Below are 57,671 nucleotides of genomic sequence, written 5' to 3'. Positions count from 1 at the left end.
ATAGATTAAAAATTGATTATAAATCTTTATTGATTGAAAAGAATAGAGAAGTTCCATTTATATATAAAATGGAAATTCCTTATCAACCAGAAATAGTTATCTCTGATGAGCAGAGAATGGAAAGATTAGGGAAAACTGGTTTTTTAAGAATGACAAATGACCCTTTAGAGTTTTGTCATTTGTACATACCTGACATTAAGGAAATATCAAGAATAAGTGGTTTTAGTAAAATAAATATTGCTCATCGAATAAAAAGTTTAGGAGAAAAATATTATCAAGAACCAGATTGGTTGAAAGGTCTTTCTGAAGAAGAAATAAGAAATATTTATGAATACAAGCTTTACTTAAAGATTCCTTATAAGAGACCACAATATCAAAAAGTTTGGCAAGGATTAATGATGGTTCTTAAAGAATTATGGGAGTTAGAGATTTTAGATAGAGGAACTGCTGATTTTATTTCAAACTCTTTTGATGAGAAAATATTTTTTATATCCCCAATTAAAAAACCTGATTTCATTAACCCAATAATTAAAAATGAAAAAGATTATGCGCCTTCTACAGATGAGAATTGGGTTTATCAATTGTCAAATGAATATTTAGAGGAGAATCTGGTTCTTAAGTCTAAAAATGATTTATATATCCTTGCTGAACATTCTATAATTGATGGTCAAGGGGATGGAATGTGTAGTGAGATAAGACAGTCTTTTGTAGAGAGTCTTGAACAGGGATTAGATGATTATTATATTTTTAATACATGTACTAAAGTATATATTGATGAATATGAAAATATAAATAAAGGTGGAATTTGTCTTTATAATTGGATGCATACTACTTCTAAAAAACGTAATTGGCTTGCTATCAATCCAAGATTAGCTTATGCAATGAATCTAAAACTAAGTAATGAAGGAAATTTTAGATGGTTGGATGAAAACGACAATATTGTTGTAGAATCATTTTATTGGAAAAGCAATGATGAAAATAATAGAAATAGAAATTTACATTCAGAAAGTGGTCAAGGATGGTTTGTTAATATTACGGAAGATGGATTAGATAGAATTAAAAGTTTAGGTGTAGATGTACTCTATCATCATAGAAAAATTTCTAGAAGATTGGAGTTTAGCCAAAGAAAGTATAATAAAAGTTTTGTAAAAGAGAATCAATTAAATTCAATAGAAGAAATTTAATTTTTTGAATTTATAATCTAAATTTATTTAGATTATAAAACATTACTTAAAACGGTTAAAAAATAGTTGTACATTTATCCACTAAACAACAGCTAAAAGAAAATAAAAGTGTACAGCTTTAGTACACCTAAACTGCTACAAACCCAATAGAATAAGCAAATATTACATTTTGTATTGGGAAATAGATTTGTTTTCCTTTCGTAGTACTTTGTTTGACTTTGGTAAACAAAAGTGTATGTAAAAGAAAAAAAAACTCTAGCAATAAATGCTAAAGTTTTTTTTATAGTTGGTGTGTCTCGTCCTGTTTTTTTAATCTTATGAGCATTTTCTGATGCTTCAATAGTAAAATATCCTTCATCCATTTCTATCATTCCTTCTAAAGTATATCTATCATCTCTACTACCCATCGCTTTTCTTAATTTATGAACCATAGCCCAAACAGGTTCATAGCGTTTTAATCCTAATTGACGTTGTATTTCTTTGGATGAGAAACCTTTTTTAGTTGTTGTCAACAAAAACATTATTTTATACCAAATCAAAAAAGATAATTTTGAACTTTGCATAACTGTGCCACTTCTTAATGAAGTTCTACTTCTGCAAGATTTACACTCATAACTCCATTGACTCTTTATCCAATAATGAGCTGTATTTGAACATTTTCTGCAAATTACTCCGATTTTATCTCGTTCTTCTTTGAAATGATTTCTACAAGAATCTTCACTGTCAAACTCTGCTGTAAATCTAAAAATATTCATATATTTATTTTCTTAAAGATAAGAAATAATTATCAATTATTAGTGATTACGGATATACAGTACTTTTTTCACAAAAAAGTACTTATCAATTTAAATACTATTTTCAAATTTGTACATAAAAGTGAAAAAGGGTTTAAGCTCGAGTTAAAAATGTATCCATTTTTTACTATTTAGCATATATTTATTTATAGGTATTTTCAATAATGTCATCTATTGGTATTTTGTTTGATGCGTTTGGAAAAGGTATATCTAGCAACATACTTAACGTAGGAGCTATTTGGGTAATTTTTACTGAAAGTGCAGTTTCACCTTTTCTTATATTGTAGCCATACCAAATTAAAGGCACATGTGTATCATTGTTATAAGAAGTTGTATGAGTAGTTCCATAACTCCTTTTTTCCATCCAACCAGGTACTACTTGATACATAATATCACCTGATACTTTCGAATTAAAGCTATTTCTAAAAATAGTAGTCTTACTACTTTTATTAAAAGTAGTAATATTTGGGATAAAAACGTCTTTTATTCCTTCCATTCTTTTTAAGAAAACTAAAGATTTTTTTAATACTTCTTCTTTATTTTTAAGATCCTTTTTAAGATAAATCTGTGTTTTATCGATATAAGAGATGTAATCTTTTGGAAATATTTCTTTTGATAAATAAGTATTCAGTTTTATTCTAATTTCTTTAGAGCTAATAAACTTACCTGGCAAATGATTAGAATTTAAAAATGGAGGGTTATCACTGCTACCATGATCAGATGTTAAAACTAGCATATACTTTCTTTTACCAACTTCTTTATTTAAAGTTTTAATTATTTTGGCAATCTCTCTATCCATTCTTAAATAGGTGTCTTCTATTTCTTTAGATCTAATTCCAAAATTATGACCAATATAATCTGTACTAGAAAAACTAATTGCTAAAAAATCAGTCTCATTTCCTTTGCCTAATTTTTCCCCTTTTATTGATGCTTTAAATAGTTCTGTTAATAAAGTGTTTCCTTGAGGAATTTGAGGTAATAAATTATAATTGCCATTATTTTTTCTTAACTCCTTTAATGTATATGGAAACGTGCTTTTCTCACGACCATTAAATACTTTTTCAAAAGAAGCATTGTCTATACTACTATTCTTGTAATGTTTGATAGGTAATAGTGGATTCCAAGTTAAATTTAATAAGGAGTCTGCTATTTTTTTATTATTAAATTTTTTTAACCAAGAAGGTAATTCTTCAATATAATATGAACTAGTAATAAAGTGACCATTGTTGTTGTTGTACCAAAAAGCATAATCTGCTAAATGACCACCAGGAAAAATAGCTCCACGATCTTTTATAGAAATACTGATTACTTTAGCTCTGTTATTAGTAAATAACTTTAACTCATCAGTTATAGTTGTGGTTTTAAGATTTTTTGGTGATCTCTGAAATTTTTTACTCCTAGTATCTTTTATTATACCCGAATTATCTACTAAAAATACTGAAGTATCTTCAGCAGAATTGATCATTTTATTTTCTTTCCGATCAAACCAATTGTTATATATTATTCCATGTTCTGATGGAGTTGTGCCAGTATAAATACTACTATGACCAGGAGCAGTTGCTGTTGGAATATAATTATAATGCGTGTTTTTCACATTAAAACCTTCTCGAAGTAGAAGTTTAAAACCATCTTCTGAATAATTATCTTGGAAACGATATAAGTATTCTGCTCTCATCTGATCTATAACTATAAAAATAACAAGTTTTGGCTTTTCTTTTTTTTGAGAAGAGTGGTTGCAAGCAATAAATAAAAAAAAGAAGGATAAAGTGATTATTTTTAAAGTATACGTTCTAGACATTTTATAAAGAATTAATGTTGTATAACATTTTAAAGGATACAAAAAAAGGCTACAGAGTATAACGATTCGTTCTGTAGCCTTCTTAAATAGTAATAAATAAAAATTATTTTTTTATAATCTTTTTAGTTACAGATTTATTTTCAAACTCTAATTTCAAAAAATAACTACCAGAAGAAACTTGAGAAATATCAATTGAATTTTTAGAAGAGCTTTTAATTACTCTTCCTGTATAATCTATTAGTTGAATGCCTATTAATTCTTTATTACCAGTATTCGTATATACTATACTACTTGAAGGGTTTGGAAAAACGGTTATACTATTACTTAATATTTTAGAGCTATCTAGTTTTAATACTGCACCACTATTTAAATACATTTCAGTAATTCTCGTAGTTGAATACCCAACAATAATAATGTCTTTTGTACCATTACCATCTACATCGCCAATAGCTATATCTGCATTATTAATCCCCGTAATTGTTTCTGATGTCTTTTCTGTGAAAATCCCTGAACCATTATTACTATATAATCTTGTAAATCTATTTCCTTCAGTATTCTCATAACCAGATATTAAAACATCTTGATGGCCATCGTTATCTGCATCAAAGAAATCTACTGTACCTGCATTCCCACCAAAAAATGGAGTATCAGTCACCAATGTAAAAAATCCTGAACCGTTATTTGTGTATAAGTATGCTTCTCTATCTGAAGATGCAAATCTTCCACTAATTAATAAATCTTGATCCCCATCACCGTCAATATCAGCAAAATCTGCATCAGAATCTCTCATATCTGTAAATAAAGCAGAGGCAGCTGCGTCTTCAGTAAATACACCTGTACCATCATTCAAATAAAGTTTTGTTAACTCCCCAGGACCATCATCACCCGTTATTAATAGATCTACATCACCATCGCCATCTACATCCGCTAAATCTACGTCACCTTCATTTGCTGATGCAAATGCAGGGCTTGCTGTAAATATGGTAAATGTTCCTGTACCATCATTTTTATAAACAACGGAAATTCTAGCTGCAGCCGCTGTATTATATCCAGAGATAATAACATCTAAATCGGCATCGCCATCTAAATCGGCTATTACAACATCACCAACACTTACATCTAGAAAAGGAGTACCAGATACTAATGTAAAGTTACCAGAACCATCGTTTGTATACATGTTTGCAACTCTTCCACCAGAAATACTTCCAGTTAAAATAAGATCTTGATCACCATCACCATCTAAATCTGCAAATGCAGCACTTGCACTTTCAACAGCTGTGAAAGGAGTGCCTGCTACTAAAGCAAAATTACCACTACCATCATTTGTGTATAATTCTGCTATACCCTGAAAACCAGAGCCTCCTTGGTCTCCTGTATTAAAAAAGTCTAAATCTCCATCGCCGTCAATATCTACTAAATGAGCAGAACCATCAGTAGTTCCAGTAAAAGATGTGCCAGACACCAAAGAGAAATTTTGTGCGACTAAACTAGTACACAGTAAAATTGATAAAAAAGTAATTGTTATTTTCATTGTCTAAAATTTAAGTTAATAATTATTTGTAAGTTATGTTTAAAAACAGATATAACAATATTGAAAGGAGAGAAATTTTATATGATATGTGTGAAATTTTATTAAAATATGTGTGAAATTTTGATTTAAAAATTAAAATAACACAAGAATAATTTATTGTTTATAAGTGTATTTTTTAAACTCTTCTAAACAGAATATTCATCTAAAAATACTTCTTCAATTTTCTTAAAATAAAAAGCCAGTGAAGATATAATTTCACCGGCTTAATTAATTATAATTATACAAAATTTAAAAGCCAGTACCTGGGGCTTCAGGGCTAGCAGCTTGTGCTTTCTGTGGATTTAAAATCATATAAGTTCCTAAGGCAGTTAGTGCTGTATATTTACCGTAATTACCAATTTTTTTAAGAGCGTCTTTACGAGTGATTTCTTGACTGTTTTCTATGTTTTTTTTCATGATGTCTTGTTTTTTATATTCTCGTAAATTATTCTATAATTATTTTTTTATTTAGGTTTCCTGTTTCAGTTTGAAGTTTTACAACATAAACTCCTTTTGTTAAAATTGGTAATAAAATGTTATTTACATTATCGCCTTCAAAAGAAGTTATCATAACTTCTTTTCCTAAAATGTTGAATAGAGAAACAGTAGTTTTCCTTTTTTGTAAACCTATAATTTTTAAGTTATTATTACTAGTGCTATAAATACTTACACTATTTAACAAATCTGAATCCGAATCTAAACCTAATACAGAAGAAGTACTTGTATGTAAGAAAAAACGACCTTTTGTTACTGCTTCAGAAACTGTTGTTTTATATTCTGAATTTATTTCACCTAATCGTGTAAACGTATTATTTGTTCGATCTTCTAAATATACATTATAACCTTCAATTAAATTTATAGCGTTTGCTTTAAAGGTAATTTCTGAACCAACTTTCGCATTCACACCTACAGGAACAATCATCTCTTGAAAATTTGCATTAGGTAAAGCTTGGATGGCTAATTTTTTACCTGTATTACTTTCTACTAGCTCAGTATATAAAGCAAATTCTGAACTATAACCACCGAACATAGAACTATCAAAACCATTATCAAAAGAAGTTGTAGAGTTTTCTATATATCTAATAGAAGTACTTCTGCTAATATTAGTTGTTGCAATTGATAAATCTATTTCAAATCTACCATTAGAAGTTTTGTAAAAGCCATCAATTTTTGAGTGCGTTTGCATATTTTCTTTAAATTTAAAATTACCTCCACCAGTTTTTGCTTTTACAAAGAAACCTTGTATAGGCGATATGTGATATGCTGCTACGTCTCCAATATTTTTTGTTACCCAATCTCCTGACCCACCTATCGTATTGTCCCAAAACCACAAAGTAGCTTCATCCAAAATTGTAGCGTTTTCAGCTAAAACGTTATTGGTTGCATGTGCGGTTGTATTTGCGTATAAATAAGCAGTAAAAGGGTTACCTACTAAATTGAAACCATTACCACCGTCTGAAATAGTATAAGATAAATCTACATTATTTAGTTGACCTTTAAATTCAACATCTGGTTTCGTAATATCTACTGTATTATTTACTTTAGTAGAATACCCTTGACCTTTCCCAAATACATCAGTTATATTTGGTAATGGATTAGAGAAATAAGTGTATTTTAATCCTGTAGTATTTGCATCATTATAGGAAGCTAATGAATATTTACTACTGCCATTTGTTACAATTGTTGTTGCATCATTAATAAAATTATTAATTGTTGCTTGCTTCAAAGGAGAAGAAATTAAATGCCAATTATCGTTACTTGGTAATCTTAATTTGGCTGAAATATTACATCCCGTATGCATCCCTCCAAAAATTAATGTTCCCATATTTTTATTATTTTCAGGAACAAAAAGGATATTACTATTTGACGTTGTAGTAACATCTTTTGTTATTGTTAAATTTTGTTCGGCATTTATAAGAAGTTGACTGGTACCTATAGTTTTAATTGATTTAGCTGCTACTCCAGTTGTTCTTATTGTTACACTATGATTAGAAGAAATTACTACATCATTTGTAGTAGTAGGTACTACACCACCTACCCAAGTAGTGGTTTCATCCCAAAAACCATTTGCAGAAGATGTTATTTGTACTGAAGTGTTTGAATTTGTATACATTTCGGTAATTCTTGTAGTTGAGAAACCAACAATAATTATATCCTTTGTACCATTTCCATCTACATCACCAATGGCTATATCTGCATTATTAATACCAGTAATTGCTACGGACGTTTCTTCTGTAAAAACTCCTGAACCATTATTGCTAAATAATCTTGTAAATCTATTCCCTACAGTATTTTCGTAACCAGAAATTAACACGTCTTCATCACCGTCATTATCCGCATCAAAAAAGTCAACTGTTCCAGCATTTCCTCCAAAAAAAGGAGTTCCAGTAACTAAAGTAAAAGAACCAGAGCCATCATTCGTATATAAATATGCTTCTCTGTCTGAAGACGCAAACCTACCAGAAATTAATAAATCTTGGTCACCATCTCCATCAATATCTGCAAAATCTGCATCTGAATCTCTTAAGTCTGTAAATAGAGTAGAGGCAGTAGCATCTTCTGTAAAGACTCCAGCACCATCATTAATGAAAAGTTTTGTTAATTCACCAGGACCATCATCACCCGTAATTAATAGATCTACATCGCCATCGCCATCAACATCTGCTACATCTACGTCACCTTCATTTGCTGCTGCAAATGCTGGACTTGCTGTAAACTCGGTAAATGTTCCTGAACCATCATTTTTATAAACAACAGAAATTCTAGCAGCTGCAGCTGAGTTATATCCAGAGATAATAACATCTAAGTCTGTATCACCATCTAAATCTGAAATGACCACATCACCAACGCTAACATCTAAAAAAGGTGTCCCCGCTACCAAAGTAAATATACCCGTACCATCATTTGTGTACATATTTGCAATTCTTCCCCCAGAAATGCTTCCCGTTAAAATAAGGTCTTGATCACAATCACCATCTAAATCTGCAAATGCAGCACTTGCACTTTCAACCCCTGCGAAAGGAGTACCTGCTACTAAAGTAAAATTACCACTACCATCATTGGTATATAATTCTGCTATCCCCTGAAACCCAGAGCCTCCTTGATCTCCTGTATTAAAAAAATCTAAGTCTCCATCACCGTCGATGTCTACAAGGTGAGCGGAGCCATCAGTTGTTCCAGTAAAAGGAGTCCCTGCTACTAAAGTAAAATTTTGTGCACCTAATGTAGTGCAAAGTAAAATTGATGCAAAAGTAATTATTTTTTTCATTATCTAAAATTTAAGTTAATAATAGATAGTAAGTTATGTTCAAAAAACTGGTATTCCAATATTGAAAGGATGGAAATTATAGGTAAATAAGTATGAAATTATATACGAAAAAGTGTGAAATTTTAAATAAGTAGCTATATTGAACAAAATGTTTGCTTTTGCTGTTTGATTTTTTTGATTTTAAATAGTTGGGTTACCATTTAAGTTTCGTATTTTATTTTTCAATATATTAAGACCGTTGCAAAAGAATCATTCAATGTGGGCTAGATCTTTTTGTTTCTTTTTTAGTTAAGTTTTGTCTTTTAGTATACTTTTTATTGTGTTTTGGGTTTATATGCTTGTTTTTCAAACCGTATTTTTCTTAATTTTTACAATTAGACGCAATTATCTATGTACTTCGATACAAAATGTAATTCATGGCTTCCTTGAGGTTTTAAGTATACATTTTATAGACACCTCTATGTCTTGCTGTTCCACCACAAAACCATCGCTTTATACTGCCAAATTTGCGTTCTAACTTAAATCTTGTTTTCCGATAAGTTTATTGAATTTCTTTTCTCAAAGGATTAACAGTTTTTTTTTTAAGCCTTTTTTAGGATATGTTTTTAAACTTCGTTTTTAGTATCTCTTCGTTTTTATTTGATTGATAGCCTTTGTCTGCTTTTAAAGGAACGTCCTAAAACTAGGCCATAATTGTCTGTCACATGGTGCTTTTTGTAACAAAATCTATAAGCACCGTATCTTTTTTAACCATGCAGAATCAGTATCTACAGAATTTGCATACTCTTTTATAACCTCAACTTCTTGTTCGTCTTTTCTGTCTGTCCTCTATTACTTTATGATTGGTTTTGCCTTTGGGTTTTAAAGTTGTATCCATAACACTGTCATCATTTATAGCGCTAGTTTTTACAGTGATAATATGCGCTTCTAGCTGTTGGTTTATTTCTTTAAAAAAAGACTCGTAAGCTTTTGCTTTTGGCATGATGCTTCTAAAACAACTTAATGTACTGTGGTCTGGTGACACAGCATCTATATGTAAGCCACAAAAGTAACTACAGCAAATGCTATCGTTTACTCGATCTTCAACTTCATAATCACTCAAACCATACCATGTTTGTAGTAAACTAATTTTAAAAAGTAACAAACATTATAGCTTGGTTTGCCTATGGCACTTCTACCCTTGATATAGTGCTGTTTTAAAACTTTGGTAACGGAATCTCAATTTAATTGGGTGAAAAAAGCGCGTTTTATTTTTCGTGTGCGGAGATCACAAATTCTATCTGCTAATGTAAGTTGTTGTATAAATTTCATAAGATAAAAATGCAAATTAATAAGAAATTATACAATGCCTTGTAAAGATCTTATATTGTAAGTCCTTTTAACACCAATGGTTTAGACAAATTCTTAATTTTCAAATATCATGTTTTTGAGAACTAAATGGATAACCCAATTACATAGATTAAAAAGTTCTACGGAGTTATTACCAAATAACCTCGTGTTAAAAACACCTTAATATTAATAAAGTAGTAGATTTTTGGTTTAAAGTAAATTTGAGTAGAACCTTAAATTTTATCTAAAAAAAAACGACTTCAGAAGAAATCGCTTTTAATCAAAAAATGGTTCAACCAAATAATTGGTTAAAACTATTCTATGTAAATTTCTCTTTTTTCATAAAAACCCTGTCCCTCTAAACTTACTATATATATGCCTGAAGGTAAATTCAAACCGTTCTTTAAATCTTTTTTAATTACATTACTTTGCACAATAGTATTAGCTTCCCATAACCTACTTCCTAATAAACTTAAGAGTTTTAGCTTTAATTTAGTTCCATCTTTTATGTTTGATGGTAAACTTATTGTTACCAATCCACTGGTAGGATTTGGGTATAAAACCATATCTTCTATTAATTCTGATTCGCCGACGATTGTTTTAACTATTAAAGATGATTTTGATACTGGTACTGCTACCTTTTGCTCAAAATAAGCATTTTTTGCCTCATCTAACGTTAACGCTCTGTTGTAAACCATCAGATCATCGAAAATAAGTCCATTAGCATTGCGAATACCCCAATAGTTAAAGTTTTTTAACTTTTCTCGTATACCAGGAACCCATATTAATCTACCATCAAATTCTCTTTTCAATTTATTATTCCCTGGGATATTAGGGTCAGTACTAGGTCCATATTCAGCACCACCATTTGGTTTACCAATAAGAACACGCATATACTTTTGGGTCTTTGCAAAGATAACAGTAACATGATACCATCCCCTTCCTGCATCAAAGGCTCCTGGCTTAAAGAGTTCATAGTCCCATTCTTTGCCGATGTTTGCTGCTGGTGTTGTATAATACTGTTTTAGATAAAGCGTTGTGTTTCTTAATGAGAGGCCAAATTTTATGGGACTAAATGGATTTTCACTGGCCCCAAAAATAATTCGTTCATTTCCCGTTTCATTTTTAAAATTTACCCAAACTGAAACGGTCATTTCATCCATGCTATCAGCTTGGCTATAAAAGGGAGCAAGTCCAAAAAATTTAGCTTGATCGCCAGTTTGACTGCTAGACGATGATGAGAAATTGATTGCAGCTCCAGGATCATTAAATAAGATTGCTCCTTTAGCTCCATAACGATCGTCAACATAAAGGATTGTATTACTAATTTCGGCTGTTAAATCAGGTATAACAGTTGTTTGATTAGAACCTGATGGATAATCAAACGCTTTAAAAGTAGAAGTCCCATTAACTTGAGCTACATCATCGCTATCAAAAGTCCACCAAATTCTATGAGATTGTGCATTTAACAAATATGGGCTGCAAAAAAACATTAATATTATTAAAATTTTCATATGTTTAGTTTTTAAATTAATCAAATTTTCCAATTGTTTTCAAAAATTCATGAACTACATCTGGTCTATCAGTAGTCCAGTAATCGGCTTTTATATAGTTCAAGTTAAAATCCAAATCTGCACGTCTGTCCCATCTAGAACTATAGGGGTTAGCATCTGTTGGGATTTCGTTTACATCCATAAAAATAATTTTGTTATCAAAACCATTATAAGCAGTAGGATTAACCTGCGTAATCCCCATCCATTTGGTAGCCGTGTATTTCTTATTGAAATCTAACAGTCTTGTGGTACCCTTCGGAGAGAATCCAAGTTTTACATTGCTACCATCTGATACTTTCAATTTGATTTGAAGTTCAAACCCTGGTATGTTCCAACCTTTAAATTCAGCAGTTACAAATTCTTCACACCAAATAACAATATTTGTGAAATCTACATCTTTGTCTCTTTGAGCCTGATTATCAAAATAGAAGGGTGTATAAGCAATTTGTTGAAACATTTCGTCTCCATACATTAGCCGGAGTTTTTCTACTTTTCTTCCATCTGCTGCTCCTTTGAAGAAAACATTATCTTCGTAACCATTTTTGATGGCCTCCCAGTAAATGCCGTCAATATCATCCCATCCTTTATCTACAATAATAGGAAAATTGTTTTCTTTTGCTTTTTGTATTGCCTCACCAAGGGTAGGAATTGTGATATCTGTTAAGCATCCAAATCGATCTCTTACTTTCATGGCTATAAGTTGATCTTTTGTAAAATTAGTTGGTCCCTTTATCCAATTATCATATTCCTCTTCTGTATATCCTGGAAAGCGACTTTTGAGCGTATTTCTTAAATCATCACGTTTTGCAGCAGCAAGCAAGGGACTTTCAACCAGTAGTTTGTCGTAGGGATCAATACACTGATCTTCATTTTTATTGGGACCAGTGCTAGATCCTCTAAACATAAATGGATCATGAAATAGTACATAATTATGAACGCCCTCGCTAGTAATATCTTTAGCACGAGAAACATCAAGTTCTAACAAATCACTACTCGCTAAATAAGCTCTTGCAGCATCAATAGATTGAAGTGTATTCTCTGGAGAATCTCTCCAAAATCCTCTATGCCAAGCGATCAGGAATTTTTCATTATCGGCCAAATCTTTTTTATTTAGAAATTTTCGATTAATATCAGTATCTGCAATCCTTTTAACTCCAAGGAAACCTTTCGCAGCAGGAAAGGGTCCGGCTTTTCCAACTTTTGTAATAAAGACTCGACCAATATTTGAAGGTGAAGTTATTTTATACAACTTATAAGTTTTGGACTCATTATTGAGTTTTGCTTTGAAAATGGGCCTTATTTCTTCGCATATAAGATTATCGTTAGGTGCCATTTTAGAGATTGGATTTGTAAGAGAAACTACATAAAATTTATTATCTTTTGGGTATACTATTAAATTGGTTGTAAATGAACCAGCATCACGCGTTTTAAAAGTGCTAGGAATTGTATTCAGCTTTCTTGGAACAGCTATTTCATATTGCAAATTTTCAGCTTTACTAATCAAATTCTCCGTAATTTCTAAATGATTGAGATACTTAGGAAGCCTACTAGAGATTGTATTATTGTCTACGGCCTTTCTAATAAAAAAATTAATTCCCTTAACAAATGTTGAGTTAGTAAGATCTTCTGGAGTAAGCGTTATACCTGGTAAAACAAACTTCTCTATAGCTTCAGGTCCCATATCCCCTGTGTATTCTACTTCAATTGTAACTGGAACTGTTGCTGCTTTAAGCCTTTCAGTAATTCTATAAAACCATGGTTGGTTCATAACACGATTATACGTTCGAATATTACGTCTATAGAATGAAGGCCAATTTGTTAGTACATCTTGAAAAAAGTTGTTTTTAGATGAAACGCAATTTAAAAAAGCAAATGAATTGTAAACTGTTCCTTTCAGCCCAGCCCCATTATTTATTTGACCCCGACGGCTTGCGTCGACTTCAGCATTATATAAAAGTATCTTTGCGGGTATTTCATAGGCACTATTAAGACCACAACTATAGTGTCCGAATTCCTCATTAATTCCCCTCATTTTCACAATAACACTGCCACTACCAGTATAGGAGGATTTTATTATTACCCCATAGTCCTCTGTAAAACTTAACGCTTTTGCTACACTGATGGTTCGTTGGTTTTGTCCATTTACTTGCCATAAGCCTAAAAATGTAAAAAGAAAGGCCAATACAACAGTATTTGTCTTAGTACTAATATGCTTCATCATAAGTATCGATTTTTGTTTATAATTAAATTGAATATTTTTTCTAAAGAAGAAAATTATTAACTAAGAGCAAGTTTTCTGTAAACTGTGGGTATCACTCTAAAATATTTTTTAAATTCTTTTGAAAAATAACGTACGTCTCTATATCCTACCATTTTTGAAATTTCCTTGATATTTAAATTACTTTTAGTAGTTAATAAATTACAGGCTAGTTTAAACTGAATTTTCTTTTGAAATTCAACAAGGTTTGTCCCAGAAACTTCAACAATTCGTTTTCTTAATTTCGGCTGATTAATACTTTGTTCACTTGTAATAACTTCCCATGATTTCTTTTTGAAAATGATCTGCTCTAGAACTAGTACTTCCATTTTTTTTAGCCATTCCTTATCGTTTAAAGGAAATTTTTCATTAACAAAAACATCAACTTCTATTTGTTTTTGAAAGGAATATTTTTTATACAAGAAATTAAAAAATTCATTGCATATAATATTATTCTCGGAAGTTATAGTCGTCGCAAGGTCAGACAGTGTATTATTATTTTGTTCAGATTTCATAATTTCTTCTTTTATTAATTTATTAATTAAACATTCATTTAATAGTTTTTTTACTTGAATTATTATCTATTGATGCGTTGCAAACATTTCATAACCTACTCCTTTTATTTATTATGTTTTTTTCCAAACAAGTAATGCTAATAAAACAGAAAGAGCACCAGCTCCTATCCAAAAAACAGAAATGGTATCAAAATTATAAATGGTTTCTCCATTTAAGATGGCTTTGTTGTTTTCAATTAAATAACCACTTACAATATCTTGAATACCGGCTGCAACATAACTCATGATACCTACAATACCTAAAGCAGCTCCAGATGCTTTCTTTGAGGCAATATCGACCGCCATTAAACCACCTAAATAGCAAATTAACGCTCCAATACCCAAGCCAAAAAGCACCATACTTATAACATCTAACCACCACATGTTTATAGGACCTAATAAAAAAAGTGAAAGTGCAAATACATTCATCAGCCCAAAAATAAATGCTGGCATATTTCTTCTCCCTTTAAAGAGTTTATCTGATATAAAACCTGAAGAAGCCGTTCCTAAAATTCCACAAACAGCACTAATAGCTACTAAACTATTGGCTTGTGTTAATGTATATCCTTTTGCTGCTTCAAAATAATAAGGTCCCCAGCTATTTACGGCATATCTTGAAATATACATAAAGGCACTTGACAGCGCTAAAATCCATACATAGGGGTTTTTTAAAACACCTTTTTGTTCTTCCCAGGTTGACGTTTTATCTTTTTTAAAATCTTCATTTACGGGAGGTAACCCCTTACTTTCAGGGGAATCGTGAAAGAAAATTGAAATTATTAATGCGCCTAATAAACCAACAATAGCTGCTGCTCTGAAACCCCATTCCCAACCGAAGTAAGAAACAACAACTGCTGTTAAGATGTAGGTTAATGCCTCACCAATATTGTGACTAGTACTCCAAAAACCATAAAAACTTCCTCGCTCTGAATCTTTGTACCATCTTGATAGTGAAACAATGCAAGAGGGAGCACCCATTGATTGTACCCAACCATTTACTCCCCAAAAAATAGCAAAAAATAAAAAAGTAGCAGTAAAGCCCATAACTAAATTTGCCAATGCAGATATTAGGAGTCCTGTTGCCATCAATCGTTTAATATTACTGTGATCTGCTAAAAAACCATTGGTTAATTTCCCTATTGCATAAGAAAAAAAGAGTGCAGAACCAATAATTCCTAATTCAGATTCCGTTAAAACGCCAGCGTCAACTATTGGTTTTTTAATCACGTTAATACTTAATCTGCATACATAATACAAACCATAACCCAAAGTAGCAGATATAAATACTTGCCATTTAAGGGATTTGTATTTTTTTATTTGCGCTACTTCATTTCCAATAATTGGTGTTTCAGCAGATTTTTTAAAGTATTTTATCATTTTTAATTTTTTATTAAAAAAGGGACGTATTAAAAACACTATACCTTTTCAACTAATTCAAATTAATTACAAAAGATTTTTTGTATCTCTAATCATGTAAGTTTTTATTTTTCAAATATTCTAATAATAACTGTGGTCTATCAGTTTGGATGATATTAATTCCTTTTGAGATTAACCAGCCATAAGAATTATCTGGGTCTTTTAGGGCTCTATCATCATGATGTCCTGAATTATGTTCTGCCCATAAAGAATTTACCCAAACACGCGTTCCTGATTTTTTAAATTCATGAAGTCTATTAACTTCAGGAATAGTGTCTGATGCAAAGGTAAATTCAACGCCTTCAAACGGGTAATTTAATACCTCATCAAACAATTTTTTATATCCTTTTTTTCCCAATTTAATAATTGGCATATATTGTAAAGAATCTATGTATGTACCTAATTTTTTCTTGACAGAATCTAAAGGTTTATTATAGCCTTTAATAATAATTTGCCCCATTGTATTTGTTTCTTTTAAAACGGGTAGTACATGTTCAAAATACTCAAATGACTGATCTAAATTTATAAGTACTTTATCTTTTGCAACTAACAATGCTTCTTTTAAAGTTGGTACTTTAAATAGTGTCTTATGACCAGCACCATCTTTTAAATATAATTGTTTGATTTCTTCTAAAGTGTGATTTTTCACATATCCATTACCTGTTGTAGTCCGATTTAGAGTATAGTCATGCATTAAAATCAGCTTATTGTCAGAAGTTTTCTTTAAATCAATTTCAATGATATCAACACCCATATCCATAGCGTTTTCAATTGCTAGAATTGAGTTTTCACAGGCATTTCTCCAATCGGCTCTATGTGCAACTACTAGAATATTACTATTATTTAAATAGTTTTCTAAAATTGTAGATGAATTTCTAACCTCTTTACTATTATTGGAAGCTTGATCATTTTCACTTTTTACAGTACATGAGAAAATAAAAATCAATAAAATTAGAATTGCTCTCATAACTATCTTTTATTTTTACTTTTTAAGTAAGGAATCATTAAATCGGCAAAGTCCGTATTAATAATTGAAGGATTAATTTGAATGAGCTCATCTAGATCTGGGGTTAAAGTAGCTCCTGAAATAAGCTCTAAATCTTCTGAATCACCTGAAATCCCTCTCCAAGTTAATTTATTATTATTTTTTGCTGCTAAAGTGTTATCTCCATTAAACTGACTTCCTGCCAAGTTTAGCATCACTACTTTAGATTTACTAATATAAAAGTTAAAATCAGCGGCAGTTCTACAAACAGGATTCATATAAATACCTACAAAAGTATCTATGATTTTGTAATCTTCTCTTCTGTCTGCAAATAAAATAACTTGATTTTCTGATTTAGTACTTTTTATGACTCTAATGACTTGACTAAATTTTTTGTCCTTTACCTCAAGGTGCATGTATATCTTTTTCCCTTTTATTTTTAAAAGCGCTTGCTCTAATGTTGGAATATTTTCGTCTGTTATAACTGCACCGTTACGATTATTTTTTAATCTAAAATTACTCAAATTCCCAAAGTTCATATTAGCTACTATGCCAGTGCCATTGGTCGTCCTGTCAACAGTGGTGTCATGTAACAAGATAGGAATATCATCTGCAGTGGTTTGAATGTCTGCTTCTAAAATTTCTATCCCTAAATCAAGTGCATCTTGAATGGCTGCTAGAGAATTTTCGGGTGATTTTCTACTGTAACATCTATGCCCAGCAATGGCAGTAAAATCTAAATCTTTATATAACTCGTTAATTGGAATTACCAAAGGGTCTATTTCAATTGGTGGGTTTGTTGGGATTGTATACTCTGGGTCTTGACTGCAACTAAAAATAGAGGTAACAGCAACAAAAGCACTAATTGAAAACACTGTTTTCCAGTTTTTTATAATTTTATTTATTATAATTTTCATTTTATTTTTTTTAAGAATTTTATTTACTTGTTGTGTTTTTTAAGTTCGCACCTAATTTAGGCCAAACCCCTGTGTCCAGTCCAGAAGCAAAAAACTCCATCGCATATAAATTACCATCATAAGAGCCAAAATAAACGGTTCCATCTGTGCCAATAGTTGCAGAACCCCAGATATTACCACCCGTAACAAATTCAAACTTCAAATTACCGCTAGCGTCCAGAACATACAATGAATCATCTTCACCACCAATGTAAACATTGCCATCACTGTCAACTGCAGCTGACGCAGACAGTTTTCCTTTAGTTGTGTATGACCATTTTTCTGTACCATCGGCACTATTTATCGCTCTAAAATGATCTGACGTTTCCTTGGTTGATGCGTATAGAGTTCCGTCACTTGATAGAACCACACCACCTCTACTAGCAGAGCCCGTAAGCGGAAAGGACCATTTTTCTGTACCATCTGACTTTATAGCCCATATTTTTCCTGCGCCACCTCCAAGATCTCCTTGAAAATAAACAGTATTATCAGCGTCAATTGCCATGCTTCCTCCTGTAAATGCTCCGTGAGGTATAGACCAATTTACAGCACCATTTGTTGCGTTTACCGATACAATATTTCGCCCGCCATTATGTGTAAAATAAAGAATGTCGCCCGCCAATGCAATACTTAAAATGTCACCACCCGCTGGATAATTCCATTTTTCTATACCATCTGGATTTAATGCAAAAAGAGTATCTGCAGATCCACCTGTAAAAATAGTACCATCAGTACCTATAGCACTTGAAGTTACATTTACATTACCACCCGTATCAAAAGACCATTTCATAGTACCATCAGGGTTTAAAGCATATAAATTATCATCATCAGAACCTATATAGATGGTTCCATCTGAAGCAATAGAAGGAGAGTTTCTAATATTTCCTCCCGTTGGAAAAGACCATTTGAGTGTTCCGTCATTGTTGATAGCATAAAATGAATCGTCGTCTGATCCTACATAAATAGTCCCATCGTCAGCTATTGCTGGAGTACTTGGTTTAATCTCACCTGTAGTTGCATAAGACCATTTTGAACCCCAAATATTTACATCTTTTGTAAAAGTGGTTGAAGCATCTCCAGAATTATCCGTAACGGTTAAAGTTGCTGTAAAAGAACCTACGTCTCCATAAAAATGAATCGGATTTTGGGTAGTGGCTGTATTTCCATCTCCAAAATCCCAAGCCCATGAGATTATTACACCATCAGAATCTGTTGAATTATCTGTAAACCCAACTTCTGCTCCTTTTTGAAATAGTTCTCCAGAAATAGAAAATGACGCTGTTGGCGGCACGTTTGGTACAAGTGGATCTGATACAATAAATTCCTGTTTTACAGTATCTTCATCACCTTTATCATCTTTAACCGTTAATCTTACTTCATAACCTGTTGCGAAATCAAAAGTATGTGTTGGATTTTGCTCTTGAGAAACTTTTCCATCACCAAAATTCCACAACCAATATGTAATCTTTCCATCTAAATCAGTTGAAGCATCTGTAAATAATATAGGTTCTCCTTTTACTGGTGCTTCTGGATTCATTGTGAAATTTGCTTCTGGCAATGCATTGGTGGGTAAAAGATCATCCTCTTTACACCCTATGAAAGCAATAAAAAGAAAAACCGTGGCATATATATAATAATTAATATTTTTCATTTTTTGTATGTATTAAATTTTAATAACAATCATTCTGTGGAAATCTAACTAAATCTGCAACAATATCTATCTCATCTTGTGGAATTGGATAAATAAGTCTGCATTCTGGCACTGTTGTACCAAGCGCTGCAAATGTTGAAATAGCAGTATTGGTTCTCTTTAAATCATACCATCTATGAAATTCTAAAGCTAACTCTAAACGTCTTTCTTTTAAAACTGCAGTTCGGAATGTAGTTTGATCTGCGAGTTCTATAGTGGTAAGCGGTAATAGTCCAGCACGTTCTCTAACGGTATTTAAACTTTGAAAAGCAGGACTATCATCTGCCGCAACATACCCTTCTTCATTTAACACTTCTGCATACATCAATAATATATCTGCATATCTCAACACAATAATGTCATTACCTACATTATTACTTGTAGATAATACGTCAAAGTATTTTTGAGGAACCCTTAAATCTCCTGAAACGGTTACATACTGCGCTAATGGCAGTCTTTCGTCAAGTAAATCGTAAGCATTTATTAAATCTGTCGAAACCGTTGGGTTTTGAGTATAATTAAATGTTAAGGAAAGCCCTTCACCACCTTCACCTTTTTTATAACGCACTGCAAACAAAATTTCTGCGTTCATCTCATTACTTGGACTAAAAACGGCAGAAACACTGGGTAATAAACTGTAGGTATTTAAATTGATTACTTTTTCTAACTCAATTTTTGCAAGACTAAATTTGTTTTGAGTTAAATAGACTTTCGCCAATAAACCGTAAGCAGCGCCTTGGGTTGCTCTTCCTAAATTATCTTGAGAATAAGATATTGGTAAAAAACTGGATGCTACTTTTAAATCTGTTTCTATTTGCGTATAAATTTCAGTAATAGGATCTCTTTTAACATTACTAGTTTCTGAAGGCAATAATTCAGTAGTTATTAAAGGTACATTCCCATAAAGTTGTACCAAATGAAAATAGTAAAGAGCTCTTAAAAATTGAGTTTCTCCCTTTAGTCTATTTGCTAAAGCGGCATCAAAATCTGCATTTTCTATACGTCCTAAAACAATATTGCATCTATTTACACCATCATACAGCGCATCATAGGCGCCTTCTACCCAAGAATTGTCAGCCCTTACTTGAAATTTATCTATATTAAATGGCACGCCTACATTTGAGGCAGGATCATTAAACTCACCATTATCAGATCTTACTTCCAATAAAAATTCAAATCTATCTCCATATAATCTGCCGTCTTGAAGCACATCATACGCCGCATTTACAGCATTTTCAAAATCATTAGCTGTTTTATAAAAATCATCAGCATTGGCTTGAGAAAAAGGTGTTAGATTTATAAAGTCTTCACTACATGAAGTGGTAACTAAAAACACGGCTATTATTATAATTATATTTTTCATTCGTCTCATATTTGGTTTCATACTTTTTAAAACGTTACGTTTATTCCTAATGTAAAAACTTTAGCAATAGGATATGACCCATAATCTTCACCTGCTCTAGTAGGTTCATTAGGTCTTGCGTTCACTTCTGGGTTATACCCCGTATATTTAGTCCATATAAATGGGTTTTGAACATTCACTGAAAGTCTCGCTTGAGATATTTTAAATTGTTCCAATACTTCTGAAGGAATTGTAAGCCCAAGTGATATGTTTTGAATTTTTACAAAAGAACCATCTTCTATAAATCTTGTAGAAATTAAAGTATTTCTTCCTGTACTACTTTTAGCTCTCATCGTTTGACCATCACCAGGGTTGTCCTCAGATCTCCAGCGGTTTACCGCTCCTGCTAATTGATTAAAGTTACCTGTAACATTATAAGAATATCTACGATGTAGGTTTAAAATTTCATTTCCTTGTACACTAGATACTGCAACTCCTAAATCAATAAACTTATATTTTAGATTAAGGTTACCCCCAATTGTATAATCTGGGAAATAACTTCCTACAATGGTTCTGTCATCCGCATCAACATCTCCATCGCTGTCCATATCTACGTAGCGAACGTCTCCCGGTCTCGTACCAGCAAAATGGGGTACAGCATCTATTTCGTCTTGATTTGCAAATACACCGTCTGATACATATAAAAAATAAGACCCCATTGGCTCCCCAATTTTGGTAATATAATCTGCACCAGAAGCGCCCCCACGCAATGTGATAGGATTTCCTCCAGGGCCAAGTTCTAACACTTTATTTCTATTTTGAGAAAAATTAACATTTGCAGTAACTTTTACATTTCCTATATCTTGGCGGAAGGTGGCAGCCATCTCAAATCCTAAATTTTCTACTTTACCACGATTTTGTAAAAAAGATGAAAACCCTGTAAAAGCAGGCACAGGAACATCAAAAAGAAAATCAGTAAAAGTTTCGTTATATACATCGAAAGTAAAATCTAACTTATTATTAAACAAAGCAATGTCTAGACCAGCATTCCAAGATATTTTTGTCTCCCAAGTTAATTTATCATTTGGTAAATTACCTGGCTTTAGACCATTCGCTATATCTTCGCCTGCACCAAATACATAGTTATCGGCTGCCAATAAGGCAATAGGAGCGTAATTTGGGATATCAAAATTTCCTGTTTCACCATAACTTCCTCTAAATTTTAAGAAATTAACAAACGGTATGTTCTCAAAGAATTTTTCTTTGGAAGCGATCCATCCTAAAGAAGCTGAAGGAAAGTACCCCCATTTTGAATTAGTTCCAAAACGAGATGCCCCATCTGCTCTTGCAGAGACAGAAAAGAAATATTTCTCATCATAATTATATTCTAATCTCGAAAAATAAGATAATAAAGCCCATTCAGAACCATTTGATTCTGCTGTTTCAGCAATAGTACCTGCATTAAGTGTTTGCAATAAATCGTTTGGAAATCCTGTAGATCTTGCAAAACTTCGCTCTGTTCTGTTTTTTTGAGCAGAAAACCCAGCAACACCATTTATATTATGATTCAAACCCAACTGCTTGTTGTAAGCTAATGTGTTTTCAGACAATACATTCGTTACATAGTCACTTTTTGTTCTAGCAAAAGCTTCAGCAATACCAGACCTTCCTCTTATTTCAAGTGTAGATGGGCTATAGGTATCTCTTTTAAAATGGTTAATATCTACACCTACACTGGTTTTAAAGGTTAAATCTTTAAATATTTCATAACTAAAAAAAGCATTACCAAGTAATCTATATTGTTGTTTTCTATCTTCTAAGAGCGTAGCGGTTGCCACAGGGTTAATTATGTTTGTATGACCAAAACCCCAATTGTTCCCTCCAAAATTGAAGGTACCGTCTGGATTGTATACTGGAAATACCGGAGCATATAAATTTGCCGCAGAAATAATCCCTCCCCTAAAGTATGGACCTTCAGTTTGCACAATGTCATAGTCGGTATAAGAAGGTGCTATATTTATACCAAATTTAACTTTTTCTTGATCTACATTGTATTTCATTCGAAATGCATATCTTTTAAAACCTGAATTAATGACAACCCCTTCTTGTTGAAGAAAATTTCCAGACACATAATAATTAGAATTGTCTGAACCTCCAGAAACTGAAATATTATGATTATTCATTTCAGCTAGTCTAAAAATTTCATCTTGCCAGTCGGTATTCGTTAAACCTTGTATACCCGCTGCATAGGGGTATAATACTGGAGCAATAGGTCCTCTATTTGCTCTTACACCATTGGGATCTGTAATAGCTCTGTCTGGATTTCCTCCAGGATTATTATTAATATAATTCTCGTTTTGCCCGTCTATACTTAACTGTGCATATTCATAAGCATCTAGGACATCAACCTTATTCAACACTGTTTGTAAACCAAAAGTACTCTTATAAGATACTTTCATTTTTCCTTTTTTACCGGATTTGGTGGTAATAATAACCACACCATTAGATCCTCTAGAACCATAAATTGCGCCACCAGCAGCATCCTTTAATACATTAATAGATAGAATATCATCTGGGTTAATAGTACTTAATGGGTTTGTGTTTTGTTCAGCAGCTGACACTGTTCCAGTGGCTCCTTGTAAATCATTATCAAGGGGAACTCCATCAATTACATAAAGCGGTTGGCCACCACTAAGACCAGTACCTCTAATTTGAACTGAAATATTACCACCAGGAGCTCCTGAAGATTGTGTTACTCGTACGCCTGCAATTTGACCAGACAAGGCCTGATCAAAACTTGTTACGTTTTGATCTGTTAAGGTTTTGTAATTGAGTTTTGAAACTGATGTTGTTAAATTCCTGCTCTTTTTCTGGCCATAACCAATAATTACAATTTCATCTAAAGTAGCTGCATCTTCAGTTAAAACTATTTTAAAGTTTGTTTTGCCTTTAACGGGAACTTCTTTCGTTGAGTATCCTAAATATTTGATTACTAGTACAGCCTCTTCATTTTTAAGAGTGAGTGAAAAATTTCCATCAAAATCAGTTTGTGTTCCATTTGCTGAACCTTTTTCTATAATACTCGCCCCAGGCAAAGGCAAATTATTATCGTCTACAATAGTTCCAGAGATTTTTATTTGCTGACTTTTACCCTTTATTGGAATGTTTATTTTTGAATCTACTCTATTTGCTTTCAAAATAATTTGTTTTCCTGTTACCGAAAAAGAGATCTGTGATTTAGAAAATAATTTCTTTAAAACTTTAGATAAAGCTTCCTTTTTAACATTAATAGATATTTTTCTTTTGTAATCTATTTCTTTGTCCTTATAAATAAATTTAAATTCAGTAAGAGATTCTATTTTATCAAATACCGTTTCTAAACTCACATTGTTATAATCTAATGTAACTTTTGTTTTTTGCGAATAAGATTCATTTGCATGCAACTGGAACAGAGATACTAGTAACAGCAGTGTGGTAATCCTCATTTTTAAATTGAGTTTTAATTGAAAAGAATGATTTATACCCATCCTAATAACTTTTTTCATATTTTTGTTTTGAATTTAAGTGATTAATTAGTTTTAGTCGCATTATTTAATCGGGAGATGTTCCAGCATCTTTCGATTTTTTTTTTGTATAATTGACTTTTCAAACATTGATTTCTCTATGCCATTAGTTTACCTATTTTAAATTTTAATTAATTGTTATTTTATTATTTGTTATTGTATAATTAATTGGATGAATCTCATTAATAACTTTAAATACTTCAGCTATTGTTTCAATATCAAAAGTTGCAGTAATAAAATCTTTACCTAAATCTTTGTTGTTATTAATTATTTCTATATCATAATGTCTTTCCAACTTTTTGATAATGTTATTAAAGGTAATGTGCTTTAAGATGATTTTGCCATCTATCCAAGCTGTATAAGTTTCAACATCAGCTTTTTCAACACTAATAAAATTATCGTACTTATTCCAATCTGCCTTAAATCCTGGCTTTAGTAAAGTTGATTTATTTGCATCATATTTTTCTTTTGATGCGTATATTCTAACAGAACCTTCTACTAAAACTGTCGTTATATTTGAATCTTCAGGATAAGAAGTTACATTAAATTGAGTTCCTAATACTCTAATATTTACATTATTGTTGTTCACAATAAAAGGATGCTTTGCATCTTTTACAACATCAAAATAAGCTTCACCAGTTTCTATAAAAACTTGTCTATTTTTTCCCTTTAAAAACTTTACAGGATATCTAAATGAAGTACCTGCATTTAAATGAACTTTAGTGCCGTCTGATAATTTTACAGCAAAACGTTTTCCGTAAGGAACCGTTATGGTATTGTATGCTAATTTATCTGTTGCTTTTTTAGTATCATAGACTAATTCATTTCCTTGTTGATTTCCAATAATATTTCCTTTGGTGTCTTGAATAGTAAAAGAACCTTTTTCATCAATTACTTTAATAGTACCATTATCCATTTTTAGCGTAATCTGTTTGGATGAAATGTTTTTTTCTGTTGGTTGGATATTATTTTCCGTATAATAATATGAAGCTGAAATAAGTATTGCAATTGATGCAGCATACTTAAAGAACATTTTAACTTTCTTTAATTTAAATACCTTTTTATCTTTAGAAATAAATTGCAATAATTTTTCTTCTGATTTTTTGGTCTTAAATTCTTTAAGATTCATATCAATCAAATAATTCACTTTAACATACTTAATAAACTCCTTTTCATTATCAGAATTTTCTAACCATACTTCCAATGCATCCAATTCGGAAATAGAAGCTTGACTGCTTAAGTATTTTATAATGATATTTTGAACTTTGTTTAAAATCATTAATTTATATATTATTAAGCATTCTTGTTTTAAGGTAATCTATGTATAAACTCATTAAAAATTAACTGAAAGTTCTTATTTATTTTAATGAAAATTATATAAATAAGAACCAGGAGCTTATAACTATTTAGAATTCGTATTAAACTATTTAAGAATGCTATTAAGAATTTATCTGGCAAAGGGTTATGGTCAAAGAGCCTACTTTTTTCTACAGTCTTTAATCATTTCTTTGATTTTAAAATTAATTTTTTGACTGCTTCTCTAACTTATCTAAACGCAGAAATAACTCATTGATCAATTTATTCTGACTTCTAAATTTATTGGTTTGTTCATCTAATTGTTTCTTTTGCGCATCTATTTGCTTTTCCTGCGCTATGGTATGCAAGGTTAACTCTTCTATTGTTTTCACCATACGTTTGGTCATATTAGTAACTGTAAAACCATTTTTAGAAATATCTTCAGCAGATCTCATCGTATGCAAGTAGCCTTTATCTTTTATGTTTTGCTCTACTTCTTCCAAACTTAATAAATTATATTCTTTATTAAAGACATAATCTGGCCATTCATCTACGTCTGAGATAGCAAAATCAGAACTAACAATTCCTTTTTCTACCCAAAGTAAATAATCCCTAAAGTTTTCAGAAGTTTGATCACGAAATCCCCTTTCAGTATCTACATCATCGCTATACTTTGAATCATCTTCAGAAATGTATACTCTCCCATCGACAGATAATTTAGCACCTTTAACTGCTGGACCGCCAATTGATAGCGAATCAGCCGTTATAAAAGGGCTGCTAACCCTACCTTCCGCTACAGTTAAATTACCTTCTTGTAATAATATCTGTCCTCTTAACAATCTTAAGCTACGATTTTGTTCTAATGAAACATCTGTATTAAAAGTAGCTCTGGGACTAAAATTATTATTATTAAAAGTCAATCTTACTTTATCATTAGACGCTATAGAAAATGGATAATCGCCCATTGTTCCAATTCCCATACCAAATACTAAATCTCCACTAAAATCTGCTGTCTGAAATTTCTTAATACGTGTTGTAATCCTTTGTTTCTCAGTATCAGGAGTAGCAGCATTGTCTACTATAGCCAATTGAATATTTGGGCTAAACCAAGTAGTAGTAGTGGGAGTTTGATTTACAGTAGTTCCATTAGTGTAATCCCTTTTATTTGCTTTCCAGCCACTATTTTTTTCATCATTACCTCCTCTAGTATCTACAGACGGATTTGTACTAAAAATAACTTCACCCTCTTTATTTACTAAATTTAATTGATCTGCTGTTAACTGAAGAATATCGGACACGTCACTCTCCTCAAATTCTGCGAACGGTTTTTCATCCATAAGATAAGAGGTAGCATTAAGGTTACCGCTCACTTTTACATTACCATTTACCTCTAATTTTTGTGTTGGTGTAGTCGTACCAATACCTAAATTACCGTTGTAATCTAGTCTCATTGCTTCATCTACTTTATTCATATAAGCTCCACCTTTGCTTTTAACAGAAAAAGTTAATCCTCCCGGAAAATTATCTATATCATTAGGATTACCCACAACTCCGTGAATAGCACCTGCACTCCATGAGGTTGAATTAGCTGCAGAATTTGAGAATAGTAAACCTGGCCCTTGAAGGTTCATTCCTCCTAAATCACTATACACCTCTTTAATTTCTAACTTTTCAGTTGGTATAGTTGAACCAATACCAACATTACCGTTATTTTTAATAATCATTTTAGTATCATTAAGTGTAGCGGAGTTAGTTGGGGCGTTGTCACCTTCACTTTTTAAAGCAAAATGTAAATCTGCTTTACTCAAATTAGAAATTCCATTGGCAATAATCGCAGTTTTTTTTGCGGCACCAGGACTAAAGGGAGTACCTAAAAACAGTGTAGATTGATCCCCTTCATTAGGACTATTAATAGATAGCTCTTTTCCTAACTTTAGTTGGTTGACATCTATATTTACTAGTTCCGAACCATCTCCAATAAATTTTGCTGCTTTTACATTACCAGCAACTTCTAATGCTTCTGTTGGGTTCAAAACACCACCAATACCTACCCTACCTTCGTTGAGAGACATAACATGTTTAGTACCTACATTATCTATACCATCTTCTGGTTGCCATACATAAAAATCTAATGCATTTCCCACAGTTGAATTAGCATTATGTCTAGATTTAATAGCATGTAAATATGAATTGGTTCCGTAAAAAGAGAAAAGTGCTTGGTTCTCGGTTTGAGAATTATAAACATTTCCTTCTTTTAAAGTTATAGGACCATTAAGAGTACTGGTAGTTGGTAAATTAGTTATTTGGCTAGCATCTATTCCTGTAATCTCTGAACCATCTCCCATAAACTTTACTGCCTTTACATTACCAGCTACATCTAGTTTTTGAGTGGGATCGTATGTACCAATACCAACATTACCCCTAAAAAATGCCTCATGAGTACCATTTACTTCAAAACTTGATAAACCTCCATTAACCCCCAAAGCAAAACCTTGATGTGGAGAATTAGCATATGAGATATACTGGGTATGACTTCTAGCTAAGTTTTTAGCAAACCCAACGTCTATACCCATCCCTATTTTCCAATTAGCATCATCACTAGAATACGTATAAATAACTCTCTCACCCTTCTTATTTTCTAATAGAATATCACCAGAAGTTGTTGTTAAATTTTTAGCTGGTAGATTAGCAATATTATTAGCGTCTATATTTGTAAGTTTCGAGCCATCTCCAATAAATTTTGCTGCTTTTACATTACCAGCAACTTCTAATGCTTCTGTTGGGTTCAAAACACCACCAATACCGACCCTACCTTCGTTAAGAGACATAACATGTTTAGTACCTACATTATCTATACCATCTTCTGGTTGCCATACATAAAAATCTAATGCATTTCCCACAGTTGAATTAGCATTATGTCTAGATTTAATAGCATGTAAATATGAATTGGTTCCGTAAAGAGAGAAAAGTGCTTGGTTCTCGGTTTGAGAATTATAAACATTTCCTTCTTTTAAAGTTATAGGACCATTAAAAGTGCTAGTAGTTGGTAGATTAGTTATTTGGCTAGCATCTATTCCTGTAAGTTTAGACCCATCTCCAATAAACTCTGTAGCTTTTACATTACCTGCAACTTCTAGTGCTTCTGTTGGGTTCATAACACCACTAATACCTACTCTACCTTCGTTAAGAGACATAACATGTTTAGTACCTACATTATCTATACCATCTCCTGGTTGCCATACATAAAAATCTAATGCATTACCCACAGTTAAATTAGAATTATGTCTAGATTTAATAGCATGTAAATAAGAATTGGTTCCATTATAAGAGAAAAGTGCTTGGTTCTTAGTTTGACCTTGGGCAACGTTTCCCTCTTTTAAAGTTATAGGACCATTAGGAGTGCTGGTAGTTGGTAGATTTGTTATTTGACTAGCATCTATTCCTGTAAGTTCTGAACCATTACCAATAAACTTTGTAGCCTTAACATTACCAACTACCTCTAACTTTTGAGATGGGGAATTTATACCAATACCTACGTTGCCCGTATTGTAGAATATTTTATCTAAATTGGCAGTCCATAGTAAATTTAATGAGGTAGTTGCCACTATAGAAGACGTATTACTAAAAACATCATTATTGCCTTCGGCTTGTATCTCAATCTTATACTCAGTACCAGGTAAAAAATCTTGAAGTAGCATTCCATTTGTATTTGGTATAACAACATATTGGCTTATTTGAGTACTTGGAAGTTTAGTTGTTGTAACATGATAATTTTTAATACCCTCAGGTGCTATTGAATAGTCCCATCTAACACCTATTTTAGTACTTTCTAGATGTACTAAACGAAGGTTTGGAATTGTTGGAGTAGTTTGCGCTAATAATGCGCTTGAACACATTAACATTAAAGTAAAACTAAATAGAATTGTTTTTACAAAAGGACTTTTACTAATACTTTTATCTGTTGAAAATAAAGAATGTGTAACTTTAGAATTCTGCCTTGTTAGATTTTTTTGTGCTTTCATAAATTGTTTGGTATTTAGTTAAATTCTATTTTCACTTAATTACTGATTATTTTTAATAATATTTAAACATAGATATTTCTATAACGTTTGAATATTGCTAAACCCTAACTTTTATATCAATTTTTTTTATATATTCGTATTAAATAGTATCAAAATTTATGATTTTATAACATGAAAGTAGATTTTTCTAATAATATCAAATTAATAAATTCTTTAAAGAAAGGAGATGAAACTGGTTATACTTTTTTAGTAAAGTCTTACCATAAAAGGTTATGTGTTTATGCTTGTAGCCTTAACAACGATCCTGACTTATCTGAAGATATTGTTCAGAATGTTTTTATGAGCATTTGGAAAAATAGATCAAAATTGAAAGATGATTTTTCAGTAAAAAGTTATTTATACAGTTCTGTTTATAACGAATTTATAGATCAGTACAGAAAACAAAAAAAAGTTTTTACGCTGGAAAAAAAATATATTGATGCTTTAACTTACATTATAGAAGAGGATGATGAAAAATCTTTAGATAGATTAATGAAGATTGTGAAAATTGAAATAGAAAACTTGCCGGCAAAATGTAAACAAACATTTTTATTAAGTAAACAAGAAGGACTAACAAACATTGAGATTTCAGAATATTTAAAAATATCTGTAAAATCTGTTGAAGCTCATATTACAAAAGCTTTTAAAATTTTAAGAAAAACACTTGGGGATAAAATTGAGGGTATCTTGTTTTTATTATTTGGGAGTAATCATTCTTTAAAAACTTAAAGAAATCTTTATTTTAATCTTCTTTTTATTGCATAATAATTTAGCCCTATAAATTCAATTAAAATATAGTTGTACATTTATCCAATAAACAACAGCTAAAAGAAAGATAAAGTGTACAGCTTTAGTACACCTAAACTGCTACAATCCCTATAAAATATAGCAACATTACATATTGTATTGAAAAGCAAAATATTTATGTAACAGAATTACTACAAGGTGAAGACGAAACAGACTTTAAAAAAGTAACTGACACAGAGACCTTAGAAGCTTTACGTGAGGAATGTATTATAAAATTGGGGTATTTTTTAGAGCCAAAAGAACTTTTTGAAACTATTGCAAAAAAAGGAAATAGTGAGATCAAAGGTCAAAGTAATTATATTTTAGATGATTTACAAGCAGTTCTTAATCATATTGAACAAAGTACTATGGGGGAAGATTCTGAGGAAGATTTTGCTGCTTTATTTGAAGATTTAGACTTAACTTCTACTAAATTAGGTAGAACTGTTAGCGCTAGAAATGAAGTGATTGTAGAAATTATTAAAGAATTAAATAAAATTGATTTTAAATTAGAAGATTTAGAATCTGATGTTTTGGGTGACGCTTACGAGTATTTAATTGGAAATTTTGCGGCACTTTCTGGAAAGTCTAAAGGTGAATTTTATACACCACAACAAGTATCTAAAATATTAGCTAAAATTGTAACTTTAGGAAAAACCAAAATAAAATCAGTTTATGACCCTACTTGTGGCTCAGGTTCACTTCTATTACGTGTGAAGCGAGAAGCTGATGTAAGTGAGTTTTATGGACAAGAGTTGAATCGTACGACCTACAACTTGTCTAGAATGAATATGATTTTACACGATATTCATTACCGTAAATTTGATATTAAAAATGAAGATACACTTGAGAGTCCACAACATTTAGATAAGCGTTTTGAAGCTGTTGTGGCAAATCCTCCTTTTTCAACACATTGGAAAGGGAAAGACAATTCTTTGAACAGTACAGATGAACGTTTTTCTCAATATGGTAGATTAGCGCCTAAAACCAAAGCAGATTATGCTTTCGTACAGCATATGTTCCATCAATTGACAGAAAATGGTACAATGGCAGTTGTTTTACCTCATGGTGTGCTATTTAGAGGAGCTGCAGAAGGTGTAATTCGTAAATATTTAATAAATGATAAAAATGCATTAGATGCTGTTATTGGTTTGCCTGCAAATATTTTTTACGGAACATCTATACCAACGTGTATTCTAGTACTTAAAAAATGTAGGAAAGACGATGGTAATATCGTGTTTATTGATGCTAGTGGAGAAGATTATTTTGTTAAAGGGATTAATCAAAATGAATTAAGAGATGAAGATGTAGAAAAAATTGTGGACACGTATTCTAAAAGAATTACAAAAGAAAAATATAGTAAGGTCGTAGAATTAAAAGAGATTATAAAAAATGAATATAACCTTAATATCGCAAAGTACGTAGACACTTTTGAAGATGATGAAGCAATAGATATTGAGACTCTAGCTAAAGAGTTGAAAGCAATTGATAAACAAATAGCACCACTTAATGCTGAAATAAAAACTTTTTGTGATGAGCTAAAAATTTCAACTCCATTTTAATATGACATTAATAAAAAACAAGCCATTACTGCGTTTTCCTGAATTTAAATCAACTTGGAAAGAAAATAAAATTTCTGAAATTTTTGAAAGAGTAGTAAACCCTGTTGATGTAGATAAAACAAAAAAATATCAAGAAATAGGTATTCGTTCGCACGGTAAAGGTATTTTTCACAAAGAACAAAAACTAGGTGTTGAAATTGGAAACAAAAGAGTGTTTTGGGTTAAAGAAAATACTTTTATTGTAAATATTGTATTTGCTTGGGAGCAAGCAGTTGCGAAAACTACAGAAAATGAAGTTGGTTTAATAGCTTCTCATAGATTTCCAATGTATGAGCCAATAAAAAATGTTTTAGACCTAGGTTTTATTTTATATTTTTTTCTGCGTAAAAAAGGAAAATATGTTTTAGAATTAGCGTCTCCAGGTGGAGCGGGAAGAAATAAAACTTTAGGACAAAAAGTGTTTGCAGATACAGAGATTACAATACCAAAATTTCAAGAACAAGCAAAAATAGCTAGGTTTTTAAATCGACTGGATAGTCGAATTAACCTAATTGATAAAAAGTTAAAAAAACTTAAAGCGTATAAAATAGGAGTAAGAAGAAAAATATTTTCAAAAGAATTACGCTTTAAGGATGTTTATGGGAATGAATTTCCTGATTGGAAAAAAATGAGAATAGGAGATGTTTTAGATTATGAACAACCCACAAAATACTTGGTTTCAAATAAAGATTATAATAAAAAATATAATACTCCAGTTTTAACTGCGGGGAAAAAATTTATTTTAGGTTACACAAAAGAAACAGATGGAATTTTTATAGATAATTTACCAACAATTATTTTTGACGATTTTACTACAGCTTTTCATTTTGTTGATTTCCCGTTTAAAGCCAAATCTTCTGCAATGAAAATGTTAATCCCTAAAGGTGAAAATGTAAATATGAAATTTATGTATGAAGCAATGAAATCATTAAGGTTTCCCATAGCTCAACATAAACGTTTCTGGATTTCTGAATACCAAAATCAGATAATTTTATATCCTAATAGTGAAGAGCAGCAAAAAATATCAGATTTCTTTTTAGATATAGATAATTCAATTCAAAACCTATCAGACCAATTGACAAAATCAAAAAAATTCAAAAAAGGCCTACTTCAAAAAATGTTTGTATAATATGGATTTAACGATAATAAATAATGAAATACAAAAAGAGTTTGAATTTTACCTAAAAAGCTTTTTAGACACTAAAAAATACTATTATTGGACATTAGAGTATTTTGAATCTGTTGGTGGTTTAACTTTTCAGCATTTTTTTTTAAGTGATGATGTAAAAAAAGAAATCAATAGTAAAGGAGAAACTTATTTTAAAGAAAGTAAGATTAATTTAAGTATAAACCGAAATTCTCACAGAAACGATATAAATATAAAAAATATTACAACACTTTTTGAAGACCATAAGGAAGATGGTCAATCAAAAAGGTACGAATATATTAAGGAATTTGTTCTTTGGCATTTATTAAAGCAACTCAATAAAAATGACCCAAATAATAAAATAGAAATACAGAAAAGAAACTTCTTATACACTTATTTGCAGTATTTATTAGAGAATCAAGCTCCAAGAAAAAGGTCAGATTTTATAGCTTATTCTAAAACAGAACAAGGACGAGATTTATTTATTCAGCTAGCGAATTTAGTAAAAGAGAATAAAAACCCAAATATAAATCTCCAAACTAAGGTTGAAAAATTATTTATTTCTAAAGAATATGAAGACCGTATTCATTTTATTTTTTCTAAAGTAGGAGAAGAAGAAAAAGAGGAATTAAGGGAGTTGTTGGATGTGCTAAGTAAAGGTAGTGTAAACAATTATTACAGAGGGCAAGCGGATGCAACTTGGCTCTTGGATTCTAGCCTTACTAGAGAAGAAAAATATGCAGAAAATGAAGCAAGAATGTATTATGATATTCTTTCTTTAAAACCAGAAGCTTTTTCAAACAATTATAGCATTTATGAACGCTTAATAACAATGCAGCATTTTGGTATGCCAACAAGACTTTTAGATATCACAAGAAATCCTTTAGTATCTATTTTCTTTTCTTGTAATAATTTAGATAGAGCAAATGCAGATGGTTTAGTTTATTCATTTGTTCCAGAATCGGACAATTTTTTAAATTGAGTTATACGTTTAGCTTCTGTTTTAATTGATTTTGGTATATTGGTTTAGCTTCTACCATTCTGGTAATTGTTTTATGAAAGATACTAGTCTTAAATTGAGAACGATTAATTCTAAAACAAAACTCATCAAAATAAGCTTGAATATGCCATTTACTTACATGTGTTGGTATTGCTCTTAACCATGATTTTACTTGCATAATCATGATATGCAATTGTTTAAAATTAGTTCCATTATTACTATAGATTTGTTCAATATTATAAATTTCTTTTAAAGGTTCGTATCCTCTCCATTTGTCTGTTATTATTTTAGCAGAAGTACTTATATGCTCTTCAAATATTGGTGTTAATGATTTTGCTGAATAGTCATCAATAGACTTTATGTAAACTCTTTTCACTTTATTATTTTCAGTTAACTCTACTGCTATTACTGCCTTCTTCTTTTTTGAGTCATAACTTCTACCTTGTTTTCCTTCTTCTTTTCCGCCTACTGTAAATTCATCAACATGTATTAATTTTTTTAAAGGATATTTTTGGCTACTTTTCATAGCTTTACGTACTTTTTGCATAAAAAACCAGGCGGTTCCTTGCCGGATACTAAAGCGTTTTCCCATCTGAACACTAGATATGCTTTTGCTACTTGTACTCATCTCAAAAGCGACACAAAAGGCTTTTTGTAAACCAAATTTAACTTTATGAAATAGTGTGTTTGCTGTTGCACTTTCTACATGATGACAATTATAGCAATGATAGTTATATCCTGATTTTTCACACCCTTTTGTATGTCCACATTTCACACAAATAAAACCATCTTGCCATTTTATTTTCGATAAATAAGCTTTACAAGCATCATCATTTGGTAGTTCTTTTATAAAGTTTAGTATATCTTGTCCTTCAAATTGTTTCATATCATATATTTTAAAGGGTATAATATACGGAAATTAAATGACTAACTCAATTTTTAAATTTTGATGATGAAAGGTTAAAATGTATTACGAATAATGTTGTAAGCAGGGATGAAGATTATAAGAATAATTCTTGCAATTTAACTCAAACACAAAAAGAAGAATGTTTTTCAAAAAATTGGTTCGTACAGGGAATTGCCAAAAATCAAAGAATAAATAATCAGAGTGGTGATTTTATATTTGTTAGTAGTGAAAAGTCAAGAAAGAGTTTAGACAGTTTACCTAGTCGAATTGTAATAATCGATGCAAATTCAAAGAAATATTGTTAGAGCAATTAGAATCTTTAAATATTCATAGTGGGTCAGTTTATCCAGATCTTAGTCATATGAGTAGCTATATAAGAGAACGTTACAAAGACGAAGGCTATATAGCAAGTATATCACATAGACCAATTTCTATTTATGTAGATTCAAAAACAACTAAAGAAAAGTCCAAAGATAATCCGCCTGAAATATTAAGTAGTAAATTTAATGAAGCAACTTTTTGGGCAGAAGAAAAGAATGATAAACTCTCTGCTTTTGCAAAAAAAGAGAAGTTAAAGGAGGTTGAATTGAAAAAGGTAATAAATACATATTTATACGATGAAAAAAGTCCTTTGCCCGATAGTGTAATATCTACACTAATAAGTAAACCTAGTTTAAAAAATCGTAGAAATGTAGCAGAAGAAACCACTAAAAAGATAATTGATTTTGTTAATTATTTAAATAACGAAACTAAATAATGACCATACAATCAGAACAATTATTAGAAAACAGTTTGGTAAGCCAATTAGTACAATTGGGTTATGGGAAAGTGGTTATTAAAGACGAAGACGATTTATTATTGAACCTAAAATCTCAGTTAGAAAAGCACAATAAAATTACATTATCTGATAATGATTTTAAACAAATTTTAAATTACATAAACAAAGGTTCTATATTTCAACGAGCTAAAATTTTACGAGATAGAGTTCCTTTTACTAACAATAATGGTGAAAGCAAAACCATAGAACTCATCAATCAACTACATTGGTGTAAAAATGAGTTTCAAGTTACTCAACAGGTAACGATGGAAGGCACATACAAAAACCGTTATGATTTAACCATTTTAATAAACGGCTTGCCTTTAGTACAAATAGAACTAAAACGCAGAGGGTTAGAATTAAAAGAAGCTTTCAATCAAATTAATAGATACGAACGTCATAGTTTTGGAGCAGGAGCAGGTTTGTTTCAGTTTGTACAAATATTTGTAATTAGCAATGGCGTAAACACTAAGTACTATGCTAACAGCCCAATAAAAGCTCGTAGTTTTAAGCAAACTTTTTATTGGAGCGATACCAATAATAAATTAGTAACTCAATTATCTAAGTTTACAGACATATTTTTAGAGCCTTGCCATATCTCTAAAATGATTGCTAGGTATGTTGTTTTAAACGAATCAGCCAAAATACTAATGGTACTTCGTCCTTATCAATATTTTGCAGTAGAAGCTATTATAGAAAGAGTAAAAAACACCACCAAAAACGGTTTTATTTGGCATACTACAGGTTCTGGTAAAACTTTAACCAGTTTTAAGGCTAGTCAAATTCTTACTCATATGCCCAAAGTGCATAAGGTGGTTTTTGTGGTAGATAGAAAAGATTTAGATTACCAAACTACCAAAGTGTTCAATAGTTTCAGCAAAGGCAGTATTGATGGTACTAATAACACCAAAGCTTTAGTAAAACAATTGGCTGGCGATAATAAATTAATTGTTACTACCATTCAAAAACTAAATACTGCCATTAGCAAGACTAGGTATTTAAACCAAATGGAAGTTTTAAAAGACAAACGAGTGATTTTTATATTTGATGAATGCCATAGAAGTCAGTTTGGAAAAACACATCAAGATATTAAAAATTTCTTCCAAAAAAGTCAGATGTTTGGTTTTACTGGAACTCCGATTTTTGAAGATAATGCAGGTACTAATGAATTTGGAAAACGAACAACTGCAATGTTATTTGGAGGTGAAAAATCTTTACACAAATATGTAATTACAGATGCAATACGAGATGAAAATGTTTTAAAATTCTCTATTGAATACATTAATACGTTCAAAAAGAAAGAACACATGTTAGATATTGATGTTGAAGCTATAGACGAAAAGGAAGTAATGGAAGCACCAGAACGTTTAGATGCCATTACTGAATATATAATTGCTAATCACAATAGAAAAACACATAGTAAAGAATTTACAGCAATAATGTGTGTAAGTAATGTAGAAACGCTTATTAAATATTACCAACTTTTTAAAGCAAAAGAGCATAATTTAAAAGTGGCAACTATATTTTCTTATCAAGCAAATGAAGAAGATAAAGACGCTTTAGGTTTTACAACTTCTGAATTTGATGAAGTAGATTTGAATGTTGTTGCTGAACCAGTTACTAAATACAAATCTCAACATACAAGAGAACATTTAGATAGTTTTATTGCCGATTACAACAAAACTTTTGGCACAAATTATTCTACAAAAGACACGCAGAGTTATTATAATTATTACAACGATATTGCCAAAAGAGTAAAACACAAACAGGTTGATATTTTATTAGTCGTAATTATGTTTTTAACAGGTTTTGATAGCAAAACATTGAATACAATATATGTAGATAAAAACTTGAAATATCACGGTTTAATTCAGGCTTTCTCAAGAACAAACAGGATTCTAAATGAAGTAAAATCGCAAGGAAATGTGGTTTGTTTTAGAAACTTAAAACAGCATACGGATGATGCTATTGCATTATTCTCGAACATAGAATCTAAAGACGAAATAATTATTGCGCCATATGAAGATTATGTAAAAAAAATGGATGAGGCATTTATTCAATTACTCCAAATAACGCCAACTATTGATAGTGTTTCTCATTTAGAAAGTGAAGAAGATGAATTGGATTTTGCCAAAGCATTTAGAGAGTTAATGAGAACATTAAATGTTTTAAAAACTTTTACCGAATTTACTTTTGATGATATTAGTATAAATGAACAATCCTTTGAAGACTACAAAAGCAAGTATTTAGATTTACGAGATAAAGTAAAAAGAGAAAACGCTAAGGAAAAAGTATCAATCTTAAATGATATTGATTTTGAATTAGAGCTAATACATAGAGACGAAATAAATGTTAGTTATATTTTAAAATTATTAGCAAATCTTAAAAATTCAGTTTCGGTTGAAGATAAAGAAAAACAACTGAAAAACATTTTGGATATTGTAGCTGGAGATACACAATTAAGAAGTAAACGTGAGTTAATTGAAAAGTTCATTAATGAACATATACCAACCATTGAAGATTCAGAAGATATTCCAGATGAATTTATTCAGTTTATGACTGCTGAAAAATTACAAGCTATAAAACTGTTAAGTTCAGAGGAAGGCTTAAACGAGCAAAAGTTAGAAAAAGTAATTGGCGATTATATGTTTACAGAAAAAATTCCTTTACGTGATGATATTATTGGAACAATGAATACTCGTCCAAGTTTGAAAGAAAGAAAGACGAAAGCTGAAAGAATTACAAATAAGATATTGGAGTTTGTGGAAACATTTATTAGTGGGATAACAAGTTAAGAAATGGCTGTTTTAAGAAAATATTCAAAAAATGAGAATTACAAAAAAGAAGGAAAATCAGCACCCTTGACTTCCGTTTCTATACATCAATTTCTTGATGAATTAGAAGCAGGTGAAGAAATTAATTACAAAGATTATGTTTTCAGTTTTTTAGTAGATTTAAGTGATTATGTTTTCAATAAAAAAGTTAGATTTCATAATTGTACGTTTGAAAAAGGGATAAAATGTCGTAATACTACTTTTAATCAATTAGTAGATTTTTATCAATCTACATTTGAAGATAATCAATATTTTCATTTAACAGATTTCTTAAATATTTCTATTTTTTCAGAAACTACTTTTAAAAAAGCTGTCATTTTTAGACATAATAAAGTTTCAAAAGACACTTATATAAGTTTTGAAAAAGCTATTTTTAAAAATGGATTAGATATTTCTAATTCCAATTTTTGGTGTACTCTTCAAGTGTTTGGTATAAAAATAAATAATTCAATACCTGATAAGGAAAGTTTATCGTATTACTTAAAGAAAAACTTGTCTAGAAGTAATTCAGAGATAAAGATATGTGAAAAACTTGTTGAGGAATTATATACTATTCCTTTAAATAAATTCAATCCAAACAACAAGCTAATAAATAAAATACTTTTACAATTTAATGATGAGAACCATAGTAAAGTTGATTTCAATGAAAAAATAAAAAACTCTCTCAAATCTACATATAAAGGAATTCGAGAATCATACAGAAGAATCAAGCAAGAATTTAGAAAAAATGAAAATCATATTGAAGCACTTGATTTTCATCACCATGAAATGAGTGTTTTTAGAAAAGAATTAGAATACAAAACAGTTAGCAGTTATGAGAAATTTAGTGTCTTTGGTAAATTTAAGAATAGAATAATTATAATCTTTAATAAGAATAAAATAATTTTATTTTTAAATAAGATTTCAAATGACTATAATCGTAGTTGGGTTAGAGGTGTGATTTTTACACTCTCTATAACTTTTACATTTTTCTTTATTGTAAGCTTGATATTATTATACAACAAAGATATATCTATAGCGATGTCAACTAATGCTTTTAAGGAAAGCACTAATGAGTTTATAAAATTTATAAATCCAATCGCTTGGAATCATAAGTTATATAACTCAGATAATCTATTTGCAATAATAATTACTTATGTAGCTAAAATTTTCATTGGGTATGGTTATTATCAAACAATACAGGCATTTCGAAAATATGGTAAAAACTAAGAGTTAAAAAGATTAGTAGCCCTATAAGTAGCCCCAAAAATTAAAAAACCCTTTAAAAACAATGTTTTTAAAGGGTTTACAGTACTCAAGGCGGGAATCGAACCCGCACTTCCGAAAAAACTGGATTTTGAATCCAGCGCGTCTACCAATTCCGCCACTTGAGCAAATTACTTAGAATCTCGCAAAGATCGTAATTTTTCTTTGCCTATACCAGATTTCCAATACTTTTCTCTTTTTCTAGCTTCCATTCTAGTGGTTACTTCTTCAAAAAAAAGAAGTGTAAAAGGAGCATAAGGTTTTGTTGTCTTCTCTCTCAAACCATTATGTCTAAAAATCCTTTCTTCTAAGTTAGAAGTTAATCCAACATAAATATAATTTCCTTCAACACTAGAAATTGCGTAAACATAGAACATATATCATATTTTGCGCGCCTGCCTGTCGGTAGACAGGTCTACCAATTCCGCCCTATCTGCCGATAGGCAGCCACTTGAGCAAAGTATGTAATAGGATTGCAAATGTATCAATTTTTTTTATTTTAAAGTCAAAAAATACATATCAAACTTCATAAATAATTTCTACTTTTGTTTGCTCACAACAATACAACTAAAATACAACTACATGCCTACAAATCAATTAGCACCAAAACTTTTTGCTTGCCGACAAAGTATCGTTCTGGCAGAGAAAATTGCGAAAGAATACAATACTACTTTAGGAAAAGTAAAAACAACTTATTTTAGTGACGGCGAATTTCAACCCGCTTTTGAAGAATCTGTAAGAGGAAGAAGAATCTTTATCATAGGATCCACTTTTCCAAATGCAGACAATTTAATGGAAATGTTGTTAATGTTAGATGCAGCAAAAAGAGCATCTGCAAGACATATTACTGCAGTGATGCCGTATTTTGGTTGGGCAAGACAAGATAGAAAAGACCAACCAAGAGTTGCCATAGGCGCAAAATTAGTGGCAAATTTATTGCAATCTGCAGGAGCAACAAGAATTATGACCATGGATTTGCATGCAGATCAAATTCAGGGATTCTTCGAAAAGCCAGTAGATCATTTATTCGCATCTACTATTTTTATGCCGTATATAAAAAGCTTAAAATTAGACAATTTAACCATTGCATCTCCAGATATGGGAGGTTCTAAAAGAGCGTATGCATATTCTAAGCACTTGCATTCAGATGTTGTAATTTGTTATAAACAACGTAAAAAAGCCAATGTAATTTCACACATGGAATTGATTGGAGATGTACGTGGTAAAAATGTGATTCTAGTTGACGATATGATAGATACAGGAGGAACATTGGCACATGCCGCAAATCTAATGATGGAAAGAGGCGCTTTAAGTGTACGTGCAATTTGTACACACCCAATACTTTCTGGTAACGCGTACGAAAAAATAGAAAACTCAGGATTAACAGAGCTAATTGTTTCAGATACAATTCCTTTAAAGAAAGAAACTTCTAAAATAAAAGTTGTATCTTGCGCGCCATTATTTGCGGATGTTATGCATAAAGTGCAAGACAATACTTCAATTAGTGGACAATTTTTAATGTAAATATTTAATAAAACAAAGTAATGAAATCAATTACAATTAAAGGATCAAAAAGAGAAAGCGTGGGTAAAGTAGCAACTAAAGCCTTACGTAATGCTGGTATGGTTCCTTGCGTTATATACGGAGGAGATACCCCAGTGCATTTTTCAGCAGAAGAATTAGCATTTAAAAAGTTGGTATATACTCCAAACGTTTATACTGCTACAATTAATGTTGATGGAAAAAAAATAGCAACCATTTTACAAGACATTCAATTTCACCCAGTAACAGATAAAATTATCCATGTAGATTTTTATCAGTTATTTGATGATAAGGAAGTTACAATGAAAATTCCAGTAAAATTAACAGGTACATCACCAGGGGTATTAAATGGTGGTTCTTTACGTTTTACAAATCGTAAATTAAAAGTTAAAGCTTTACCCTCTAATTTACCAGATTTTGTAACTGCAGATATTTCTAAATTAAAAATAGGGCATAAATTAGTTTTAAGTTCTTTATTTAATGAAGAATATACTTTTATGCACCCAGAGAACACGGTAGTTGTGCAAGTAAGAACTTCTAGAAATTCTGTTGATGAAGAATTAGAAGACGAAGAAGAAACTACAGAAGAAGCTACAGCTGAGGCTACAGCTGAATAAATTTAGTTTTTTATACTATTTAAAAGCGTTACAAATTTGTAACGCTTTTTTCATGCCCTGAATTTATTTCAGCCTCTCATTATTTTATTTCTTCTTATTTTTGAAGAATGAATATGGTGACATTTTTTAAAAATATTTTTGGTATACATACCGAAACTAAAGAAGCATTAATGAAGAAATTTTTAATTATAGGTTTAGGAAATATTGGCGATAAATATGCAGAGACACGTCATAACATAGGTTTTAAGATTGTAGATGAAGTTGCTGAAGAACACAATGTAACTTTTGAAACCGAAAAATTAGGAGATGTTGCTAGCTTTAGATACAAAGGAAGAACTTTTGTGCTCTTAAAGCCAAGTACATTTATGAATTTAAGTGGAAAAGCTGTGAAATATTGGATGGACAAAGAAAAAATTGCTATCGAAAATATCTTAGTTATTACAGATGATGTAAACCTAGATTTTGGAACCATTCGTTTAAAGGCCAAAGGCTCTGCTGGCGGACATAACGGGTTAAAAGACATTCAAGAAAAACTAAACACCCAACAATATGCGCGTTTTCGATTTGGTGTGGGTGCAAATTATCCTATTGGAAGACAAGTAGATTTTGTTTTAGGAGAATGGAACAAAGAAGAAAAAAGCCAATTGATAGAGCGTTTGCCTATTTCAGCAAAAATCATCACCTCTTTTGGTACTGCAGGTTTGGCAAATACTATGAATGCATTTAATGGCAAATAATATAGAAATAAAAAAAGCTGTCTAATTAGCCAGCTTTTAGAGTACTAAAAGATAAGTTTTATTTTCTTGAAAGATTAATACTTTCTTTAGAAGAGATTGTAATTCCACCATCAACATCCATATCTTCTTGTGTGATATTCACTGTATTTTCTGTAAAAGTAACTACTTTGAATTCACCATCTATAAAATCTCCAGAGGTTTCATCAAACGTAATAGTGTTTTCTGAACTATTTATTGTGTAAGATCCTGCAGAGTCAAAAACAATAATTGAACTTACAGGCGCCGAAGTCCCTCCATTTACTGTAGTTAATGTTTCCACAGATCTAAACTTTCCTGTAGCCGTAAAAGTTCCATTTGCATTCATTACAAAAGAAACATCATCAAAAGAATCTCCAACTTCTATAGTTGTAGAAATATCAACGCTTGCTCCTGAACTACCCGTGGCTGTTTCCTTTTCTTCAACTTCAATACTAGATATTTCGTAATTTCCAGCAATGTTTGCAGTTGTTAATGTAAATTCAGGACTATCGTCGTTATCACCACAACTTAACAAAGTAATAGAAATGCATAAGAATAAAATAAATTTGATATTTTTCATAATTATAATTTTTTGTCAAATATACTTTTTATGTTCAATATTTTTAGCTTTTACAGTATAGTTTTTTGCTAAATTAATTTTCACTAGCAAACCATTCTGCAAAACTCGAAGCTGTTTCTTGTAATTTTATGGAATGAAGTTTGATCTCAGCTGGCAATCTATTTTTAATTTTTTCAGCAAAATCAATCACCATCATTTCGCTTGTAGGTTGGTAATCTGCTAATAAAACATGATGCCCTCTATCCATCAATTCTTTTGCCAATTCAACATGAGGTGTGTTTTTGTTAAACACCGTTGCGTGGTCAAAAACGTCTACAATCTCTTCGTTTACAATCTTTTTTAAGTCGCTAAAATCAATCACCATTCCAAATTTTACGTTGGTATTGTCGGCGATGGGTTCTCCTGAAACAGTAACAGATAGTTTGTAAGAATGTCCGTGAACGTTTTTACATTTTCCGTCATAACCATATAAAGCATGACCTGTTTCAAAACTGAATTGTTTTGTGATTCTAATTGTGCTCATTAACGTTTGTTTCTGTATTTGTTGTAAAAATAGACAATAACCAAAGCTACTGCTAATATTAAAAATAAATAATCTCCTCCCATTTTATGTGTGTTTTGTTGCTACTAAAAAATTATCTAAAACGCTTGCAATTTTCCGATTGTCAGACAATTGCGGAATTTTATTCTGTCCGCCAAATTTACCAATAGATTTCATATATTCATGAAATCCGCCTTTTTTAACTTTTCTAATGACCAGCTGACGTAAAATTTTTCCTTCAATCAAATCGAAATAATAAATATTCTGTTCTTGCATAGAAGTATCTACTTTTTTCGAAAATTCTTCTAGGTTTTCAGGTTCGTTTTCAAATTCTATATACCATTCATGGTAAGGCAAGCCACTTGTTGGGTTTACTTGTGGTGCAACCGTAAACTCACTAATATTTATTCCTGTTCCTTTGATAGCATCGTTTAAAGCTTTTTCTACTTCTTTACCAATAACGTGTTCGCCAAAGGCAGAAATAAAGTGTTTGATACGGCCCGTTACTTTAATTCTATACGGTTTTGTTGAAGTAAATTCAACAGTGTCGCCAATATTATACCCCCAAAGACCCGCAGTTGTATTTAAAATTAGCACATAATTCACGCCAATTTTTACATCTTTTAGAGAAATTCGTGTCGGGTATTCATCAAAAAATTCGGTTGCAGGAATAAACTCATAAAAAATACCAGCATCTAATTGCAACAACATTCCCTTTTCAGTTTGCGAATCTTGATAAGCAATAAAACCCTCTGAAGCAGGATACAATTCGATGTAGTCTATTTTTTTACCAATCAAACTCTCAAACTTATTTTTATAAGGTTCAAAATTTACGCCTCCGTAAATAAAGAAATTAAAATTCGGGAACAATTCTGAAACAGATTTTCCTGTTTTTTCAATCAATTTTTCAAAATACATTTGTACCCAAGAAGGAATTCCGCTAATTACAGACATGTCTTCATGAATGGTTTCTTCTACAATTGCATTTACTTTGGTGTCCCAATCTTCAATACAGTTGGTTTCCCAAGATGGCAAACGGTTTTTTAGTAAATAATTAGGAACATAATGCGCTGCAATACCGCTTAATCTACCTAATTTAACGCCGTTTTTATCTTCTAAAACGGGACTTCCTTGTAGAAAAATCATTTTTCCATCTACAAAACTTGCATCGTTTTTTTCAACAATATAAAACAACATTGCATTTCTTGCTGCTTTAATGTGTGTTGGCATCGAATCTTTTGTAATTGGAATGTATTTCGCACCAGAAGTTGTACCAGAAGTTTTTGCAAAATACAAGGGTTTGCCTGTCCAAAGTACATCTTCTTCACCCGCAACCATTCTATCTACATAAGGTCTTAAACCTTCATAATCGGTAATTTTTACTTGTTTTTTAAACTCTTCGTAATTAGAAATAGCTTCAAAATTATGATCTTTTCCAAAAGCAGTTTTACTTCCTTTAGACAATAAATTTTTAAAAACTTTTTCTTGAGTTTTATGAGGTTTATTCGCCCATTTATATACTTTTCGAGTCGCTATTTTAGCAAACGGAATGGCAAAAAAAGATTTGATACTCATTATTTAAAATCTATAAAATTTGTTGGATTTATGGCGTAACCGCCTTTCCAAAGTTCGAAATGTAAGTGTGGACCAGTGGTTAATTCTCCTGTAGAGCCAACACTTGCAATTACTTCGCCAGATTTTACAAAATCTCCTTGTTGTTTGAGTAAATTACCGTTGTGTTTGTAAACAGAAATAAAATCTTTGTTGTGTTTTAAAATGATTACATAGCCCGTTTCTGCGCTCCAGCCAGAAAAAATAACTGTACCGTCTGCAGCCGCTTTTATTGGCGAGCCAGTTTTGGCAACAATATCTACCGCAAAATGCTTAGAATTTGCGTCAAAATCTTGAGATATATTTCCTGTTAAAGGCGCAAAAAAGACAATTTTCACATTACTTTTAGCGTTGTTTAAAATGGCAAACTTAGTTTCTTTGTCTACTTTTTCTCTAAACAAAGAATCTTCTTTTGTGGCATCTAATTCACTTTCATTAATATCTATTTGTTGTGCACGTATGGTAATAGAATCTATTTCTTCTGAAGTTATTTCTCCTGTTAAAACCGGTTTTAATGCTTTTGTGTAATTTTCTAAAACGGCTAATTTTTGTTTTAAAGAATCTGCTTCGAAAGTTAAGTTTATTGCGGCAGCTTTTAATTGCGAAGATGAATACCCAGGAATGTATTCTTTAATTGGTGTAAAAGCTATTAAAACAGTGGTCAAAGCAATTAATAAAATAGAGAAAACACCGCTTAAGACAAATACATTCAATCTAGAAAGTTTTAATGAAAAACGCTCTTCAAAAGTGTCTTCATTTAAAACAACCAATCGATATTTATCTGTTAGTTTTTGTTTTAGTTTTCCTTTCTTTTTATCCTTTTTAGCCACAAATTATCATTTGAATGTTTACAAATATACAACGAAACGCTCACAGAGAGAATCTGTATCATAACGAAATAAAAATAGGGAAATTATTTTTTATAAAAATTCATTTCATCAATATAATTCCAAACTTCTTTGGTTAACAATGGTTGAATGTTTTTTCCTTCTTTAATTCCATTCCTTACCATGGTTGACGAGATTTGAACAATAGGTGCTTCAACTTTATGAATTTTAGGATGCTGATCAAATTGAGTGGCTACTTTTCCGTCAGAAATTCTGGGATATACATAAATATCATGATGTTCTAAAATGATCTCAAAATTTTTCCACTTATGAAAACTTTTTAAATTGTCTTCACCCATAATTAAACAGAATTCTTTGTCTTTGTAAACATCAGCAATATGCGCTAATGTATGTACAGTATAGTTTGGTTGTGGTAATTTAAACTCAATATCTGAAGGTTTTATCTTCGGATAACTTTCCGTTGCTCTATATACAAGCTCAAAACGATGATGATTTTCTAGTAAAGAGTTTTTCTTTTTAAAAGGATTATGAGGCGTTACAACCATCCAAATTTCATCTAAATCTGAATGTTCTACCATATAATTGGCAATAATTAAATGCCCAATATGAATTGGGTTAAACGTGCCAAAATACAAACCTATTTTACTCATATTTATAAAAGATGATAGAAAAAAGATAAAAGAAAAGAGACTTCTTACTCATCTCTAATTTTCTTTCTTCTTTTCTCTCTATTCTATTTTCTTTCTTCTTTTCTCTCTATTCTATTTTCTTCCTTCTCTTTTAACTCTAAGAAATCACTCATTAATTCTTCAGCTTCTTTTAAGGCAACATCCAAATCGTAATTTTTAATAATTTTATCAAATTGAGGTGCAGTTGCCAATTCTACAGAAGCTTTTGCGATGCGCATGTTTATTTTTTCTTCGCTTTCTGTTTTGCGTTTCTTTAAGCGAATTTTCAACTCGTCTACACTTGGTGGTTTTACAAACACAGACAATGTTTCTTCAGGATACTTCTTCTTAATTCTTAAGCCTCCAACAACATCAATATCAAAAATTACATGTTTTTTTTGTGCCCAAATACGTTCTACTTCAGATTTTAAAGTTCCGTAGAAATTATCTCGATACACTTCTTCCCACTCTAAAAATTCATCTGCTTTTATTTTATCTTTAAAGTCTCTTGTAGAAATAAAATAATAATCTTCGCCATCTTTTTCAAAATCTCTTGGCTCACGGGAGGTTGCAGAAATTGAAAATTCTAAATTGAATTTTTTTTGTTTTAATAGATGACGCACAATGGTTGTTTTTCCTGAACCAGAAGGTGCTGAAAACACAAATAATTTTCCTACAAAATTATCTTTCATAATGAATTTTGTTATGCTGTCTCGAAATTTTGGGAGTCTCAGCATGTTGTTAATATGAAAGCTGAAATACATTCAACTTTTGAACTATGACTTTTCGTTAAGCTTCGCTAGCAACCTTTAAAACAAAATGCATTTTGTTTTTCGGCAATGCTCAAAGCGGCAAGCAATGTATAATTGAGCGGAGTGGCAAACTAATTATTTACAATACGTTTAAAATCTGTTCTTTAATTTGCTCTAGCTCGTTTTTCATTTGAATCACTGCTTTTTGCATTGGTGCAAAATTGGCTTTCGAACCTGTGGTGTTGATTTCTCTTCCAATTTCTTGTACAATAAACCCTAATTTTTTCCCATTAGAATCTTCAGATGCCAGTGTTAGTAAGAAATAATCTAAATGATTTGCCAAGCGAACTTTCTCTTCATTAATATCTAATTTTTCTAGATAGTAAATGAGTTCTTGCTCAAAACGATTTTCATCAGTATCTACTTTTAAATCGTCAATTGCCTTTTTTAAACGTGTTTTTACATTTTCTACTCGATCACCATCCAATGCTTTTACTTCTTCTAAATACCTTCTAATATTGGTAATTCTTTCTTTAAAATCAATTTCTAAGGAAGCCGCCTCATCAATTCTATATTGTACAATTTCTTTGATAGCAATGTCTATATTTTCATTGATTAGATGCCATTCATTTTCATCTAATTCTTCACGCGCAGTGCTTAATGCATCTGGCATCCTCATTGCCATTTTTAATAATTCAACATCGTCAGAAGTTCCTGTTTGAACAACGTTTCTTAGTTGCTGCATGTATTGTTTTACAACTCCGTGATTTATGGTTGAAGAAGTTTCATCTGCAGTCATTTCCACAAAGATCGAAAAATCTACTTTTCCTCTTACCAAAGCAGTGGCTAATTTTTTACGAACCGATAATTCCTTTTCCTTATAATAAGAGGGAATGCGAACATTTAAATCTAAATTTTTGCTATTTAAAGATTTGATTTCTATGGTTACTTTTTTGGTGGGCAATTGTAAAACTGCTTTTCCATAACCAGTCATCGATTGAATCATACGTTCGTCATTTTAAATTAGTGAAACTCAATTTTTAAAAGTTGCGAAGCAATAAATTAAAAATTGCTAGCTGAACTAATCCCGCTTTTTTTAGCGGTATCTATAGGTTTTACCTGCCAGCCGGTAGGCTGGTTACCCGATGCTCTGCGTCGAAATAAAAAATAAATTTCTACTTGATACCTCGTACCCTTGGGTCGAGGTTTTTCATTAAGTTGCAAATATAACTTTATTTGGTAGATTTTTGTGCTTGTTTGGTGACTAAATAAACGCCTAAAAAGATCAATAAAGTAGCGCTAATCTTCACTAAATTTAAAGAATCGCTCCCAACAATTAATGCATAAATGGTAGCAATTACAGGCTGTAAATAAATAAAAACACTTACGGTGGTTGGTTTTAATTTAGACAAACCATACAAATTAAAAAGATAGGTTACACAAGTAGTAAAAAGAATCACAAAACCAATATTCCAATAGATGTTTGTAGGAATTTCTTGCCAAACAATTTCTGTAAACTCACTATAGCCTATGGGGATTACAAAAATTAATCCGAATAAATACAACCATTTTACAAATACTATTGGGTTGTATTTTTTAACCAAGTCTTTTGCCAATACCAAATATAAGCCATACGAAGCCGCATTTAAAAAAACCAAGAAGTTTCCTAAATTGTTGTTTTCTGAATTTCCTTCTGAAGAGCTACCAAAGGTTATCAATAGAATGGTTCCTACTAAACCAATAAATACTCCTAAGATTCTTTGTTTGCCAATGGCTTTTCTGATTAAAATGCTAGAAAAAATCAATACCATTATTGGCGAAGTCACCATCATCACAGACGCACTGATGGGTGTTGTTAAGCTTAAACCCTTAAAAAACGCAAGCATGTTTAAGCTAATACCAAAAAAGGAAGCTAAGAAGATTTTTTTATAGTTTGACTTTTCTATTTTCTGTTGTTTTATAAAAAGGCCCAACGTCCAAAAAATTATTGTGGCACCGGAAACTCTTAGCAAAATAAAGGCATAAGGCTTTACATACGTTGGCATTACATCTTTAGCTATGGTAAAAGTTAAACCATAAATTAAGGTTGCAATAGAAACGGCAATTAGTGCTAATGCTCTTTTATTCATTAAATTTCATCAAAAAATTAAGGTGCAAAGTTGATGATAAATTTTAAATTAGTGAAACTCAATTTTTATTCGAAGCTTCGGAAGCGAAGCAATGAATTAAAAATTGCTAGATGAACCTGCCTATGCCGGAAGGCAGGCTAATCCCGCTTTTTTAGCGGGATCTATGGGTTTTACCTGCCAGCCGGGCTGTTTCCCCGACGCTCTGCGTCGAAATAAAAAATAAATTTCTACTTGATACCTCGTACCCTTGGGTCGAGGTTTTTTATTTTTTTGCACAAAAAAAGAGCTTCAAAATATATATTGAAACTCTTTTTACAGTGGTTGTTAATTTTTGGTTAGTCCACCAAAGGTGGTATTCTTAAAACTTGACCAGGATAAATCTTATCTGGATGTTTTAACATCGGCTTGTTAGCCTCAAAAATTACTGGGTATTTCATAGCATTACCATAATATTGTTTCGCAATTTTACTTAAAGTATCTCCGCTTTCTACAGTGTAGAATTTGGCCATTTCAGCTTCTGAAACTACTTCAACTTCTTTTACGGTCATTTCATCTTCTACAGAAGCAACACCTTTTGTATTTCCAACAACTAAGACTACTTTTTCTTTTGTTGCTAAGTCTGCAGCTTCTCCCCAAATTTTTACAGCATCGTCATCTACTTCTAGAGATAAATTTGCTACTTCTAAATCTAAAGAAGTAATTGCGTTTCTTAGTTGTGCAGATTTTTCTGCATTTTCTTCTGTTGTAGTTTTTCCAATGCCGAAAACCTTAGCGCCCGCATTCTTAATAAATGAAAAAATTCCCATACGTTTTTTTGTTTTAAATTAAAAAATTATAATTTTCTTCGAGCAAGATACAATTTTTAACCAATTTCTGTACATTTGTTGAGCTCAATAATATATTATGATAATTCATCACATCTTAGAAGACAATTCCATTGTAAATAAATTTATTGCAGAAATTAGAGATGTTAAAATTCAGAAAGATTCGCTTCGTTTTCGAAGAAATATCGAAAGAATTGGTGAAGTTTTAGGTTATGAATTGAGTAAAAATTTGCACTATGCTAACAGCGCTGTACAAACTCCTTTAGGTACAAAAGAGATTGCATTATATACTAAAAATATTGTTTTGTGCTCTATTTTAAGAGCAGGTTTGCCTTTGCACCAAGGACTTTTAAATTATTTTGATGATGCAGAAAATGCGTTTATTTCTGCCTATAGAAATCACCCAAATAATGATAAAGATTTTGAAATTGTTGTAGAGTATTTTGCATCACCAGCTATTGAGAATAAGACCGTATTATTAGCAGACCCAATGTTGGCCACAGGACAATCTCTAGTGGCTGTTTATGAGGCAATAAAAAAGTATGGTACACCAAAAGAAATTCATATAGTTGTTGTAATTGCTTCCACAGAAGGTATTGATTTTATCAAAGATCATTTTCCAGAAAATACCCATTTATGGGTTGCAGCAATTGATGATCAATTAAATGACAAAGGCTATATTATTCCTGGTTTGGGAGATGCTGGAGATTTAGCTTTTGGAGCTAAATTATAGTAAAAAAGGCAGCGCAAATGCACTTATTAAAAAAACTATAATAAACACATTCCTTATGAATTTACTATTTACAGCTTCCAATCCGTTTGCAATAATAACAGCAGTTGGAAATAGTAAAAATAAAAGTTCTGTTCCATTTTTATTCGGAATTAATAAAGAGAAAAACACAGCAACTATGAAATGGATTATTAAAAGAATCCAACTTTTTTTAAACGAATTATTTACTGAAAATGCTTTTGGGGATTTTAAAAAAATGGATATTACAGAAAGTGCTAAAATGAGTCCTACAATCCAATGAAAGTTGTCTTTTGAATAAAAAAATAAGCTGTAAAACTCATCAAAGTAAAAAAGATTGGTAAAAACATACAACTCATCAAACCAAAAACAGTAGGAAAAATAAATAATTAAAGGAGCTAAAAACCCAAAAACGGGAGCGATTAAATTGTTAATTATTGGTTTTTGATGCAAGTAAATTGCAGTAAAAATTAGTATGCTAAACATGGCTGTAAAAGGCTCTAAAATAAATAGAACACTTAGCCAAAAACCACTGTCAAAAAGTTTTTGAAGCACTCTTCTATGAGATCTTAAACTATATATTTTACGTAAAAATAAAATGTATAATAATAAGATTAATAGTGTTTTATATGTAAAAGTAAGTTTTAAAAAATAACTTAAGAATATGGTAAAAATAAAGAAGGCATAAGAATTATCAAACGTTAAATCATTCTTAGAAACAATAAAGTTATAAAAGAAAAAAATAATTAAAAAAAGAACTAGAAAAGTAGCTATTTTTAATAGCAGAGAAAATTCAAAAGGGGTATTCGCAAAGAGAGAAAAAGAGGCCATACCAAACAAGCAAATAAACAGACTTATCAATACGATAAAATTGATTGGTTTAGATTTCGCTAAAAAATTGGCTGGCATTATTTCTTTTGTTATTTTTGCAGTGTAAAGATAATTAAGTTATGATAGCAAGCAATATTTTTAGATGGATTGGTAGTTTATTTACAGAAATTCTGTTTCTTCCTTTTAATTGGTTACGTACTAGCGTAGCAAATGCAGATTTAGGATGGTGGATTTCTAATGCCGTAAACTGGTTTTTCTTATTAGTGCTATTGGTTTTATTTGCATATTGGATGAAAGAATCTCGCAGATTTGTAAAAGAAGGAACAGAAGACAGCGCTTAATTTTATATTTTGGGAAGCAAAAACAAACTAAAACGTTTCAAAGAAAATGAAATGTTCAAAAATGTCATTCAACCAACAAGAGAAGAAGTTGTTAGCAACTTTTCCTTAAAAGGCAAATGGCATTCTTTTTTTGAAAACAACCATCCTATCGTTGTAGAACTAGGTTGTGGAAAAGGTGAATATACAATCGCCTTGGCAAGAAAAAATCCAAATAAAAATTTTATTGGTATCGATATCAAAGGCGCTCGTTTTTGGAGAGGAGCCAAAACAGCTATTGAAGAAAATTTACCAAATGTAGCGTTTGTAAGAACTCAAATTGAGTTGGTTGATTTTATTTTTGCAGAAAACGAAGTTTCTGAAATTTGGATAACTTTTCCAGATCCTCAAATAAAATACAAACGGACAAAACACAGAATGACCAATGCTGATTTCTTAAAGAAATATCACCAGATTTTAAATGCAGAAGGAATTATGAATCTTAAGACCGATAGCGAATTTATGCACGGTTACACACTAGGTTTATTACATGGTGAAGGTCATGAAATCTTAAATGCCAATCATAACGTTTATAAAAACGAAGGTTCGCCAAAAGAAGTGACAGAAACACAGACTTTTTATGAAAATCAATATTTAGAAGTAGGAAAACCAATTACCTACATTCAATTTCGATTGAAGTATTAATTTTAAATTGCAAGAAAAGAAGTAATCTGTTAATGCCTTTCCATGGTTTCTATGATCCCTATGTTTCTATGCGGTCATTTTTTTCAAGAGAAAGGTAAGAATCATCAACACTTTTAAAACCTCTGTGAATCTCTACATTTCTCCGAGAATCTCTGCGTACTATTTTAATAATTCATATCTTTCAAAGGTGAAAGAAACTGATAATTTTTTTGAGAAAGTGTACCAAACCGCTCGTTTAATTCCCTTCGGAAGAGTGACTAGCTACGGCGCAATCGCTACCTATTTAGGAGCAGCACGTTCTGCTAGAATGGTGGGCTGGGCAATGAACAATGCTCATAATCAGACAGAAGAGGTGCCAGCACATAGAGTTGTCAATAGGAAAGGATTACTTACAGGGAAACATCATTTTGAGGGAACAAATTTGATGCAACAACTATTAGAAAATGAAGGTATTGTTGTAATCGAAAATCAAATACAAGACTTTGAAACTGTTTTTTGGGATCCAAATGCTTTGATAAAAAAATAACTCAACATTTTCATGATGAGTTATATAACGGTGTCGTATAATTTTATTTTTTGATCTTTGTAAATCTACCCGTCCAAGACAAACCTTCTAAATTAGACTCATAATAATACCTGCTACCTTTTACTCTAAATATTTTTGTATGTAGTTTGGTGCCAACACCAAAAGGTAAATTTTCTTTATTTATATCTGTAATTATAAGATTGTATTCATCTTTAGAAACCCATTTCATTTGAGCCTTAATAAATTCACCTTCAGAATAATGTTCTGTATAATGGCCGTCTTTAATTACAACTAAAACATTTTTTTTTCCATTATCAAAGGTATATTCGCCTTCTTTTAAAATAGCACTCTCTATTTTAAATTCTTTTTCCTTTTCGCCTTCTTCAGGATTATTAAATTGATGCGCTTGCAAATTCCTACTAGAGTTCATTGCTACTTCTTGAGAAGTTGTTGTTTGAGTACCTACAAACAGTAATAAAATTAAACCTAAAATTTTTACATTATGTATCATAACAAAGGGGGATTAAAAGTTATGTAGTAAACATATAATTAAAAATGCATCCACTTATTAAACTATGTTAATAAATAAAAAGTATCCTGTTAAAGTTTTGCAAAAGTTGATTTTTTCAGGCTTTACTATTTGCTACCTAAGCCGTATCTTTGCAATTAAGATTAAATAAAAATAAGACGTGAGTTTTAACAAACAAGATATATACAAAGCATTAGAAACGATAACTGCTCCTGGTGAAGGAAAAAGTTTAGTTGAAAATAGAAATGTTACAAACGTTGTAATTTTTGGGAACGAAGTACATATAGATGTCACCATTAGAAACCCCACATTCCAGGCGAAAAAGAAAATAGAATCTGAAATTATAAAAGCAATCAAAAGTAATGTTTCAGAAGCTATTGATGTAAAAGTAACTGTGGCAGTAGAAAAGCCTACAGCAAAAGAAAATCCGAACCAAATACGTGGAAAGGAAATACCTACTATTAAAAACATCGTTGCAATTGCGTCTGGTAAAGGAGGGGTTGGTAAATCTACAATTACTGCAAATACAGCAATTTCATTAGCTAAAATGGGTTTTAGTGTTGGTGTTTTAGATGCAGATGTGTATGGGCCTTCTCAACATATCATGTTCAATGTAGAAAGAGAAAAACCACTTTCTGTAAATGTAGACGGACGTTCTAAAATGAAACCTGTAGAAAATTACGGCGTAAAATTATTGTCTCTAGGATTTTTTACAAATCCAGATCAAGCAGTAATTTGGCGTGGACCCATGGCTTCCAAAGCATTAAAACAATTAATTTTTGATGCAGATTGGGGTGAGTTAGATTTCCTTTTAATCGATTTGCCGCCAGGAACTGGAGATGTACATTTATCAATTGTACAGGCATTGCCAATAAATGGCGCAGTTGTAGTAAGTACACCACAAAATATCGCATTAGCAGATGCTAAAAAAGGAGTTGCCATGTTTCAGCAAGAAAGTATCAATGTTCCTGTTTTAGGAATTATTGAAAACATGGCGTATTTTACACCCCAAGAATTACCAAATAATAAGTACTATATTTTTGGGCAAGATGGTGCAAAAAATTTAGCAGAAGATATTAAAACGAAGTTTTTAGGAGAAATCCCATTAGTACAAAGTATTCGAGAATCTGGTGATGTTGGGCATCCAGTAGCATTACAAGAAGGTACCGTTTTAGAGAAATCCTTTAATGAAATTACCAAAGAAATGGTCGCTCAATTATTAAAAAGAAACAAAAACTTACCACCAACAGAAGTAGTAAGAATTACAACAATGAGTGGTTGTAGCGCAGTAAAAAAATAAGAGCCCATCCTAGCCTTCCCAAAGGGAAGGAAACTGTGGCGCAAAACAAAATGTTTTATACTTTTTGTCAAAATAAATGATAACAAATTAACACAAAATACCCGTTTTGAGTTTCTCTCCTAAGACTGCATTGAGCGCAGACGAATTGGAGAGATTAAGAGGGGCTTAAATATGACAGCACAAGAAACATTAGACAATGTAGAAAAAGCGTTAGATGAAATTCGTCCGTTTTTAATGAGTGATGGTGGAAACATCAAGCTTTTATCAATCGAAGATTTTATTGTAAAAGTACAATTAGAAGGCGCTTGTACAGGTTGTTCTGTAAACCAAATGACCTTAAAAAATGGAGTGGAAGCAACCATAAAAAAGTATGCTCCACAAATAGAAGAAGTAATAAACGTCGCTTAAAATTTATTTTAGGCGCCTACTTGTCGCAGGCAGATTTCTAAAAAGGTTGGGCTAGGAGTTTATCTTGAGCGGAGTCGAAAGAGTATGTTTTTCTTGTCATTCTTGCGTAGGCAGGAATCTCTTAAAAGAAGAATGTAGTTTCAATCCCCAATATACTTACAAGAATGAAAACAGACCTCAAAGGTTTTTATACTGAAAATAAATTCAGCACAAGAAATCTTTGAGGTCTAAATACATAAAGAGAACAAAAATGATTACAACAGATATCTTAATTATTGGTGCAGGACCCACAGGTTTATTCACCGTTTTTGAAGCAGGATTATTAAAATTGCGTTGTCATTTAATAGATGCTTTGCCACAAGCTGGTGGTCAATGTTCGGAAATATACCCGAAGAAACCAATTTATGATATTCCTGCATATCCAGAGATTTTAGCAGGAGATTTAACAGATAAATTGTTAGAACAGTGCAAACAATTTGAACCAGGTTTTACTTTGGGTGAACGTGCAGAAACCATTGAAAAGCAAGAGGACGAATCGTTTATGGTCACCACAAATAAAGGCACAAAACATCGTGCTAAAGTAGTGGCAATTGCTGGCGGATTGGGTTCTTTTGAACCAAGGAAACCACCAATTCCAAATATTGCAGATTTTGAAGATAAAGGGGTCGAATACATCATTCGTGATCCTGAATTTTATAGAGATAAAAGAGTCGTGATTTCTGGTGGTGGAGATTCTGCCTTAGATTGGTCTATTTTCTTAACAAATGTAGCCTCTTCAGTAACTTTAATTCATAGAAGAAATGAATTTAGAGGCGCTTTAGATTCTGTAGATAAAGTTCAAGAATTAAAAGATGCAGGGAAAATTACTATGATAACGCCTGCAGAAGTAAAAGGAATTGTTGGGACGGATAAAGTCGAAGGCGTTTCCGTTGTACAAAAAGGAGGTGAGGAATTTACCATAGAAACAGATCATTTTATTCCGCTTTTTGGCTTGTCGCCAAAGTTAGGCCCTATTGCAAATTGGGGATTAGAAATCGAGAAAAACGCCATCAAAGTAAACAACGCTTTAGATTATCAAACCAACATTCCGGGAATTTATGCGATTGGTGATGTAAATACCTATCCAGGGAAATTAAAACTGATTCTGTGTGGTTTCCATGAAGCAACGTTAATGTGTCAAAGTGCCTACAAACGTATTTTTCCAGATAAAAAATACGTAATGAAATATACAACAGTTGGTGGTGTAGATGGCTTCGATGGAACCAGAAAAGAAGCACCCAAAGCGGTTGTTAAAAAGATAGAGTAATTAGATTAGTATGTCATTTCGACCTTGTGGAGAAATCTTTTTTATCTAAAGATTCATCAACTACGCTATCGCTGCACTCTGAATGACAAGTTTTTTTATTTTCATTCTGTCATCCTATGTTTGCAAAAGGATATGGATTAAAGTATTTATATTAGATAGATATTAATAAAAAGGAGAAAGA

General features: G+C 31.3%; 46 protein-coding genes, 1 tRNA gene and 2 pseudogenes (1 of these 49 running past the window's edge). 18 read left to right on the top strand and 31 right to left on the bottom strand.

Annotation, left to right across the window (positions count from 1 at the left end; translation table 11 throughout):
* Positions 1-1,184: the end of an ATP-binding protein gene (locus tag Q0998_RS16020; RefSeq protein ID WP_299671654.1), read on the top strand. 4,849 nt of this gene lie to the left of the window's left edge; 1,184 of the gene's 6,033 nt are visible here — the last part of the coding sequence; its start codon lies off the left edge, out of view; the stop codon is at positions 1,182-1,184.
* Positions 1,185-1,483: 299 nt separating this feature from the next.
* Here the strand turns inward: Q0998_RS16020 and Q0998_RS16015 are convergent.
* From Q0998_RS16015 to Q0998_RS15935, 17 genes and pseudogenes are all read right to left on the bottom strand, one after another.
* A pseudogene (locus tag Q0998_RS16015) lies at positions 1,484-1,939 on the bottom strand (IS1595 family transposase); the annotation flags it as partial.
* A 181-nt stretch (positions 1,940-2,120) separates the two neighbouring features.
* Complete coding sequence (locus tag Q0998_RS16010) at positions 2,121-3,776, bottom strand: alkaline phosphatase family protein (protein WP_299671652.1); 1,656 nt, start codon at positions 3,774-3,776, stop codon at positions 2,121-2,123.
* A gap of 103 nt (positions 3,777-3,879) precedes the next feature.
* Positions 3,880-5,307 (bottom strand): T9SS type A sorting domain-containing protein, encoded by a 1,428-nt coding sequence (locus Q0998_RS16005; protein WP_299671650.1) that lies wholly within the window; start codon positions 5,305-5,307, stop codon positions 3,880-3,882.
* 288 nt (positions 5,308-5,595) lie between these two features.
* On the bottom strand, positions 5,596-5,763 hold the full coding sequence (locus Q0998_RS16000; RefSeq protein ID WP_299671648.1) for a hypothetical protein: 168 nt from the start codon (positions 5,761-5,763) through the stop codon (positions 5,596-5,598).
* A 28-nt stretch (positions 5,764-5,791) separates the two neighbouring features.
* Complete coding sequence (locus tag Q0998_RS15995; protein WP_299671646.1) at positions 5,792-8,614, bottom strand: T9SS type A sorting domain-containing protein; 2,823 nt, start codon at positions 8,612-8,614, stop codon at positions 5,792-5,794.
* A gap of 796 nt (positions 8,615-9,410) precedes the next feature.
* A complete protein-coding gene (locus Q0998_RS15990; RefSeq protein WP_299671644.1) occupies positions 9,411-9,758 on the bottom strand; it encodes a transposase in 348 nt (115 codons plus the stop codon).
* A 499-nt stretch (positions 9,759-10,257) separates the two neighbouring features.
* Entirely contained in the window at positions 10,258-11,457 is a 1,200-nt protein-coding gene (locus Q0998_RS15985; RefSeq protein ID WP_299671642.1) for a T9SS type A sorting domain-containing protein, read from the bottom strand.
* A 16-nt stretch (positions 11,458-11,473) separates the two neighbouring features.
* The gene (locus Q0998_RS15980; RefSeq protein WP_299671640.1) at positions 11,474-13,717 is read right to left on the bottom strand and encodes a glycerophosphodiester phosphodiesterase family protein; all 2,244 of its coding nucleotides are present in this window, start codon (positions 13,715-13,717) and stop codon (positions 11,474-11,476) included.
* 56 nt (positions 13,718-13,773) lie between these two features.
* Positions 13,774-14,268, bottom strand: coding sequence for an AraC family transcriptional regulator (locus tag Q0998_RS15975; RefSeq protein WP_299671638.1), 495 nt, complete (start codon positions 14,266-14,268; stop codon positions 13,774-13,776).
* A gap of 111 nt (positions 14,269-14,379) precedes the next feature.
* Positions 14,380-15,684 (bottom strand): MFS transporter, encoded by a 1,305-nt coding sequence (locus tag Q0998_RS15970; RefSeq protein WP_299671636.1) that lies wholly within the window; start codon positions 15,682-15,684, stop codon positions 14,380-14,382.
* A gap of 88 nt (positions 15,685-15,772) precedes the next feature.
* Positions 15,773-16,690, bottom strand: a complete 918-nt coding sequence (locus Q0998_RS15965; protein WP_299671634.1) for a glycerophosphodiester phosphodiesterase family protein — start codon at positions 16,688-16,690, stop codon at positions 15,773-15,775.
* A gap of 2 nt (positions 16,691-16,692) precedes the next feature.
* A complete protein-coding gene (locus Q0998_RS15960) occupies positions 16,693-17,625 on the bottom strand; it encodes a glycerophosphodiester phosphodiesterase family protein (protein ID WP_299671632.1) in 933 nt (310 codons plus the stop codon).
* Positions 17,626-17,644: 19 nt separating this feature from the next.
* Positions 17,645-19,315 (bottom strand): PQQ-binding-like beta-propeller repeat protein, encoded by a 1,671-nt coding sequence (locus Q0998_RS15955; protein ID WP_299671630.1) that lies wholly within the window; start codon positions 19,313-19,315, stop codon positions 17,645-17,647.
* A gap of 19 nt (positions 19,316-19,334) precedes the next feature.
* Entirely contained in the window at positions 19,335-20,717 is a 1,383-nt protein-coding gene (locus tag Q0998_RS15950) for a RagB/SusD family nutrient uptake outer membrane protein (protein WP_299671628.1), read from the bottom strand.
* Positions 20,718-20,743: 26 nt separating this feature from the next.
* A complete protein-coding gene (locus Q0998_RS15945; RefSeq protein WP_299671626.1) occupies positions 20,744-24,241 on the bottom strand; it encodes a TonB-dependent receptor in 3,498 nt (1,165 codons plus the stop codon).
* Between the two features lie 145 nt (positions 24,242-24,386).
* Positions 24,387-25,538 carry a FecR family protein gene (locus Q0998_RS15940; protein WP_299671624.1) on the bottom strand — a complete coding sequence of 384 codons (1,152 nt, stop codon included), beginning with the start codon at positions 25,536-25,538 and terminating at the stop codon, positions 24,387-24,389.
* 241 nt (positions 25,539-25,779) lie between these two features.
* A complete protein-coding gene (locus tag Q0998_RS15935; protein WP_299671622.1) occupies positions 25,780-29,577 on the bottom strand; it encodes a fibronectin type III domain-containing protein in 3,798 nt (1,265 codons plus the stop codon).
* Positions 29,578-29,748: 171 nt separating this feature from the next.
* Between Q0998_RS15935 and Q0998_RS15930 the strand changes: the two genes are divergently transcribed.
* From Q0998_RS15930 to Q0998_RS15915, 4 genes and pseudogenes are all read left to right on the top strand, one after another.
* On the top strand, positions 29,749-30,345 hold the full coding sequence (locus Q0998_RS15930; protein ID WP_299671620.1) for an RNA polymerase sigma factor: 597 nt from the start codon (positions 29,749-29,751) through the stop codon (positions 30,343-30,345).
* A gap of 182 nt (positions 30,346-30,527) precedes the next feature.
* Positions 30,528-31,964 (top strand): annotated as a pseudogene (locus tag Q0998_RS15925) (type I restriction-modification system subunit M); the annotation flags it as partial.
* Between the two features lies 1 nt (position 31,965).
* On the top strand, positions 31,966-33,132 hold the full coding sequence (locus Q0998_RS15920; protein ID WP_299671618.1) for a restriction endonuclease subunit S: 1,167 nt from the start codon (positions 31,966-31,968) through the stop codon (positions 33,130-33,132).
* A 1-nt stretch (position 33,133) separates the two neighbouring features.
* On the top strand, positions 33,134-34,132 hold the full coding sequence (locus Q0998_RS15915; protein WP_299671616.1) for an FRG domain-containing protein: 999 nt from the start codon (positions 33,134-33,136) through the stop codon (positions 34,130-34,132).
* 1 nt (position 34,133) lies between these two features.
* Here Q0998_RS15915 and Q0998_RS15910 read toward each other — a convergent pair whose 3' ends face one another.
* Complete coding sequence (locus Q0998_RS15910) at positions 34,134-35,036, bottom strand: IS1595 family transposase (RefSeq protein ID WP_299671614.1); 903 nt, start codon at positions 35,034-35,036, stop codon at positions 34,134-34,136.
* Between the two features lie 319 nt (positions 35,037-35,355).
* Between Q0998_RS15910 and Q0998_RS15905 the strand changes: the two genes are divergently transcribed.
* The 3 genes from Q0998_RS15905 to Q0998_RS15895 are packed head-to-tail and all read left to right on the top strand — an operon-like array spanning position 35,356 to position 39,917.
* Positions 35,356-35,814 carry a hypothetical protein gene (locus tag Q0998_RS15905; RefSeq protein ID WP_299671612.1) on the top strand — a complete coding sequence of 153 codons (459 nt, stop codon included), beginning with the start codon at positions 35,356-35,358 and terminating at the stop codon, positions 35,812-35,814.
* Entirely contained in the window at positions 35,814-38,669 is a 2,856-nt protein-coding gene (locus Q0998_RS15900; RefSeq protein ID WP_299671610.1) for a type I restriction endonuclease subunit R, read from the top strand. Before Q0998_RS15905 ends, Q0998_RS15900 begins: the two co-directional genes overlap by 1 nt.
* A gap of 3 nt (positions 38,670-38,672) precedes the next feature.
* Positions 38,673-39,917: a hypothetical protein gene (locus Q0998_RS15895; RefSeq protein ID WP_299671608.1), complete on the top strand. Its 1,245-nt coding sequence runs from the start codon at positions 38,673-38,675 to the stop codon at positions 39,915-39,917.
* An 82-nt stretch (positions 39,918-39,999) separates the two neighbouring features.
* Here Q0998_RS15895 and Q0998_RS15890 read toward each other — a convergent pair.
* Positions 40,000-40,081: transfer RNA gene (locus tag Q0998_RS15890), tRNA-Leu, on the bottom strand.
* Positions 40,082-40,084: 3 nt separating this feature from the next.
* Positions 40,085-40,330, bottom strand: a complete 246-nt coding sequence (locus Q0998_RS15885) for a GIY-YIG nuclease family protein (protein ID WP_299671606.1) — start codon at positions 40,328-40,330, stop codon at positions 40,085-40,087.
* A 205-nt stretch (positions 40,331-40,535) separates the two neighbouring features.
* On the opposite strand from Q0998_RS15885, the gene Q0998_RS15880 reads away from it, so the two are divergent.
* The 3 genes from Q0998_RS15880 to pth all read left to right on the top strand — a co-directional run bounded on the left by Q0998_RS15880 (position 40,536) and on the right by pth (position 42,849).
* Positions 40,536-41,477: a ribose-phosphate pyrophosphokinase gene (locus tag Q0998_RS15880; RefSeq protein WP_299671604.1), complete on the top strand. Its 942-nt coding sequence runs from the start codon at positions 40,536-40,538 to the stop codon at positions 41,475-41,477.
* A 20-nt stretch (positions 41,478-41,497) separates the two neighbouring features.
* The gene (locus tag Q0998_RS15875; protein ID WP_299671602.1) at positions 41,498-42,112 is read left to right on the top strand and encodes a 50S ribosomal protein L25/general stress protein Ctc; all 615 of its coding nucleotides are present in this window, start codon (positions 41,498-41,500) and stop codon (positions 42,110-42,112) included.
* 170 nt (positions 42,113-42,282) lie between these two features.
* A complete protein-coding gene (pth, locus tag Q0998_RS15870) occupies positions 42,283-42,849 on the top strand; it encodes an aminoacyl-tRNA hydrolase (RefSeq protein ID WP_299671600.1) in 567 nt (188 codons plus the stop codon).
* Between the two features lie 58 nt (positions 42,850-42,907).
* Here pth and Q0998_RS15865 read toward each other — a convergent pair whose 3' ends face one another.
* From Q0998_RS15865 to lysM, 9 genes are all read right to left on the bottom strand, one after another.
* Complete coding sequence (locus Q0998_RS15865) at positions 42,908-43,447, bottom strand: hypothetical protein (RefSeq protein WP_299671598.1); 540 nt, start codon at positions 43,445-43,447, stop codon at positions 42,908-42,910.
* A gap of 73 nt (positions 43,448-43,520) precedes the next feature.
* Positions 43,521-43,970, bottom strand: a complete 450-nt coding sequence (locus Q0998_RS15860; RefSeq protein ID WP_299671596.1) for a 6-carboxytetrahydropterin synthase — start codon at positions 43,968-43,970, stop codon at positions 43,521-43,523.
* Between the two features lie 84 nt (positions 43,971-44,054).
* Positions 44,055-45,563, bottom strand: coding sequence for a GH3 auxin-responsive promoter family protein (locus tag Q0998_RS15855; RefSeq protein ID WP_299671594.1), 1,509 nt, complete (start codon positions 45,561-45,563; stop codon positions 44,055-44,057).
* Entirely contained in the window at positions 45,563-46,429 is an 867-nt protein-coding gene (locus Q0998_RS15850) for a M23 family metallopeptidase (RefSeq protein WP_299671593.1), read from the bottom strand. The genes Q0998_RS15855 and Q0998_RS15850 overlap by 1 nt, the downstream gene beginning before the upstream one ends.
* Positions 46,430-46,512: 83 nt before the next feature.
* Entirely contained in the window at positions 46,513-47,097 is a 585-nt protein-coding gene (gene nadD / locus Q0998_RS15845) for a nicotinate (nicotinamide) nucleotide adenylyltransferase (RefSeq protein ID WP_299671591.1), read from the bottom strand.
* 83 nt (positions 47,098-47,180) lie between these two features.
* The gene (gmk, locus tag Q0998_RS15840; protein ID WP_299671588.1) at positions 47,181-47,807 is read right to left on the bottom strand and encodes a guanylate kinase; all 627 of its coding nucleotides are present in this window, start codon (positions 47,805-47,807) and stop codon (positions 47,181-47,183) included.
* Positions 47,808-48,006: 199 nt separating this feature from the next.
* On the bottom strand, positions 48,007-48,861 hold the full coding sequence (locus tag Q0998_RS15835; protein WP_299671661.1) for a DUF1732 domain-containing protein: 855 nt from the start codon (positions 48,859-48,861) through the stop codon (positions 48,007-48,009).
* A gap of 238 nt (positions 48,862-49,099) precedes the next feature.
* Positions 49,100-49,996 (bottom strand): DMT family transporter, encoded by an 897-nt coding sequence (locus Q0998_RS15830; protein ID WP_299671586.1) that lies wholly within the window; start codon positions 49,994-49,996, stop codon positions 49,100-49,102.
* A 335-nt stretch (positions 49,997-50,331) separates the two neighbouring features.
* Positions 50,332-50,802 carry a peptidoglycan-binding protein LysM gene (gene lysM / locus Q0998_RS15825; protein WP_299671583.1) on the bottom strand — a complete coding sequence of 157 codons (471 nt, stop codon included), beginning with the start codon at positions 50,800-50,802 and terminating at the stop codon, positions 50,332-50,334.
* 97 nt (positions 50,803-50,899) lie between these two features.
* On the opposite strand from lysM, the gene upp reads away from it, so the two are divergent.
* A complete protein-coding gene (gene upp, locus Q0998_RS15820; RefSeq protein ID WP_299671581.1) occupies positions 50,900-51,553 on the top strand; it encodes a uracil phosphoribosyltransferase in 654 nt (217 codons plus the stop codon).
* On the opposite strand, the gene Q0998_RS19410 is transcribed toward upp, so the two are convergent.
* Entirely contained in the window at positions 51,548-52,399 is an 852-nt protein-coding gene (locus tag Q0998_RS19410) for a DUF6427 family protein (RefSeq protein WP_366943664.1), read from the bottom strand. The two genes, upp and Q0998_RS19410, sit on opposite strands and share 6 nt — an antisense overlap.
* Before the next feature lie 119 nt (positions 52,400-52,518).
* Here Q0998_RS19410 and Q0998_RS15810 point away from each other — a divergent pair, with 119 nt between their 5' ends.
* From Q0998_RS15810 to Q0998_RS15800, 3 genes are all read left to right on the top strand, one after another.
* Positions 52,519-52,740, top strand: a complete 222-nt coding sequence (locus Q0998_RS15810; protein ID WP_299671576.1) for a hypothetical protein — start codon at positions 52,519-52,521, stop codon at positions 52,738-52,740.
* Between the two features lie 9 nt (positions 52,741-52,749).
* On the top strand, positions 52,750-53,421 hold the full coding sequence (gene trmB / locus Q0998_RS15805) for a tRNA (guanosine(46)-N7)-methyltransferase TrmB (RefSeq protein ID WP_299671573.1): 672 nt from the start codon (positions 52,750-52,752) through the stop codon (positions 53,419-53,421).
* Positions 53,422-53,608: 187 nt separating this feature from the next.
* On the top strand, positions 53,609-53,947 hold the full coding sequence (locus Q0998_RS15800) for an MGMT family protein (RefSeq protein WP_299671571.1): 339 nt from the start codon (positions 53,609-53,611) through the stop codon (positions 53,945-53,947).
* A 43-nt stretch (positions 53,948-53,990) separates the two neighbouring features.
* Here the strand turns inward: Q0998_RS15800 and Q0998_RS15795 are convergent, their stop codons facing one another.
* Positions 53,991-54,458, bottom strand: coding sequence for a hypothetical protein (locus tag Q0998_RS15795; RefSeq protein WP_299671569.1), 468 nt, complete (start codon positions 54,456-54,458; stop codon positions 53,991-53,993).
* Between the two features lie 178 nt (positions 54,459-54,636).
* Between Q0998_RS15795 and Q0998_RS15790 the strand changes: the two genes are divergently transcribed.
* From Q0998_RS15790 to Q0998_RS15780, 3 genes are all read left to right on the top strand, one after another.
* A complete protein-coding gene (locus Q0998_RS15790; protein ID WP_299671567.1) occupies positions 54,637-55,776 on the top strand; it encodes an Mrp/NBP35 family ATP-binding protein in 1,140 nt (379 codons plus the stop codon).
* Between the two features lie 171 nt (positions 55,777-55,947).
* Complete coding sequence (locus Q0998_RS15785) at positions 55,948-56,184, top strand: NifU family protein (RefSeq protein ID WP_299671565.1); 237 nt, start codon at positions 55,948-55,950, stop codon at positions 56,182-56,184.
* Positions 56,185-56,434: 250 nt separating this feature from the next.
* Entirely contained in the window at positions 56,435-57,490 is a 1,056-nt protein-coding gene (locus tag Q0998_RS15780; protein ID WP_299671563.1) for an NAD(P)/FAD-dependent oxidoreductase, read from the top strand.
* Positions 57,491-57,671 lie beyond the last annotated feature (181 nt).

The sequence above is a fragment of the uncultured Polaribacter sp. genome (genome assembly GCF_947501385.1).
GTDB lineage: Bacteria > Bacteroidota > Bacteroidia > Flavobacteriales > Flavobacteriaceae > Polaribacter.
The sequence above is the reverse complement of the archived record's forward strand: the minus strand, read 5'-3'. Positions and strand labels throughout refer to the sequence as shown.

What these genes read in the sequence shown, in the direction of transcription:
- Q0998_RS15810 (WP_299671576.1), top strand. Translation starts at nt 52,519, where the DNA reads ATGATAGCAAGCAATATTTTTAGATGGATTGGTAGTTTATTTACAGAA.
- Q0998_RS15955 (WP_299671630.1), bottom strand. Translation starts at nt 19,315, where the DNA reads ATGAAAAATATTAATTATTATATATATGCCACGGTTTTTCTTTTTATT.
- Q0998_RS15865 (WP_299671598.1), bottom strand. Translation starts at nt 43,447, where the DNA reads ATGAAAAATATCAAATTTATTTTATTCTTATGCATTTCTATTACTTTG.
- Q0998_RS15950 (WP_299671628.1), bottom strand. Translation starts at nt 20,717, where the DNA reads ATGAAAAATATAATTATAATAATAGCCGTGTTTTTAGTTACCACTTCA.
- Q0998_RS15915 (WP_299671616.1), top strand. Translation starts at nt 33,134, where the DNA reads ATGGATTTAACGATAATAAATAATGAAATACAAAAAGAGTTTGAATTT.
- Q0998_RS15875 (WP_299671602.1), top strand. Translation starts at nt 41,498, where the DNA reads ATGAAATCAATTACAATTAAAGGATCAAAAAGAGAAAGCGTGGGTAAA.
- Q0998_RS19410 (WP_366943664.1), bottom strand. Translation starts at nt 52,399, where the DNA reads ATGGCCTCTTTTTCTCTCTTTGCGAATACCCCTTTTGAATTTTCTCTG.
- Q0998_RS15965 (WP_299671634.1), bottom strand. Translation starts at nt 16,690, where the DNA reads ATGAGAGCAATTCTAATTTTATTGATTTTTATTTTCTCATGTACTGTA.
- Q0998_RS15980 (WP_299671640.1), bottom strand. Translation starts at nt 13,717, where the DNA reads ATGATGAAGCATATTAGTACTAAGACAAATACTGTTGTATTGGCCTTT.
- pth (WP_299671600.1), top strand. Translation starts at nt 42,283, where the DNA reads ATGAAGAAATTTTTAATTATAGGTTTAGGAAATATTGGCGATAAATAT.
- Q0998_RS15975 (WP_299671638.1), bottom strand. Translation starts at nt 14,268, where the DNA reads ATGAAATCTGAACAAAATAATAATACACTGTCTGACCTTGCGACGACT.
- gmk (WP_299671588.1), bottom strand. Translation starts at nt 47,807, where the DNA reads ATGAAAGATAATTTTGTAGGAAAATTATTTGTGTTTTCAGCACCTTCT.
- Q0998_RS15995 (WP_299671646.1), bottom strand. Translation starts at nt 8,614, where the DNA reads ATGAAAAAAATAATTACTTTTGCATCAATTTTACTTTGCACTACATTA.
- Q0998_RS15880 (WP_299671604.1), top strand. Translation starts at nt 40,536, where the DNA reads ATGCCTACAAATCAATTAGCACCAAAACTTTTTGCTTGCCGACAAAGT.
- Q0998_RS15885 (WP_299671606.1), bottom strand. Translation starts at nt 40,330, where the DNA reads ATGTTCTATGTTTACGCAATTTCTAGTGTTGAAGGAAATTATATTTAT.
- Q0998_RS15785 (WP_299671565.1), top strand. Translation starts at nt 55,948, where the DNA reads ATGACAGCACAAGAAACATTAGACAATGTAGAAAAAGCGTTAGATGAA.
- Q0998_RS15855 (WP_299671594.1), bottom strand. Translation starts at nt 45,563, where the DNA reads ATGAGTATCAAATCTTTTTTTGCCATTCCGTTTGCTAAAATAGCGACT.
- Q0998_RS15795 (WP_299671569.1), bottom strand. Translation starts at nt 54,458, where the DNA reads ATGATACATAATGTAAAAATTTTAGGTTTAATTTTATTACTGTTTGTA.
- Q0998_RS15935 (WP_299671622.1), bottom strand. Translation starts at nt 29,577, where the DNA reads ATGAAAGCACAAAAAAATCTAACAAGGCAGAATTCTAAAGTTACACAT.
- Q0998_RS16000 (WP_299671648.1), bottom strand. Translation starts at nt 5,763, where the DNA reads ATGAAAAAAAACATAGAAAACAGTCAAGAAATCACTCGTAAAGACGCT.
- Q0998_RS15910 (WP_299671614.1), bottom strand. Translation starts at nt 35,036, where the DNA reads ATGAAACAATTTGAAGGACAAGATATACTAAACTTTATAAAAGAACTA.
- Q0998_RS15970 (WP_299671636.1), bottom strand. Translation starts at nt 15,684, where the DNA reads ATGATAAAATACTTTAAAAAATCTGCTGAAACACCAATTATTGGAAAT.
- Q0998_RS15985 (WP_299671642.1), bottom strand. Translation starts at nt 11,457, where the DNA reads ATGAAAATTTTAATAATATTAATGTTTTTTTGCAGCCCATATTTGTTA.
- Q0998_RS15920 (WP_299671618.1), top strand. Translation starts at nt 31,966, where the DNA reads ATGACATTAATAAAAAACAAGCCATTACTGCGTTTTCCTGAATTTAAA.
- Q0998_RS15860 (WP_299671596.1), bottom strand. Translation starts at nt 43,970, where the DNA reads ATGAGCACAATTAGAATCACAAAACAATTCAGTTTTGAAACAGGTCAT.
- Q0998_RS15895 (WP_299671608.1), top strand. Translation starts at nt 38,673, where the DNA reads ATGGCTGTTTTAAGAAAATATTCAAAAAATGAGAATTACAAAAAAGAA.
- Q0998_RS16010 (WP_299671652.1), bottom strand. Translation starts at nt 3,776, where the DNA reads ATGTCTAGAACGTATACTTTAAAAATAATCACTTTATCCTTCTTTTTT.
- lysM (WP_299671583.1), bottom strand. Translation starts at nt 50,802, where the DNA reads ATGGGAATTTTTTCATTTATTAAGAATGCGGGCGCTAAGGTTTTCGGC.
- nadD (WP_299671591.1), bottom strand. Translation starts at nt 47,097, where the DNA reads ATGAGTAAAATAGGTTTGTATTTTGGCACGTTTAACCCAATTCATATT.
- Q0998_RS16005 (WP_299671650.1), bottom strand. Translation starts at nt 5,307, where the DNA reads ATGAAAATAACAATTACTTTTTTATCAATTTTACTGTGTACTAGTTTA.
- Q0998_RS15945 (WP_299671626.1), bottom strand. Translation starts at nt 24,241, where the DNA reads ATGAAAAAAGTTATTAGGATGGGTATAAATCATTCTTTTCAATTAAAA.
- Q0998_RS15930 (WP_299671620.1), top strand. Translation starts at nt 29,749, where the DNA reads ATGAAAGTAGATTTTTCTAATAATATCAAATTAATAAATTCTTTAAAG.
- Q0998_RS15900 (WP_299671610.1), top strand. Translation starts at nt 35,814, where the DNA reads ATGACCATACAATCAGAACAATTATTAGAAAACAGTTTGGTAAGCCAA.
- Q0998_RS15940 (WP_299671624.1), bottom strand. Translation starts at nt 25,538, where the DNA reads ATGATTTTAAACAAAGTTCAAAATATCATTATAAAATACTTAAGCAGT.
- Q0998_RS15960 (WP_299671632.1), bottom strand. Translation starts at nt 17,625, where the DNA reads ATGAAAATTATAATAAATAAAATTATAAAAAACTGGAAAACAGTGTTT.
- Q0998_RS15835 (WP_299671661.1), bottom strand. Translation starts at nt 48,861, where the DNA reads ATGACTGGTTATGGAAAAGCAGTTTTACAATTGCCCACCAAAAAAGTA.
- upp (WP_299671581.1), top strand. Translation starts at nt 50,900, where the DNA reads ATGATAATTCATCACATCTTAGAAGACAATTCCATTGTAAATAAATTT.
- Q0998_RS15780 (WP_299671563.1), top strand. Translation starts at nt 56,435, where the DNA reads ATGATTACAACAGATATCTTAATTATTGGTGCAGGACCCACAGGTTTA.
- Q0998_RS15830 (WP_299671586.1), bottom strand. Translation starts at nt 49,996, where the DNA reads ATGAATAAAAGAGCATTAGCACTAATTGCCGTTTCTATTGCAACCTTA.